This window comes from Microbacterium sp. K41 (assembly GCF_004794395.1).
GTDB lineage: Bacteria > Actinomycetota > Actinomycetes > Actinomycetales > Microbacteriaceae > Microbacterium > Microbacterium sufflavum.
The window spans coordinates 1-55306 of record NZ_SSDO01000510.1 but is presented as its reverse complement, the minus strand read 5'-3'; the positions used below and the strand labels follow the sequence as shown (position 1 = coordinate 55306).

At 70.2% G+C, this 55306-nt stretch carries 57 protein-coding genes and 1 tRNA gene (1 of these 58 cut by a window edge); 22 read left to right on the top strand and 36 right to left on the bottom strand.

What is annotated here, in order from left to right; translation table 11 throughout:
• The 6 genes from DW309_RS17235 to DW309_RS17210 form a co-directional block, all read right to left on the bottom strand.
• Nucleotides 1–196, bottom strand: the 5' portion of a protein-coding gene (locus DW309_RS17235) for a YraN family protein (RefSeq protein WP_136046066.1). It extends 167 nt beyond the left edge of the window; 196 of the gene's 363 nt are visible here — the first part of the coding sequence; the start codon lies at nt 194–196; the stop codon falls past the left edge of the window.
• Nucleotides 197–343: 147 nt separating this feature from the next.
• Nucleotides 344–670, bottom strand: coding sequence for a DUF2469 family protein (locus tag DW309_RS17230; protein ID WP_017204525.1), 327 nt, complete (start codon nt 668–670; stop codon nt 344–346).
• 53 nt (nt 671–723) lie between these two features.
• Nucleotides 724–1383 carry a ribonuclease HII gene (gene rnhB, locus DW309_RS17225; RefSeq protein WP_136037023.1) on the bottom strand — a complete coding sequence of 220 codons (660 nt, stop codon included), beginning with the start codon at nt 1381–1383 and terminating at the stop codon, nt 724–726.
• Nucleotides 1380–2105 carry a signal peptidase I gene (gene lepB, locus DW309_RS17220; protein WP_136034606.1) on the bottom strand — a complete coding sequence of 242 codons (726 nt, stop codon included), beginning with the start codon at nt 2103–2105 and terminating at the stop codon, nt 1380–1382. The genes rnhB and lepB overlap by 4 nt, the downstream gene beginning before the upstream one ends.
• A 118-nt stretch (nt 2106–2223) precedes the next feature.
• Entirely contained in the window at nt 2224–2571 is a 348-nt protein-coding gene (gene rplS, locus DW309_RS17215; protein WP_136034604.1) for a 50S ribosomal protein L19, read from the bottom strand.
• Nucleotides 2572–2740: 169 nt separating this feature from the next.
• The gene (locus DW309_RS17210) at nt 2741–3229 is read right to left on the bottom strand and encodes an MFS transporter permease (RefSeq protein ID WP_136046065.1); all 489 of its coding nucleotides are present in this window, start codon (nt 3227–3229) and stop codon (nt 2741–2743) included.
• Nucleotides 3230–3338: 109 nt separating this feature from the next.
• Between DW309_RS17210 and map the strand changes: the two genes are divergently transcribed.
• Nucleotides 3339–4121 carry a type I methionyl aminopeptidase gene (gene map / locus DW309_RS17205; RefSeq protein WP_136037021.1) on the top strand — a complete coding sequence of 261 codons (783 nt, stop codon included), beginning with the start codon at nt 3339–3341 and terminating at the stop codon, nt 4119–4121.
• A gap of 9 nt (nt 4122–4130) precedes the next feature.
• Here the strand turns inward: map and DW309_RS17200 are convergent, their stop codons facing one another.
• Genes DW309_RS17200 through rpsP form a run of 6 tightly spaced genes read right to left on the bottom strand, consistent with a single transcriptional unit; the run spans nt 4131 to nt 7338 of the window.
• Nucleotides 4131–4562 carry a pyrimidine dimer DNA glycosylase/endonuclease V gene (locus tag DW309_RS17200; RefSeq protein ID WP_136046064.1) on the bottom strand — a complete coding sequence of 144 codons (432 nt, stop codon included), beginning with the start codon at nt 4560–4562 and terminating at the stop codon, nt 4131–4133.
• Nucleotides 4559–5293 carry a class I SAM-dependent methyltransferase gene (locus DW309_RS17195; RefSeq protein ID WP_136046063.1) on the bottom strand — a complete coding sequence of 245 codons (735 nt, stop codon included), beginning with the start codon at nt 5291–5293 and terminating at the stop codon, nt 4559–4561. Before DW309_RS17195 ends, DW309_RS17200 begins: the two co-directional genes overlap by 4 nt.
• Nucleotides 5294–5336: 43 nt before the next feature.
• A complete protein-coding gene (gene trmD, locus DW309_RS17190) occupies nt 5337–6044 on the bottom strand; it encodes a tRNA (guanosine(37)-N1)-methyltransferase TrmD (protein ID WP_136037019.1) in 708 nt (235 codons plus the stop codon).
• A gap of 12 nt (nt 6045–6056) precedes the next feature.
• Nucleotides 6057–6665, bottom strand: a complete 609-nt coding sequence (gene rimM / locus DW309_RS17185) for a ribosome maturation factor RimM (protein ID WP_136034591.1) — start codon at nt 6663–6665, stop codon at nt 6057–6059.
• A 1-nt stretch (nt 6666) separates the two neighbouring features.
• Entirely contained in the window at nt 6667–6897 is a 231-nt protein-coding gene (locus DW309_RS17180) for an RNA-binding protein (RefSeq protein ID WP_136034588.1), read from the bottom strand.
• Between the two features lie 6 nt (nt 6898–6903).
• On the bottom strand, nt 6904–7338 hold the full coding sequence (rpsP, locus tag DW309_RS17175; protein ID WP_136037018.1) for a 30S ribosomal protein S16: 435 nt from the start codon (nt 7336–7338) through the stop codon (nt 6904–6906).
• Nucleotides 7339–7545: 207 nt separating this feature from the next.
• Between rpsP and DW309_RS17170 the strand changes: the two genes are divergently transcribed.
• The gene (locus tag DW309_RS17170; RefSeq protein ID WP_136046062.1) at nt 7546–8697 is read left to right on the top strand and encodes a glutamate--cysteine ligase; all 1152 of its coding nucleotides are present in this window, start codon (nt 7546–7548) and stop codon (nt 8695–8697) included.
• A 15-nt stretch (nt 8698–8712) separates the two neighbouring features.
• On the opposite strand, the gene DW309_RS17165 is transcribed toward DW309_RS17170, so the two are convergent.
• A complete protein-coding gene (locus DW309_RS17165) occupies nt 8713–9684 on the bottom strand; it encodes a sugar-binding transcriptional regulator (RefSeq protein ID WP_136034582.1) in 972 nt (323 codons plus the stop codon).
• Between the two features lie 103 nt (nt 9685–9787).
• Here DW309_RS17165 and DW309_RS17160 point away from each other — a divergent pair, with 103 nt between their 5' ends.
• From DW309_RS17160 to glpK, 3 genes are all read left to right on the top strand, one after another.
• The gene (locus DW309_RS17160; RefSeq protein ID WP_136046061.1) at nt 9788–11497 is read left to right on the top strand and encodes a glycerol-3-phosphate dehydrogenase/oxidase; all 1710 of its coding nucleotides are present in this window, start codon (nt 9788–9790) and stop codon (nt 11495–11497) included.
• A gap of 91 nt (nt 11498–11588) precedes the next feature.
• Nucleotides 11589–12344 (top strand): MIP/aquaporin family protein, encoded by a 756-nt coding sequence (locus tag DW309_RS17155; protein WP_136034578.1) that lies wholly within the window; start codon nt 11589–11591, stop codon nt 12342–12344.
• Between the two features lie 33 nt (nt 12345–12377).
• Nucleotides 12378–13892, top strand: a complete 1515-nt coding sequence (gene glpK, locus DW309_RS17150) for a glycerol kinase GlpK (RefSeq protein WP_136046060.1) — start codon at nt 12378–12380, stop codon at nt 13890–13892.
• Nucleotides 13893–13944: 52 nt separating this feature from the next.
• Here the strand turns inward: glpK and DW309_RS17145 are convergent, their stop codons facing one another.
• Nucleotides 13945–14838 (bottom strand): LysR family transcriptional regulator, encoded by an 894-nt coding sequence (locus tag DW309_RS17145; RefSeq protein WP_136046059.1) that lies wholly within the window; start codon nt 14836–14838, stop codon nt 13945–13947.
• A gap of 78 nt (nt 14839–14916) precedes the next feature.
• Between DW309_RS17145 and DW309_RS17140 the strand changes: the two genes are divergently transcribed.
• Complete coding sequence (locus tag DW309_RS17140) at nt 14917–15831, top strand: EamA family transporter (protein ID WP_136046058.1); 915 nt, start codon at nt 14917–14919, stop codon at nt 15829–15831.
• A gap of 3 nt (nt 15832–15834) precedes the next feature.
• On the opposite strand, the gene ffh is transcribed toward DW309_RS17140, so the two are convergent.
• Together ffh and DW309_RS17130 are read right to left on the bottom strand one after the other, a co-directional pair.
• Nucleotides 15835–17391, bottom strand: a complete 1557-nt coding sequence (ffh, locus tag DW309_RS17135; RefSeq protein WP_136034568.1) for a signal recognition particle protein — start codon at nt 17389–17391, stop codon at nt 15835–15837.
• A gap of 36 nt (nt 17392–17427) precedes the next feature.
• A complete protein-coding gene (locus tag DW309_RS17130; protein WP_136046057.1) occupies nt 17428–18015 on the bottom strand; it encodes a TetR/AcrR family transcriptional regulator in 588 nt (195 codons plus the stop codon).
• A 93-nt stretch (nt 18016–18108) separates the two neighbouring features.
• On the opposite strand from DW309_RS17130, the gene lipB reads away from it, so the two are divergent.
• Together lipB and lipA are read left to right on the top strand one after the other, a co-directional pair.
• Nucleotides 18109–18762 (top strand): lipoyl(octanoyl) transferase LipB, encoded by a 654-nt coding sequence (gene lipB / locus DW309_RS17125; protein WP_136034564.1) that lies wholly within the window; start codon nt 18109–18111, stop codon nt 18760–18762.
• Nucleotides 18759–19748 carry a lipoyl synthase gene (lipA, locus tag DW309_RS17120; protein ID WP_136034562.1) on the top strand — a complete coding sequence of 330 codons (990 nt, stop codon included), beginning with the start codon at nt 18759–18761 and terminating at the stop codon, nt 19746–19748. The genes lipB and lipA overlap by 4 nt, the downstream gene beginning before the upstream one ends.
• A gap of 20 nt (nt 19749–19768) precedes the next feature.
• Here the strand turns inward: lipA and DW309_RS17115 are convergent, their stop codons facing one another.
• From DW309_RS17115 to smc, 3 genes are read right to left on the bottom strand one after another with little or no spacing between them, the layout of a single operon-like run.
• Entirely contained in the window at nt 19769–20269 is a 501-nt protein-coding gene (locus DW309_RS17115) for a DUF2004 domain-containing protein (protein ID WP_136034560.1), read from the bottom strand.
• Nucleotides 20270–20312: 43 nt separating this feature from the next.
• Nucleotides 20313–21185, bottom strand: coding sequence for a signal recognition particle-docking protein FtsY (gene ftsY / locus DW309_RS17110; RefSeq protein WP_136034558.1), 873 nt, complete (start codon nt 21183–21185; stop codon nt 20313–20315).
• Nucleotides 21186–21220: 35 nt separating this feature from the next.
• The gene (smc, locus tag DW309_RS17105; protein ID WP_136046056.1) at nt 21221–24769 is read right to left on the bottom strand and encodes a chromosome segregation protein SMC; all 3549 of its coding nucleotides are present in this window, start codon (nt 24767–24769) and stop codon (nt 21221–21223) included.
• 550 nt (nt 24770–25319) lie between these two features.
• Between smc and DW309_RS17100 the strand changes: the two genes are divergently transcribed.
• The 4 genes from DW309_RS17100 to DW309_RS17085 all read left to right on the top strand — a co-directional run bounded on the left by DW309_RS17100 (nt 25320) and on the right by DW309_RS17085 (nt 28928).
• Nucleotides 25320–25604 (top strand): hypothetical protein, encoded by a 285-nt coding sequence (locus DW309_RS17100; protein ID WP_136034554.1) that lies wholly within the window; start codon nt 25320–25322, stop codon nt 25602–25604.
• Between the two features lie 131 nt (nt 25605–25735).
• Nucleotides 25736–26815 carry a GNAT family N-acetyltransferase gene (locus DW309_RS17095; protein ID WP_136046055.1) on the top strand — a complete coding sequence of 360 codons (1080 nt, stop codon included), beginning with the start codon at nt 25736–25738 and terminating at the stop codon, nt 26813–26815.
• A gap of 98 nt (nt 26816–26913) precedes the next feature.
• Nucleotides 26914–27609: an ABC transporter ATP-binding protein gene (locus DW309_RS17090; RefSeq protein WP_136034550.1), complete on the top strand. Its 696-nt coding sequence runs from the start codon at nt 26914–26916 to the stop codon at nt 27607–27609.
• On the top strand, nt 27606–28928 hold the full coding sequence (locus tag DW309_RS17085; RefSeq protein ID WP_136046054.1) for an FtsX-like permease family protein: 1323 nt from the start codon (nt 27606–27608) through the stop codon (nt 28926–28928). The genes DW309_RS17090 and DW309_RS17085 overlap by 4 nt, the downstream gene beginning before the upstream one ends.
• A 2-nt stretch (nt 28929–28930) precedes the next feature.
• Here DW309_RS17085 and mutM read toward each other — a convergent pair whose 3' ends face one another.
• The 6 genes from mutM to DW309_RS17055 all read right to left on the bottom strand — a co-directional run bounded on the left by mutM (nt 28931) and on the right by DW309_RS17055 (nt 34016).
• Nucleotides 28931–29797 (bottom strand): bifunctional DNA-formamidopyrimidine glycosylase/DNA-(apurinic or apyrimidinic site) lyase, encoded by an 867-nt coding sequence (gene mutM / locus DW309_RS17080; protein ID WP_136034546.1) that lies wholly within the window; start codon nt 29795–29797, stop codon nt 28931–28933.
• Nucleotides 29790–30482, bottom strand: a complete 693-nt coding sequence (gene rnc / locus DW309_RS17075) for a ribonuclease III (protein WP_136034544.1) — start codon at nt 30480–30482, stop codon at nt 29790–29792. The genes mutM and rnc overlap by 8 nt, the downstream gene beginning before the upstream one ends.
• A gap of 10 nt (nt 30483–30492) precedes the next feature.
• On the bottom strand, nt 30493–30702 hold the full coding sequence (gene rpmF / locus DW309_RS17070; protein WP_050721097.1) for a 50S ribosomal protein L32: 210 nt from the start codon (nt 30700–30702) through the stop codon (nt 30493–30495).
• A 2-nt stretch (nt 30703–30704) separates the two neighbouring features.
• Nucleotides 30705–31199: a YceD family protein gene (locus tag DW309_RS17065; RefSeq protein WP_136034620.1), complete on the bottom strand. Its 495-nt coding sequence runs from the start codon at nt 31197–31199 to the stop codon at nt 30705–30707.
• 114 nt (nt 31200–31313) lie between these two features.
• Nucleotides 31314–31811 (bottom strand): pantetheine-phosphate adenylyltransferase, encoded by a 498-nt coding sequence (coaD, locus tag DW309_RS17060; protein ID WP_136034542.1) that lies wholly within the window; start codon nt 31809–31811, stop codon nt 31314–31316.
• Between the two features lie 30 nt (nt 31812–31841).
• On the bottom strand, nt 31842–34016 hold the full coding sequence (locus DW309_RS17055) for an ATP-dependent DNA helicase RecG (RefSeq protein ID WP_136046053.1): 2175 nt from the start codon (nt 34014–34016) through the stop codon (nt 31842–31844).
• Nucleotides 34017–34077: 61 nt separating this feature from the next.
• On the opposite strand from DW309_RS17055, the gene rsmD reads away from it, so the two are divergent.
• Entirely contained in the window at nt 34078–34692 is a 615-nt protein-coding gene (gene rsmD, locus DW309_RS17050; RefSeq protein ID WP_136046052.1) for a 16S rRNA (guanine(966)-N(2))-methyltransferase RsmD, read from the top strand.
• Here rsmD and thiL read toward each other — a convergent pair.
• Nucleotides 34662–35657 (bottom strand): thiamine-phosphate kinase, encoded by a 996-nt coding sequence (thiL, locus tag DW309_RS17045; protein WP_136046051.1) that lies wholly within the window; start codon nt 35655–35657, stop codon nt 34662–34664. The two genes, rsmD and thiL, sit on opposite strands and share 31 nt — an antisense overlap.
• Before the next feature lie 23 nt (nt 35658–35680).
• Here thiL and DW309_RS17040 point away from each other — a divergent pair, with 23 nt between their 5' ends.
• The gene (locus DW309_RS17040) at nt 35681–36163 is read left to right on the top strand and encodes a DUF3515 domain-containing protein (RefSeq protein WP_136046050.1); all 483 of its coding nucleotides are present in this window, start codon (nt 35681–35683) and stop codon (nt 36161–36163) included.
• A gap of 19 nt (nt 36164–36182) precedes the next feature.
• On the opposite strand, the gene DW309_RS17035 is transcribed toward DW309_RS17040, so the two are convergent.
• From DW309_RS17035 to leuC, 6 genes are read right to left on the bottom strand one after another with little or no spacing between them, the layout of a single operon-like run.
• The gene (locus tag DW309_RS17035; protein WP_136046049.1) at nt 36183–37265 is read right to left on the bottom strand and encodes a D-alanine--D-alanine ligase family protein; all 1083 of its coding nucleotides are present in this window, start codon (nt 37263–37265) and stop codon (nt 36183–36185) included.
• Entirely contained in the window at nt 37171–38304 is a 1134-nt protein-coding gene (locus DW309_RS17030) for an NAD(P)H-dependent glycerol-3-phosphate dehydrogenase (protein WP_136034529.1), read from the bottom strand. The genes DW309_RS17035 and DW309_RS17030 overlap by 95 nt, the downstream gene beginning before the upstream one ends.
• The gene (locus DW309_RS17025; protein WP_136034526.1) at nt 38294–39049 is read right to left on the bottom strand and encodes a lysophospholipid acyltransferase family protein; all 756 of its coding nucleotides are present in this window, start codon (nt 39047–39049) and stop codon (nt 38294–38296) included. The genes DW309_RS17030 and DW309_RS17025 overlap by 11 nt, the downstream gene beginning before the upstream one ends.
• Nucleotides 39050–39054: 5 nt before the next feature.
• Entirely contained in the window at nt 39055–40422 is a 1368-nt protein-coding gene (gene murA, locus DW309_RS17020; protein ID WP_136034524.1) for a UDP-N-acetylglucosamine 1-carboxyvinyltransferase, read from the bottom strand.
• A gap of 60 nt (nt 40423–40482) precedes the next feature.
• Nucleotides 40483–41079 carry a 3-isopropylmalate dehydratase small subunit gene (leuD, locus tag DW309_RS17015; RefSeq protein WP_136037000.1) on the bottom strand — a complete coding sequence of 199 codons (597 nt, stop codon included), beginning with the start codon at nt 41077–41079 and terminating at the stop codon, nt 40483–40485.
• 3 nt (nt 41080–41082) lie between these two features.
• Complete coding sequence (gene leuC, locus DW309_RS17010) at nt 41083–42528, bottom strand: 3-isopropylmalate dehydratase large subunit (protein WP_136034520.1); 1446 nt, start codon at nt 42526–42528, stop codon at nt 41083–41085.
• A 187-nt stretch (nt 42529–42715) separates the two neighbouring features.
• Between leuC and DW309_RS17005 the strand changes: the two genes are divergently transcribed.
• Together DW309_RS17005 and DW309_RS17000 are read left to right on the top strand one after the other, a co-directional pair.
• Nucleotides 42716–44011: an O-acetylhomoserine aminocarboxypropyltransferase/cysteine synthase family protein gene (locus DW309_RS17005; RefSeq protein WP_136034517.1), complete on the top strand. Its 1296-nt coding sequence runs from the start codon at nt 42716–42718 to the stop codon at nt 44009–44011.
• A complete protein-coding gene (locus tag DW309_RS17000; RefSeq protein WP_136046048.1) occupies nt 44008–45321 on the top strand; it encodes an LLM class flavin-dependent oxidoreductase in 1314 nt (437 codons plus the stop codon). The genes DW309_RS17005 and DW309_RS17000 overlap by 4 nt, the downstream gene beginning before the upstream one ends.
• 16 nt (nt 45322–45337) lie before the next feature.
• On the opposite strand, the gene DW309_RS16995 is transcribed toward DW309_RS17000, so the two are convergent.
• A complete protein-coding gene (locus tag DW309_RS16995) occupies nt 45338–46345 on the bottom strand; it encodes a TerC/Alx family metal homeostasis membrane protein (protein ID WP_136046047.1) in 1008 nt (335 codons plus the stop codon).
• Between the two features lie 256 nt (nt 46346–46601).
• Here DW309_RS16995 and DW309_RS16990 point away from each other — a divergent pair, with 256 nt between their 5' ends.
• The 4 genes from DW309_RS16990 to DW309_RS16975 all read left to right on the top strand — a co-directional run bounded on the left by DW309_RS16990 (nt 46602) and on the right by DW309_RS16975 (nt 50183).
• The gene (locus DW309_RS16990; RefSeq protein WP_136046046.1) at nt 46602–47159 is read left to right on the top strand and encodes an RNA polymerase sigma factor; all 558 of its coding nucleotides are present in this window, start codon (nt 46602–46604) and stop codon (nt 47157–47159) included.
• Nucleotides 47156–48304 carry a DUF4349 domain-containing protein gene (locus DW309_RS16985; RefSeq protein WP_136046045.1) on the top strand — a complete coding sequence of 383 codons (1149 nt, stop codon included), beginning with the start codon at nt 47156–47158 and terminating at the stop codon, nt 48302–48304. Before DW309_RS16990 ends, DW309_RS16985 begins: the two co-directional genes overlap by 4 nt.
• Nucleotides 48305–48393: 89 nt before the next feature.
• Nucleotides 48394–48942, top strand: a complete 549-nt coding sequence (locus DW309_RS16980; protein ID WP_136034507.1) for an ArsR/SmtB family transcription factor — start codon at nt 48394–48396, stop codon at nt 48940–48942.
• Nucleotides 48942–50183, top strand: a complete 1242-nt coding sequence (locus DW309_RS16975; protein ID WP_136046044.1) for an MFS transporter — start codon at nt 48942–48944, stop codon at nt 50181–50183. Before DW309_RS16980 ends, DW309_RS16975 begins: the two co-directional genes overlap by 1 nt.
• Before the next feature lie 60 nt (nt 50184–50243).
• Here DW309_RS16975 and DW309_RS16970 read toward each other — a convergent pair.
• Nucleotides 50244–50316 (bottom strand) — tRNA-Glu (locus tag DW309_RS16970).
• Between the two features lie 152 nt (nt 50317–50468).
• Between DW309_RS16970 and DW309_RS16965 the strand changes: the two genes are divergently transcribed.
• Both DW309_RS16965 and DW309_RS16960 read left to right on the top strand, forming a co-directional pair.
• Nucleotides 50469–51107: an MBL fold metallo-hydrolase gene (locus DW309_RS16965; RefSeq protein WP_136046043.1), complete on the top strand. Its 639-nt coding sequence runs from the start codon at nt 50469–50471 to the stop codon at nt 51105–51107.
• Nucleotides 51104–51646 carry a GNAT family N-acetyltransferase gene (locus DW309_RS16960; protein ID WP_275090552.1) on the top strand — a complete coding sequence of 181 codons (543 nt, stop codon included), beginning with the start codon at nt 51104–51106 and terminating at the stop codon, nt 51644–51646. The genes DW309_RS16965 and DW309_RS16960 overlap by 4 nt, the downstream gene beginning before the upstream one ends.
• On the opposite strand, the gene pepN is transcribed toward DW309_RS16960, so the two are convergent.
• Both pepN and DW309_RS16950 read right to left on the bottom strand, forming a co-directional pair.
• Nucleotides 51643–54126: an aminopeptidase N gene (pepN, locus tag DW309_RS16955; protein WP_136046042.1), complete on the bottom strand. Its 2484-nt coding sequence runs from the start codon at nt 54124–54126 to the stop codon at nt 51643–51645. The two genes, DW309_RS16960 and pepN, sit on opposite strands and share 4 nt — an antisense overlap.
• Nucleotides 54127–54174: 48 nt before the next feature.
• Nucleotides 54175–55306 (bottom strand): tetratricopeptide repeat protein (locus DW309_RS16950; RefSeq protein ID WP_136046041.1); only part of this gene is annotated, 1132 nt, incomplete at its 5' end.

The window sequence follows — 55306 nt, the reverse complement described above, 5'->3', positions numbered from 1 at the left end:
CGAGCGGATGCCCGAATGCGGCGCTCCGCCGTGTCTTCACCTCGACGATCGCGAGCCATCCGTCCCGCTGGGCGACGATGTCGATCTCGCCCTGCGCACACCGCCAGTTCCGGTCGAGGATGGTGTACCCGCGGTATCGGAGGTACTCCGCCGCACGTCGTTCGCCCGCTCGTCCGAGCTCGTCTTTCGCTGCCATGCGGAGAGGATCCCGCACTCCCGCCCTGCGCCGTGGGGCTGTCGGGCTTTGCGAGGGACGCCGCGGAGAAGACCCTCGTTCCTGCGGTCGGTGCAGAACGGGAGTCGCAGCCGACCGGCGCGTCTGGACCTCTCCGACGGCGTCAGGTCACTCGCCGTCGAGGGACAGCTCCTGCGGGAGCTCGAACTCGCGTCGCTGCAGTTCCTCGACGTTGACGTCCTTGAAGGTGAGGACCCGCACGGCCTTCACGAAGCGGTCCGCGCGATAGATGTCCCAGACCCAGACATCGCTCATGGAGATCTCGAAGTAGAAGTCGTGCTCGGTGTCGCGTCGCACGACGTTGACCTCGTTGGCGAGGTAGAAGCGCCGCTCGGTCTCGACCACGTACTGGAACTGCGAGACGACGTCACGGTACTCACGGAACAGCGCCAGCTCGAGCTCGCGGTCGTAGTCGTCGAAGGCTTCCTCATCCATGATGACTCCATCCTATGGCGGCGGACCGCACGGAGCGGTATCCGCGGGCGCCCTCAGAAGAGCGTCGGGGCATCGGCGATCGCCCAGGACGACCGGTGGAACGGTGACAGGCCCAGAGCGCGGATGGCGTCCCGATGCTCGGGGCTCGCGTAGCCCTTGTTCCGATCCCACTGATAGCCGCTATGACCCTCGTGCAGCTCGGCCATGTGCCCGTCGCGTGCGACCTTGGCGATCACGGAGGCGGCCGACACGGAGGCGCAGTCGCGGTCGGCCTTGACCACCGGCCGCACACGGAGGGGGACGGGATGGACGCGGGACACGTAGTCGTGATTCCCATCGAGCAGCACCAGCGCATTCTCGAGGGCGGCCCCCTGGTCCACCACGGCCTGAACGGCCCGCGACGCGGCGAGACCGAGCGCCCGCATGATCCCCACCTCGTCGACCTCCCTCGCCGTTGCCCAGCCGACGGCGGAGGCCTGGACCCACGCCGCGGCGCGCGCAGCCACCTCAGGGCGCCGTCGTTCCGTGACGAGTTTCGAGTCGCGCAGGCCCTCGGGAACCCGCCGGCGCGCTCCCTTGGCGTCCATCACGGCGGCCCCCACGGCGACCGGCCCCGCGAGGGCACCGCGACCGACCTCGTCGAGCGCGATGATCAGCTCGCATTCGCCGAGGAGCCGTCGCTCGAGCGTCAGACGGGGCGCGACGACGGTCATTCCGACTCCGGTACCCCGTTGAAGATCTCGTGATGCCCGTCGATCGTGCCGAACCGATCGAGCGGCCAGGTCGTCAGGAACGCCTTGCCGACGATGTTGCCGACGGGCACGAAGCCGCCGCTCGGGAGATCCTGGTGGGCGCGCGCGTCTCGCGAGCGATCGCGGTTGTCGCCCAGGAGCCACACCGAGTCCTCAGGCACGACCACGTCGAACGGCTCGTTGGAGGCGGCGGTGTCGCCCTGCGGGAGGTTGAGGTATCCGAGCTCGTCGATCGGTGCACCATTGATCGTGATCTGCCCCAGCGCGTTGCAGCACACCACGTGGTCGCCCGCGACCCCGATCACGCGCTTGACGAGATGGTCCTGCGAGTCCGTCGCCGAGATACCCACGAAGTTCAGCACCCAATCCACGGCCTGGATCAGAGGCGGCTGCGCCGGTGTCTGCACTTGACCGTCGAGCCATCCCCCGGGGTCCTTGAACACGACCACGTCGCCCCGCTCGTAGCCGGTCCAGCGCGGTGTCAGCTCGTCGACGAGGATCCTGTCGTTGATGAGTAGCGTCCGCTCCATCGAGGCCGAGGGGATATAGAACGAGCGGACGACGAACGTCTTGATGACGAACGACACCAGCGCCGCGATCAGGACGATCACCAGCACATCACGGAGGAAGACCAGGAACCCGCGGCGCCTTCTCGTCGGACGTGCGGACGGAGAGTCAGTCATCTGGTTCCTTCTCGAGTGGAGCACCGTTGGCACACGGCAGTAACAAGGGTCGCACACCCCGCGCACGACAAAGCACCCCGGGACATCGTGTCCCGGGGTGCTGTGAGGAAGCTGCGACTCAGTTGTCGCGCTTCTCCTTGATCTTCGCCTTCTTGCCACGCAGCTCGCGCAGGTAGTAGAGCTTCGCACGACGAACGTCACCGCGCGTGACGACCTCGATGTGGTCGATCACCGGGGAGTGCACGGGGAAGGTGCGCTCCACGCCCACCTGGAAGCTGATCTTGCGGACCGTGAAGGTCTCGCGCACGCTGTCGCCCTGGCGGCCGATGACGACGCCCTGGAAGACCTGGATACGGGAGCGGTTTCCCTCGGTGATGTTGACGTGCACCTTGACGGTGTCACCGGGGAAGAACTCGGGGATGTCGGAACGGAGCGAAGCCGCGTCGACGGCGTCGAGGATCTGCATGATCGTCTCTCTCTGCACTCGCCACAGGTCGGATGCATGATGATGGAAGGAACAAGAACGGGTGTGTGCTGAACGGCGCTGACGCGTCCGCGGGCTCCCCTGAGGCAGAGCCGGTCACGGCACAAGAATCCATTCTGCCACGGATGGCAGATGCGACCAAAACGGTCACTCAGTCCCGGGGATCACTCTCGCGCACGACGACGATCTCATGGGGCTCCGCGCGCACGGTCGGCTCGTCCGCGGCGGGGATCGTGGACCATGTGATGGTCTCTCTGATGCGCGCCCCACTGCCACGGGCCTCGTTCCACAGCTGCCACAGCTGCAGCCAGACGAGCGCGATCCCGACGACGATCGCCGCCGCGAGCAACCAGCCAAACGCGCCGTCGATGAAGAACCCCACCGCGATGGTGAGGCCATGCCACAGCGCGAAGCCGGCGACATCCCACCAGGACACGGCACGCTCAGCGCGGACCGACGGCCGCGAACGCGTGAGCAGTGTGAGCAGGAGCTGCCCGATGAAGACGGACGGCATCGCGATGAGCAACACCCACAGGATGGCCCAGCCGCCCTGGAACACGCCCCAGCCGACGAGGAGCCACAGCGGGAGCACGAAGGCAGACGGCAGGAGCCACCGGAAGAACGCCTGACGCAACCACATGCTCCGATGCTACGTCGGTCGCCCCTCGTCGGGTCAGCGTGTTCGCTCTGAGCGCGCGGCTCCCCTGGGCGCTTCGATCAGGGAGAATGGAGGAAACGAGAGGACACCCATGATCGAACTGCGCACCCCTGCCGAGATCGACGAGATGCGCGCGGCAGGCCGGTTCGTCGCCGAGACCCTGGCGACCCTGCGCGACGAGACGAAAGTGGGCACCAACCTTCTGGCGATCGACCGTCGCGCCCACGACATGATCCGCAGAGCGGGCGCGGAGTCCTGCTACATCGACTACCACCCGTCCTTCGGGGCGAGCCCCTTCGGCAAGGTCATCTGCACCTCCGTGAACGACGCGGTCCTGCACGGCCTCCCCCACGACTACACCCTGCGCGACGGCGATCTGGTCACCCTCGACTTCGCGGTCTCCGTCGACGGATGGGTGGCCGACTCCGCCGTCTCGTTCGTGGTCGGCACGCCGCGCGACGAGGACCTGCGTCTGATCGACACCACCGAGCGGGCTCTCACGGCCGCGATCGAGACCTCTGTCGTGGGCAACCGCATCGGCGACATCTCCGCTGCGATCGCCGACGTCGCCCACGGCGAGGGCTACTCCATCAACACCGACTTCGGCGGGCACGGCGTCGGACGCACCATGCACGGAGACCCGCATGTGGCGAACGACGGCAGAGCGGGCCGCGGCTTCCCGCTCCGCGCCGGCCTGGTCCTGGCTCTCGAACCGTGGTTCCTCGCGACCACCGACGAGCTCGTGACCGACCCCGACGGCTGGACGCTGCGCAGCGTCGACGGCTCCCGCGGTGCGCATTCGGAGCACACCATCGCGATCACGGATGACGGGCCGATCATCCTCACCGACCGTTCCTTCCTCGGCGTCGACTGACCCGCGACGTCACGCCCGTTCCCACGACGCCACGGGGCCCTCGACTACGACGAACAACGGATGAGGCGCCGGACGGTGCGTGTGCGCATGCAGGGCCAGGCGGTCCGGGCTTCGGGCGGCGAGCTTGGCACGCAGATGGCGCCACTCGAGATCGAGTTGACCGGTGGTGACCTCGAGGGGCGGCACAGTGGTGCCGAGGGTACGGATGCGCGCGCGATCGAAGCGGTAGCCACGCGCGTCAGCCTCGTCCGCAAGACCGCGCAGATAGGCCGCCACCGCCGTCGATGGCTCGGGTGCCTCACGGAAGCGCGCCAGCTGCGGGTGCTCGCGATAGCCCTTCGTCGTTCCGGCGAGCACAGCCTGAGCGAGCAGGGTCTCGCGCCAGCACGCCACGAGGCCCTGCCGGTCGAGGTACACCGGATGCAACGACCAAATCCTCATGCGCGCCGGTAGCGGAAGACGTCAGTCAGGTGCGGAAGGTCGAACGCCGCACTGCCCGCCGTCTCCGGGCTGTCGTCGAGCACGGCCTCGATCGCATCACGCATCGCGCGGCGCCCGGACTCGTTCGCGACGAGATAGCTGCTGACCGTGGCCCACCGGGCGACGTAGCCGGCACGGCTGATCCGTTCCGTCCAGCGGATCTCGTGGTGCCCGACGAAGTCGAAGCCCGGCAGCTCCACGGCGGTCGCGGTCGTGGCATCGGCGTCGCCCACGGCCGGGTGGGCGATGCGGTGACATGCGACGTCCCATGCGCACGTCGGATCCGCGCGGTTCCAGAGCAGACCCAGCACACCCGCCGGCCTCAGTATCCGCGCGATCTCCGCCGCGGCCGTGTCCCGGTCGAACCAGTGGAAGGCCTGCGCAACGCAGACCGCCTCGACGGCGCCGTCGCCCAGGGGGATGCGCTCAGCCGTACCGTCGAGAGCGCTGACCGTTGGCAGCTTGGACCGAAGCACCTCGCGCATCGGCGCGGAAGGCTCGACGGCCACCACGCGATCCGCGCGCTCGAGCAGGAGCTCGGTGAACTTGCCCGTCCCCGCGCCGAGGTCGAGCACCGTAGGAACCGCGGCGGGGAGGATGGCTTCGACCGCTGCGACGGGGAATCCCGGCCGATGACGGTCGTACTCCTCGCCGATCGTCTCGAACGACTGCGCGAGTGCCCTGTCCACCATGCTCCGACGCTAACAGGTGCGCGACACGCGTTCGGAGGTCGGTTCAGGCCTCCGCCGGTGGCAGGAGGTCCGGCCGACGGCGCCGAGTCCGTTCGATCTGCTGTTCGCGGCGCCAGGCCGCGATCGCCCCGTGGTTGCCGCTGAGCAGCACCTCCGGCACCGCACGCTCGCGCCAGACCGAGGGCTTCGTGTACGACGGGTACTCCAGCAGCCCGTCCTCGTGCGACTCCTCGACGAGGCTCTCCGGATTGCCGACGACACCGGGGATGAGCCGTCCGACAGCCTCGATCATGGCCATCGCGGCGACTTCGCCGCCGTTCAGCACGTAGTCGCCGAGGCTGATCAACCGGACCTCGCCCAGGCCGGACGCGTACTCGAAGACGCGCTCGTCGATCCCCTCGTAGCGGCCGCAACCGAACACGAGATGTCCCCGCGTCGAGAGATCGCGCGCCGTCGCCTGCGTGAAGACCTCCCCCGCCGGAGACGGGAAGATGAAGGTGGGAGCTTCGGTGCCGGACACGTCGGAACCGGCGATCTCATCGAGGGCGAGCCCCCACGGCTCCGGCTTCATGACCATGCCCGCTCCCCCGCCGTACGGGGTGTCGTCGACCGTGCGATGGCGGTCGTGCGTCCAGTCGCGGAGGTCGTGGACGCGCAGATCGAGCAGACCGGTGTGCCGCGCCTTTCCGAGCAGCGACAGCGTCAGGCCGTCGAAGTACGACGGGAAGATGGAGACGACATCGATGCGCACGGGGGAACCGTATCAGCGCGATTCGGAAGCGTCGTCCGCCTCCGTCGACTCGTCCGCCTGGGCATCCTCCGAGTCGGGGAGCTCCTCGAACAGACCGGACGGCGGCGTCACGATGACGCGGCCGCCCGCGACATCGACGGTCGGCACGATCGCCTCGACGAACGGCACCATGATCTCCTGCTCGCCCGCCTTCACGATGAGGAGGTCCTGGGCGGGGAAGTGATCGACGCGGACGACGCGACCGACCACGGTCTCGTCGCGGACGACGTCGAGTCCGACCAGCTGGTGGTCGAACCAGGCGTTCTCCTCGACCTCATCCTCGTCCTGATCGATCCAGAGGATCGCGCGCACGAGGCTCTCGGCGGCCGTGCGGTCGTCGACGTCGTCGAAGAACACGACCGGGTTCCCGTTCATCACGCGGTACTCGCGGACGGTGATCTCCTTGCCGTGCCACGGAGATGCCTCGGGCACCTGCAACGTGAACACGGCCCCCGGGGTGAATCGGCCCTCGGGGTTGTCGGTGTACAGCTCCAGCTTCAGGGCGCCCTTCAGCCCGTGCGCCTTGACGAGCCGTCCGACGCGGAGCTGGTTCCTGCCCTGGCTGCGGTCCTTCGCCACCACGTCAGTCGTCCGCGACGTCGACACGAACGCGACGCCCGTCCGCGAGAGCGCTGACGAGAGTGCGCAGGGCTTTGGCCGTGCGGCCGCCGCGCCCGATCACGCGTCCACGGTCGTCGGGGTGCACACGCACCTCGAGGAGGTCGCCTCGCGGCGAGGTGGATTCGGTGATGCGCACATCCTCCGGGTGATCGACGATCCCCTTGACGATGTGCTCGAGCGCGGCGGCAAGCACGATGGATTACTCGGCGTCGGCGGCGGGAGCCTCGGCGGCCTCCGCGTCGGCGTCAGCGGCGGGAGCCTCCTCAGCGGGAGCCTCCTTCTTCTCCGCCTTCGGCTTGATGACCGACTTCTTCGAGGAGTCGGCCTCGAACGCCGTCTTCTCCTCGGCGACCTTGAGCGTGGACTTCGCGTCCTTGTCGCCCTTGAAGATGCCCCAGTCGCCCGTGATCTTGAGGATGGCGGTGACCTGCTCGGTCGGCTGAGCGCCGACGGACAGCCAGTACTGCGCACGCTCGGAGTCGACCTCGATGAAGGAGGGCTCCTCGGTGGGGTGGTACTTGCCGATCTCCTCGATCACACGACCGTCGCGCTTGGTGCGCGAGTCGGCGACGACGATGCGGTAGTAAGGCGCGCGGATCTTGCCCAGGCGCTTGAGACGAATCTTGACAGACACGATTCTCCTGAATGGTGTGGAAGGAAACGAACCGATCGCCTGGAGAGTGGGGTGCACACCCGGCGGAAGCTCAATAGGGAGGACGAATGCTGGATAGAGGGTCGAGCACGTCGTCCGACCCTCTATTCTGCCAGATGCACCGGCCCCGCGCGAAACGCGGTGACACGGCGTGGCCGCGGGTCGGCGACGCCGTGTCAGACTGTGGTCGTGCAGCTCGACTTCGCCGCTTCGGCCCGCTCCACCGTCGGTCTCGAATGGGAGATCATGCTCGCCGATCCCGCGACCGGCGATCTGGTCGGCCGCGCGCCCGAGCTCCTCGCCGCGCTGGAAGCGGAGAGCGAGGATGAACGCCACACCGTGACCGGGGAGCTCCTCACGAACACGATCGAGGTCACGAGCGGCATCGGCGACTCGGTGGCCCACGCGGTCGACGACATCGCCAACGCCATCTCCGCGGTCCGGGCCTCCACCGACCCGGCGGGGATCGAGCTCCTCTCCGCCGGCAGCCACCCGTTCGCGCAATGGTTCGATCAGCAGGTGACGGACAAGACCCGGTATCACACCCTCATCGAGCGCACCCAGTGGTGGGGACGCAACATGATGATCTGGGGCATCCACGTGCACGTCGGCGTGGAGGACCAGCGCAAGGTGTTCCCGATCATCAACGCCCTGTCGGCCTACCTCCCCCACCTGCAGGCTCTGTCGGCGTCGAGCCCGTTCTGGGCCGGGGAGCGCACGGGATACGCCTCCAACCGCGCCCTGGTGTTCCAGCAGCTTCCGACCGCTGGGCTCCCCTGGCCGCTGCGCGACTGGGCACAGTTCGAGCGGTACCTCGACGACATGGTCCGCACGGGCGTCATGGCCGACGCGACGGAGGTGCGCTGGGACATCCGCCCCGCACCGCGCTGGGGCACGATCGAGGTGAGGGCGTGCGACGGGCTGTCCACGCTGTCCGAGATGGCCGCCGTCGCGGCGCTCGTGCAGGTGCTGGTCGAGCACTTCTCGCGGCTGCTGGACGAGGGCGCCGCGCTTCCGGAGCTTCCCGCCTGGTACCACCGGGAGAACAAGTGGCGCGCCGCCCGCTACGGCCTCGACGCGCGCGTGATCGTCGACGCGATCGGAACTCAGCGCCTCGTAGGAGATCATCTGGCGGAGAAGATCGAAGAGCTCGCCCCGGTCGCGGTCGAGCTCGGCTGCGGGCGGGAGTTCGCGAGCATCGGCGGCATCCTCGAGGGAGGCGCGAGCTATGCGCGTCAGTTGGGCGTCGCCGACGCGACGGACGGCGACCTCGCCGCGGTCGTGCAGCACCTGATCCGCGAGTTCCGCTCGGGGCCGGAGTCGTCGATCGACGGCGAGTGACGCCCCGTCGGCGGTTCAGTCCTCGATGAGCCGGCGCGCGAGGCCCTCGTCGAGCACGACGTCGGTGATGAGCTCCGCGGCGATCGCCGCCCGCAGGCTCGCGAGCTTCGGCACCCCGGACACGACGCACACCCGCCGGGGCACGCGCCGCAGACGGTCGAGGCCCGGCCCGGTCGCCCTGGCGTTGACGCGGATGTCGCGCCACGAGCCGTCCGCGCGGAAGAACACGGTCGCGACGTCGCCGATCGCGTGATCCTCGCGGAGGCTCCGGTAGTCCTCACGCCCCAGATACCCGCCGACGTAGACGCGACTGGGGACCTCTGCCGCGGGCGAGCCGAGGCTGAACACCGCGATGTCCATCTTCGCCTGGAGGTCGAGCACCCGCCGTGTGCTGCGCTCCCGCCACATCGCCTCTCGCGTCGCGGGGTCGTCGAAGAACGCCGGGACCGGGAACTGCTGCACCTGCGCGCCGAACGCACTGCCGAAGCGCTGCAGGATGTCGCTGGAGTACTCCACACCGCTGGTCTGCGTGTTGCCGGCGCCGTTGAGCTGCACGAACGTGGTGTTGTGCGTCTCCTTCTGCGTGAGACCACGGCTGACGGCACTGATGGTCGATCCCCACGCCACGCCCACGATCATGTTGGAGTCGACGAACTGAGACAGGAGTCGTCCCGCCGTCAGGGCGACGCGCTCCAGCCGCTCCACCTCGCTCACGATCTCGGCCATCGGCACCACGTGTGCGACGACGCGGTGGCGATCGCGGATGCGCTGTTCGAGCATGCCGAGCCGTTCGAGCGGTGAGTTGATGCGGATGTCGACGAGTCCGCTCTCTCGCGCGAAGCTCAGCAGCCGTGAGACCGACGACCGCGACGTGCCGAGCTCCGTGGCGATGACCTCCATGGTCTTGTCCTGCATGTAGTAGAGCTGAGCGGCGGTGAGCGCCGCGATCAGCTTGCTGTCGCGGGATTGCGCGCCGGAACCTGCCATGACTTCCTCCTGTCCTTCGATCCTTGCACATATGTGCAGCGGACTTGCGCGCCCACGTCAGACGGGTCGATGCTGGTGGCAAGCAAGGAAGAGAGGGTCGACGATGATCGATTCCACACACGCGTCCCCCGAGCGCGCGGACGTCCGCGCTGTCCGCGAGTCCGGACGCACCACCGTCCTCGTCATCGGCGGTGGCATCAACGGCATCTCCACGTTCCGCGACCTGGCGTTGCAGGGGGTCGATGTCCTCCTGGTCGAGCGCGGCGACTTCGCGTCCGGGGCCTCCGCCGCCTCCAGCCACATGATCCACGGGGGCATCCGGTACCTGGAGAACGGCGAGTTCCGCCTCGTCCGCGAATCGGTGGAGGAGCGCAACGGTCTGCTCAAGATCGCGCCGCACTACGTCAAGCCGCTGCAGACCACGATCCCGATCTACTCGACGTTCTCGGGCATCCTCTCCGCGCCGCTCCGCTTCCTCACCCACAAGAGCGGCAAGCCGAAGGAGCGCGGAGCGTTCCTGATCAAGGTCGGCCTCACGATCTACGACACCTTCTCGCGCGACGGCGGCACCGTGCCGCGCCACCGCTTCCTCGGACGTAAGAAGTCGCTCGCTGAACTGCCGTCGCTAGACCCGGACATCAAGTACACCGCGACGTACTACGACGCCTCGATGCACGACCCGGAGCGGCTCGCCCTCGACGTGCTGCAGGACGGGCGCGCCGCGCACCCCGGCGCCGTGGCTCTCAACTACGTCGAGGCGGTCGGTCGCGACGGCGACAGCGTGCTGCTGCGCGACCGCGAGAGCGGCACCGAGTTCGCCGTGTCCGCCGACGTGATCGTCAACGCGTCCGGCCCCTGGACCGACCTCACCAACGAGGAGCTCGGTCTCCAGAGCCGCTTCATGGGCGGCACCAAGGGCTCGCACATCGTGCTGGACCACCCGGAGCTGCTGGACGCCACCCGCGGCCGCGAGATCTTCTTCGAGCACTCCGACGGCCGCATCGTGCTGATCTATCCGCTGAAGGGCCGAGTGCTCGTCGGCACCACGGACATCGACGCCGACCCGCGCGAGGTCCCGGTGTGCACCGAAGAGGAGATCGACTACTTCTTCGACCTCATCCACCACGTGTTCCCGACGATCTCGGTGACCCGCGAGCAGATCGTCTACAACTTCTCCGGCATCCGCCCGCTCCCCCGCCACGAGGACACGGCCCCCGGGTTCGTCTCGCGCGACTACCGGGTCGAGGTCGACCGCCAGGGCGCCGTCCCGCTGGTGAGCCTGGTCGGTGGCAAGTGGACCACGTTCCGCGCGCTCGGCGAATCGCTGTCCAACCAGGTGCTCGACCTCCTGGGTCGCACGCGCACGGTGTCGACCGCGGGTCGTGCCATCGGCGGCGGACGCGAGTTCCCGCGCACCGAGAAGGCCAAGCGCATCTGGATCCAGGAGAACCTGCCGGGCGCCGGAGCACGTGCCGAGCAGCTGCTGGCCCGTTACGGCACGCGGGCGGCCGAGGTCTGGGCGCACGTCGAGCAGGGGCCGGACGCGCCCCTCGCCGGCGGCGACCTCTCCACACGGGAGCTCGAATGGATGGTGCAGAACGAGATGGTCGCACGGCTGGAGGACCTGATCCTGCGCCGCACCAGCATCGCCTTCACGGGCGGCGCCAACGCCGAGGTGCTCGACGAGATCGCTGAGGCGCTCGCTCCCCTCCTCGGCTGGGACCGCGAGCGGCACGATGCCGAAGTCGAGCAGACCCGCCTCCTCCTCAACGAACGACACGGACTCCACCTTCCGTCCCGCGCCCGCGGCTGACGGAAGTCCGACCACCGCCCTCCTTGCGGTGCTACCCCCATAGGGGGTCGGGGCAGAGGGGCCCCGACCCGTAAGAAAGGTCAATGAAGACATGACTGACGTCAATCTCGGTCTTTACTTCCTGTCCGAGCTCGTCGGCACGGCGATGCTGGTGCTGCTCGGCTGCGGTGTCGTCGCGAACGTCGCCCTGGCGAAGAACAAGGGCTTCGGTGGCGGCTTCCTGATGGTCAACTGGGGGTGGGGTCTCGCGGTGTTCGCCGGTGTCCTCGTCTCGGCCTACTCGGGCGCCATCCTGAACCCCGCCGTCGGCATCGGCCTGCTCGTCGCCGGCAAGATCGACTTCGCGATGTTCCTGACCGCGACCGGGGCGGAACTGCTCGGTGCGATCCTCGGTGCGATCGTCGTGTGGCTCGCCTACAAGCAGCACTTCGACGAGGAGCCCGAAGCGGCCAACAAGCTCGGCGTGTTCTCGACCGGCCCGGCCATCCGCTCCTACGGCTGGAACCTCGTCACCGAGATCATCGGTACGTTCGTGCTGGTGTTCGTGATCTTCGCGTTCGCCGACTACGGCGACATCGAGATCGGCACCCCCGGTGGCCTCGGCCCGCTCACGGCGCTTCCGGTCGCCCTGCTCGTGGTCGCGATCGGCGCCTCCCTCGGTGGCCCGACCGGCTACGCCATCAACCCCGCCCGTGACCTCGGCCCGCGCATCGCTCACGCCATCCTCCCGATCAAGGGCAAGGGCGCGAGCGACTGGTCCTACTCGTGGGTCCCGGTCGTCGGCCCGCTCATCGGTGGTGTCATCGCCGCCCTCGCGGCACCTGTTCTGCTCGGCCTCGCCGGCTGATCCCTACCCGCAAGCGAATTCAAAGGAGAACACATGGCTGACTACATCATCGCGATCGACCAGGGCACGACGTCGAGCCGCGCCATCATCTTCGACAAGAAGGGCAGCATCGTCGCCACCGGCCAGAAGGAGCACGAGCAGATCCTCCCGAAGGCCGGCTGGGTCGAGCACGACGCGGCGGAGATCTGGCGCAACGTGCAGGAGGTCATCGGACTGGCGCTCGGCCGTGCCGACCTGACCCGGCACGACATCGCCGCGGTCGGCATCACCAACCAGCGCGAGACGGCGGTGGTCTGGGACAAGACCACGGGCAAGCCGGTGTACAACGCGATCGTGTGGCAGGACACCCGTACGCAGGAGATCGTCGACCGTCTCGCAGCCGACGGTGGCGTCGAGCGCTTCAAGCCGGTCGTCGGCCTGCCGCTGGCGACCTACTTCTCCGGCACCAAGATCGCGTGGATCCTGGAGAACGTCGAGGGTGCGCGCGAGAAGGCCGAGGCGGGCGACCTGCTGTTCGGCACGACCGACTGCTGGGTGCTCTGGAACCTGACCGGCGGTGTGGACGGCGGCGTGCACGCCACCGACGTCACCAACGCCTCGCGCACGCTGTTCATGGACCTGGAGACGCTCGAGTGGCGCGACGACATCCTCGAGGTGTTCGGCGTGCCGCGGTCGATGATGCCGGAGATCCGCTCCTCCTCCGAGGTCTACGGCACCGCCGAGAGCTCGTCGCTGCTGCGCGAGACGCCGATCGCCGGAATCCTCGGCGACCAGCAGGCGGCGACGTTCGGTCAGGCGGCGTTCCAGAAGGGCGAGAGCAAGAACACCTACGGGACGGGCTGCTTCCTGATCTTCAACACGGGCGAGGAAGTCGTCCACTCGAAGAACGGGCTGCTCACGACCGTCGGCTACAAGCTCGGGGACCAGCCGACGCACTACGCGCTCGAAGGGTCGATCGCCGTGACGGGCTCGCTGATCCAGTGGCTCCGCGACCAGCTGGGGATCATCTCCTCGGCGCCCGAGGTCGAGAAGCTGGCGGAGCAGGTCGAGGACAACGGCGGCGTGTACATCGTCCCCGCGTTCTCCGGTCTGTTCGCGCCGTACTGGCGTCCGGACGCCCGCGGCGCGATCGTGGGTCTCACCCGCTACGCGAACAAGAACCACATCGCGCGGGCAGCGCTCGAAGCCGTCGCGTTCCAGACCCGCGACGTGCTCGATGCCGTCAACGCGGATGCGGGCGTGGACCTGAGCGAGCTCAAGGTCGACGGCGGCATGGTGGCCAACGACGCGCTCATGCAGTTCCAGGCCGACGTGCTCGGGGTCCCGGTCGTGCGCCCGGTCGTCGCCGAGACCACCGCGCTCGGTGCCGCCTACGCCGCCGGTCTCGCCGTCGGCTTCTGGAACGGGCTGGACGACCTCTCCGCCAACTGGCAGGAGGACAAGCGCTGGGAGCCGACGATGGGCGACGCCGAGCGCGAGCGTCAGCTGCGGCTGTGGCGCAAGGCCGTCACCAAGTCGATGGACTGGGTCGACGAGGACGTGAAGTAGTCCGAGGAAGGATGAAGCGGGTCCGGGGTCTCCCCCGGGCCCGCTTCTCGTTTCACCCGCGCTCCGATTCCTGGTTCCGCATCCCGTCCAGGACGGCCAGCAGCGCCCGCGCCACGCCCCTCGGAGCCACGGCATCCCACGCGACGTATTCGGTCCGCTCGGGCCCGTCGCTCACCGCCACCGCGACCACACCTTCTGCGCCGTCGACCACCCCCGGGGCCAGAAGGGTCACGGCGAGCCCCGCCCTCACGAGTCCGAGGAGCAGCGGGGCGGTGTCGACCTCGAAGGCCACGTCCCGCTCGAGTCCTGCGGCGGTGAAGGCGGCGTCACTCTGCGCCCGACCCGATGTCCCGGCGGGGAAGTCCGCGAAGGCGCACCCGGCGAGATCGGCGAGCCGGAGTCGCCGCCGCGTCGCGAGCCCGTGGTCATGCGGCAGCACCGCGACCAGTCGCTGATGCTGTACCGCGCGAGACGCGACCCCCGTGGGTTCCAGGTCGCCGCGCAAGCCCAGCAGCGCGATGTCGAGGTCGTCGCGGCGGAGCGCGGCGATGAGCTCGTCGCTGTTGCCGCCGCGCAGCTCCACCCGTGCCGCGGGATGCGCCTCCCGGAACGCGCGCAGAACCTCCGGGACCGAGACTGCTGTCACGGTGGGGATCGCGCCGAGGCGGAGCGTTCCGGTCACCTCGCCGGCAACCGCAGCGACGGCGTCCTTCGCCTGCTCGGCGGCGCGGACGGCGACCCGTGCATGCTCGAGGAACGCCTCGCCCGCCTCCGTGAGGCGCACACTGCGGCTCGATCGCGCGAACAGCCGATGGCCGAGCTCGCGCTCGAGCGCCGCCATCTGGTGGCTCAGCGCCGACTGCGTCACGAAGCACTGCTCCGCCGCGCGGGTGAAGCTCCCGGTCGCCGCGACCGCGACCACGTACCGCAGTTGCTGCAGATCCATCCGATCATGATCGCGCCTCATGGATACGATGACAAGCCCGCGTTGGACTCATGCGTGGGACGCCCCCACGCTGGAGCCATGAACAGATGGCGCATCGTGCTGCTGACCGCTCTGGCCCCGCTGTCGTGGGGCACGACCTACCTCGTCACGACCGAGCTCCTCCCTCCTGGCCACCCGCTGTTCGCGGGGCTGCTCCGCTCGCTCCCGGCGGGTCTCGTGGCCGTGCTTCTCGCTCGTCGCCTGCCGCGCGGCACGTGGTGGCCGAAGATGCTCGTGCTGGGCGCGCTCAACATCGGCGCGTTCTTCCCGTTGCTGTTCCTCGCCGCCGAGCGGCTGCCCGGCGGGGTCGCCGCCGCAGTCGCAGGGGCGCAGCCGCTCATCGTGCTGGTGCTGGGTACCCTGGTGCTCCAGGAGCGGATCAGGGCGGTGTCCGCCGCGGCCGCCGTGACCGGAGCGGGCGGTGTCGCACTGGTCGTCCTCGGTCCGGCGGCGCAGCTCGACCTCTGGGGCGTGCTCGCGGCCCTCGGCGGCGTCACCGCGACGGGCCTCGGCATGATCCTCACCAAGCGCTGGGGCCGTCCGCGGGGCATCGGCCCCGTGGTCTACGCCGGATGGCAGCTCACCGCGGGTGGTCTGCTCCTGCTTCCCGTGACCCTCGCCGTGGAGGGCGTGCCGTCGTCCATCGACGGGGCCGCAGCGCTGGGCTACCTCTGGCTGGGTACGGTCGGGGGTATCGTCGCCTACACCCTCTGGTTCCGGGGCATCCAGCAATTGCCGGTGATCGCGCCCGGCCTGCTCGCCCTGCTCTCGCCGCTCGTGGCCGCACTGCTGGGCGTCATCGTCCTCGGGGAGAGCTTCACCGCGGTTCAGGGCGTCGGACTGGCCCTCGCTCTGGGTGCGCTCGTGGTGGGACAGCTGACGGCGCGGCCACGGCGAACACCGACGACGCCGACGATCGGCGAGGAGCCACCGGTGCCGGCGGCACGCGCCTGAGGATCAGCTCTTGCCGAAGAGCTTCTGGATCTCGGCGAGATCCGCCTCGGTGGGCGCAGGAGCTCCGCCGAGACCGAAGCCCGAGCCGTTCGCGGAGGCGGATGCTGCCAGGCCAGCGTTCTCGGCCGCCCGCTTGGCGGGGTTACCCGAGCGCGAGCGTCCCTGAGACCCCTTGCCCTTCTTGCCGCGCTTGGACGACGCTCCCGGCTTGCCCATGCCGGGCACGGGACCCATGCCGGGGATGTTCGGCGTGCCACCGCGCGCGACCGTCTTCATCATCTTCGCCGCCTGGTCGAAACGCTGCACCAGCTGGTTCACGTCGGTCACGGTCATGCCGGAGCCCCGGGCGATGCGCAGACGACGCGACCCGTTCAAGATCTTGGGGTTACGCCGCTCCCCCGGCGTCATCGAGCGGATGATCGCCTCGGTGCGATCGATCTCCCGCTCGTCGAAGTCCTCCAGCTGCTGCTTCATCTGGCCCATGCCCGGCAGCATGCCGAGCATCTTCTTCATCGAGCCCATCTTCTTCATCTGCTGCAGCTGCTCGAGGAAGTCCTCCAGCGTGAAGGCCTCGTTGGCGAGCTTCTCGGCGACCTTCAGCGCCTCTTCCTCGTCGAACGCCTGCTGCGCCTGCTCGATCAGGGTCAGGATGTCGCCGAGGTCGAGGATGCGGCTCGCCATGCGGTCGGGGTGGAACGGCTCGAGGTCTTCGAGGCGCTCACCGGTCGAGGCGAAGATGATCGGCCGGCCGGTGACGGAGGCGACCGAGAGCGCCGCACCACCGCGGGCGTCACCGTCGAGCTTCGACAGGACGACGCCGGTGAAGTCGACGCCCTCCTGGAAGGCCTTCGCCGTGTTGACCGCATCCTGACCGATCATCGCGTCGATGACGAACAGCACCTCGTCCGGGTCGACCGCCTTGCGGATGTCGGCGGCCTGCTTCATCAGCTCGGCGTCGACACCGAGGCGTCCGGCGGTGTCGATGATCACCACGTCATGCTGCTGGCGACGGGCGTGCTCCACGCCGTCGCGCGACACCTTGACCGGATCGCCGACGCCGTTGCCCGGCTCGGGTGCGTACACGGTCGCACCGGCCTGCTCCGCGACGACCTGCAGCTGGTTGACGGCATTCGGACGCTGCAGGTCGGCGGCGACCAGGAGCGGGGTGTGCCCCTCCCCCTCCAGCTGCTTCGCGAGCTTGCCGGCGAACGTCGTCTTTCCGGAGCCCTGGAGCCCGGCGAGCATGATGACGGTCGGCGCCGTCTTGGCGAACTGCAGACGACGCTGTTCCCCGCCGAGGATCTGCACGAGCTCCTCGTTCACGATCTGCACGACCTGCTGGGCGGGGTTCAGCGCCTTGTTGACCTCGTCGCCGAGCGCGCGCTCGCGCACCTTCGCCGTGAAGTCCTTGACGACCGCAAGAGCGACGTCCGCGTCGAGCAGCGCGCGACGGATCTCGCGCACGGTGCCGTCGACGTCGGCGGCGGTGAGCTTCCCCTTCGTGCGGAGGTTGCGGAAGGTCTCGGTGAGACGGTCGGAGAGCGTTCCAAAGGTAGCCATGGTGCTCCCGATTCTACGCGAGCGCCGACGACTCGCTCAGCCGGACCACGGGAGGTCGTGGATCGCGCCGAGGGCGTCGTCGAGCACGGCCTGCGGGGTTCCGAGCCCCGCGCCCTGCTCGGCCCACACGCGCAACGCGGAGAACACGGCGGCCGCGAGGGCTGCGCCGAGGATGTCCGCCCTGATCGCGTCGACACCGGAGCCGCGGGCCGCGGTGGCGATCGCCTCCGACAGCCGCGCCAGGCGCACACCGGTGTCGCGGACGAGTTCCTCCTGCAGTCCCATCGCGCCGGCGTTGCGCAGAGCGAGCGCGAGCGGGTCCGGCGCGAAGTCCCGCACGATGCCCCGCAGGATCCCGCGCACCGCGTCGCCGTCCGCCTCGCGCCCGAGGCCCTGCAGGCGTTCGACGGCCTCCTCGATGCGCTCGTCCACGGCGGACCACAGCACGTCGCTCTTGGAGGTGAAGTAGTTGAAGAAGCTGGAGCGGCTCACCCCGGCGCGCTGCGTGATGTTGGCGACCGACGTGGCGTCGTACCCGCGCTCCAGGAACAGCTCGCACGCCGCCTCCGCGAGCGTCTCGCGCGACGACGCCTTGGGGCGGCCAGCGCGGCCGGTGGAGTTCATACCCTCACGCTACCGCGCGCGGCGAGTCGCGCTCGGGCGTCACAACAGGGCGTATTCTTAGACGCAATCCAACTATTTCGGAGGCGAGACTTCATGCTCGACATCCTCACCCCCGGGTTCTCCCCGACCCCCGTGCCGTACCTCGACGGCTGGGACCTGCAGCGCCGCGTGCACGCCGATGTGCTCTCCGGCGCGCGTCCGGACACGCTGATCCTGCTCGAACACGAGGCCGTCTACACGGCGGGCAAGCGCACCGAGCCGCACGAGCGACCGCAGGACGGCACCCCCGTGGTCGACGTCGACCGCGGCGGCAAGATCACCTGGCACGGCCCGGGGCAGCTGGTCGGCTACCCGATCGTCCGCCTCCCTGAGCCCATGGATGTCGTCGCGCACGTGCGCCGGCTCGAGCATCTGCTGATCGACGTCCTGCGACCGTTCGGCGTCGACGGCTACCAGGTGCCCGGTCGCAGCGGGGTGTGGGTTCGCCGCCCCCTCTCCGAGGACAAGGTCGCCGCCATCGGGGTGCGCGTGCAGCAGGGCGTGACCATGCACGGCTTCGCCATCAACTGCGCCAACTCGCTCGCACCGTTCCGCGACATCATCCCGTGCGGCATCACCGACGCCGGTGTGACCACGGTCAGCGAGGTCTCCGGAGCCGTCGTCGAACCCCGCGACCTCGTGGACGCCGTCCGCGCCGCCTTCCTCGCCGAATACACCGACATCGCACGGACGGGAGTCCCCGCATGACCGCCGCCCCCGAGGGCCGGAAGCTCCTCCGACTCGAGATCCGCAACGCCGAGACCCCCATCGAGCGCAAGCCCGAGTGGATCCGCACCAAGGCCAAGATGGGGCCGGAGTACACCGCCCTCCACTCGCTCGTGAAGAGCGAAGACCTCCACACCGTGTGCCAGGAAGCGGGCTGTCCCAACATCTTCGAGTGCTGGGAGGACCGCGAGGCGACCTTCCTGATCGGCGGATCCCAGTGCACTCGGCGCTGCGACTTCTGTCAGATCGACACCGGCAAGCCCGCGGACTACGACACCGACGAGCCACGCCGCGTCGCCGAGAGCGTCGTGCGCATGAACCTCCGCTACGCCACCGTCACGTGCGTCGCCCGCGACGACCTTCCCGACGGCGGCGCCTGGCTCAACGCAGAGACCGTCCGCCAGATCCATCGCCTCAACCCGAACACCGGCGTCGAACTGCTCGCCACCGACTTCAACGGCGACCCGGATCAGCTCGGCGTCGTGTTCGAGTCCCGGCCCGAGGTGTTCGCCCACAACGTCGAGACCGTCCCGCGCATCTTCAAGCGCATCCGGCCGGCCTTCCGCTACGAGCGCTCGCTGGGAGTGCTGACCCAGGCGCGCGACGCGGGCCTCATCACCAAGTCGAACCTGATCCTGGGCATGGGCGAGGAGCCGGAGGAGGTCGTGCAGGCCCTGCAGGATCTTCACGACGCCGGCTGCGACATCATCACCATCACGCAGTACCTGCGGCCGTCGCCGCGGCACCTCCCCGTCGCCCGCTGGGTGAAGCCGGCCGAGTTCGTCGAGTTCAAGGAGGAGGCGGAGCGGATCGGCTTCCTCGGGGTGCTCGCCGGACCGCTGGTGCGCTCCTCGTACCGTGCCGGACGCCTCTGGGCGCAGTCCATGGTCTCGAAGGGGCGGGAGATCCCGCCGCACCTCGCGCACATCGCCGAGGGCGCCGACCTCGGGTTCGCCCAGGCCGTGTGATCTGCGGGGTGAGCGCCGGGTCAGTCAGCGCTCATCACGGACTGCACGCTTCCGTCCGAGCCGAGGTTCACGAGCAGCACGTCGTCGGTCGCACTGTCGTCGAGCGCGTACTCGAGCACCGCGAAGGGCTCGGACCCGCCATGCTCGTCCGCCAGGATCGTCATGCTCATCAGGCGTAGCGAGCGGATGATGTCCACCGCAGCATCGCCGGACACGTCCACCAGCACGTCCGGCAGGTCGTCGCCGAAGGCCTCCTGCTGCTGAAGGATGTACTCGGTCACCTCGCTCGTCCGGTCATCCACCTCGGACAACATGCCGCGGCGGGCCGTGGCGTCGACGTTCTCCAGTCCCGCGATCAGCGCGGCGGCGATGTCGAGGGCATCAGCGGACACGTCGTCCTGGTCCGGAGCGGTGAGGTCGACCGTCACGCTCTGGTCACCGAGCTCGACGGTCTCCGACCAGAAGATCGAGCCGTCGGGGCCCGACGACAGCAGTCCGAAGTAGTCGTGTTCGATCGCCATAACGCTATGAAACCAGCCTCGTGCTCAGGGCGGTAGCCCTGTGTCAGCCGACCAGCGCCTGCACGAACACGTGCGGGGTGAAACCGGTCAGATCGTCGATGCCCTCGCCCTGTCCGAGCAGCTTCACCGGGATCCCGGTGCGCTCCTGAACCGCGAGAACGAAGCCGCCCTTGGCCGACCCGTCGAGCTTGGTCAGCACGAGCCCGGTGACACCGGCGTGCTGCAGGAACGTCTCCGCCTGCATGACCCCGTTCTGCCCCGTCGTCGCGTCGAGAACCAGCAGAACCTCGCTGATCGGGGCCTGCTTCTCCACGACCCGGCGGATCTTGCCGAGCTCGTCCATCAGCCCGCCCTTGGTGTGCAGACGACCGGCCGTGTCGATGATCGCGATCTCCATGCCCTCGCGCTTGGCGTACTCCACCGTCTGGAACGCCACAGACGCCGGGTCCTGCCCCTCGTGCTGCGGGCGGACGATCGCCGCCCCTCCGCGCTGCGCCCACGTGGCGAGCTGGTCCACGGCGGCGGCACGGAACGTGTCGGCGGCCCCCACCACGACGCTGCGCTGATAGCCGCGCAGGAACTTGGTGAACTTGCCGATCGTGGTGGTCTTCCCGACCCCGTTGACGCCGACGACGAGCACGACGGCCGGGCGCTCGGTGAGCTTGAGCGTCGTGTCGAACTTCGCGAAGTGCTCCTCGAGCGTCTCGCGCAGCATGCGCTGGAGGTCGCGGGGGTCGGTCGTGCGGTACTTCGCGACCTTGTCGCGGAGCTCGTCGACGATGCGCTCGCTGATGTCCGGCCCGAAGTCGGCCGTGATCAGGGCGGTCTCCAGGTCTTCCCACGTCGTCTCATCGATCGTGGGCTTGACGAACATGCCGCGCAGGGCGCGACCGAGAGACCAGGACTTCTCTGCCATCCCCCCAGCCTACGGGTAGCGGTTCGCTACGCCGGTCAGCTCGCCGCGGCGGCCGCGCGGTCACCGACGCGCTGACCGACGACAGCGGACACGCCGTCCTGGCGCATCGAGACGCCGTACAGCGCGTCGGCGATCTCCATCGTGCGCTTCTGGTGCGTGATCACCAGGAGCTGAGATGTCTCCCGCAGCTGCTCGAACACGGTGAGCAGCCGGCCGAGGTTCGCATCGTCGAGGGCCGCCTCCACCTCGTCGAGGATGTAGAACGGGCTGGGACGCGCCTTGAAGATCGCCACCAGCAGCGCGACAGCGGCCAGCGATCGCTCCCCTCCGGAGAGCAGCGACAGGCGCTCGATCTTCTTCCCGACGGGCCGCACCGAGACCTCGATGCCGGTCGTGAGCATGTTGTCCGGGTCGGTCAGGGAGATGCTCCCCGTCCCACCGGGGAACAGGAGCGGGAAGACCTGGCCGAACGCCTCCTTGGTGTCCTCGAACGCACTGGCGAAGATGGTCTGCATCCGCTCGTCGAGGTCCGCGATGATGGTCAGCAGATCCTGACGGGTCTGGGTCAGGTCGGCGAGCTGCTCCGTCAGGAAGGCGTGGCGCTGCTCGAGCGCGGCGAACTCCTCCAGAGCGAGCGGATTGACGCGGCCCAGCTGGGCGAGCTTCCGCTCGGCCTCGGCCAGCCGGCGCTGCTGGATACGACGATCGAACGGGATCGCCGTGTCGTCGAGCAGTTCGTCCGCAGGGGGCTCCACTCCGGGATCGCGAGGAACGAGCTGATCAGGCCCATATTCCGCAACGAGAATATCTTCGTCGAGCGACAGCTCGGAGGACACACGCTCCAGTAGGCTGTGCAGGTGGAGCTTCTTCTCGTGGATCTGCAGCTCCAGGCCGTGCACGCTCTCGGTGAGGCCGGCGAGCCGCTCGCGCAGCGACGTCTCCTGCTTCCGGAGCGCCACCAGCTCCTCGTTCTGCGCTGCTCTGGCGGCCTCCGCCTCGGCGAGAGCCACACGGGCCTCGGTCACCGAGCGGTCCAGCGAGTCGAGGATGCGCGGAAGCTCCTCTGCCACCCCGGAGGCGGCCTCCCGCTGTGCCCGACGGATCACTGCACGGCGGGCGGCCTCGGCGGCGGCGTCCCGCTCCTGCTCGCGCTGCCGTTCGAGCGTCGCGACCCTCGCCTGCGCCGCCCGCACCCTCTCGCGCAGCGTCTCGACCTCGAGCCGCGCGCGCACCTCTCCCTCGCGGGCGAGCTCGAGAGCCTCGAGCAGACCGTCGCGGGCAGACGCGTCCAGCACGGGACGCGGCGCGGCCACGGCCTCGTCGAGCTCCGCACGGGCCGACTCCGCCTTCGCCTCGGCATCCGCGACTGCAGCCTGGGCCTGCGCGAGCCCCGACTCCAGGCGCTCGCACTCGGCCACGGCGGACTCGTGCCGCACCGTGACGCGGTTGACCTGCTCGGCGTGCGTGGCCAGGGCGGCATCGTGCTCGCGCAGCGCCCGCAACGCGTCCTTGGCCTGACGCCGTGTGGCCTCCACCTGCTCGTCCGCCTCGATCCGCGCCTCCCGGAGCGAGTCGACGACGATCTGGATCTCGGCGAGCCGCTCCGTCGCCGCGTCGCGCTCGGCCGCGAGCTCGAGACGCGACCGCTCACCACCGGAGCCCGTGCGCAGCGTCTGCGCGGTGATCACCTCGCCGCTGGTCGTCACGATCGTCGTCCGCGTGTCGGACAGCGCATCCAGAGCGGCTCGCGCCGAGCGCGCCGCATCGAGGTCTTCGGCGATCAGCACATGCGACAGGATGCCCAGGACGCCGTCGGGTGCGGTCACCACGTCGATCGCGGACGTGACACCGTCGACGGGAGGCGCGGTCGACTCGGGGCGCAGCGCATCCGCCACCACGAAATCCACGACCCCACGGCGCTCCGCCGCAGCCAGGGCCGCCAGCGTGAACGCGGCGTCCGCGCTGTCGATCAGCACGCCCTCCGCGAGCGGACCGAGGACTGCGGCGATCGCCGCCTCGAACCCCGGCCTGACCTGCACCGCGTCGCCGACCAGTCCGCGGACTCCCGCGCCACCGGCCTTCACGATCTCGGCGGCACCACCGGACAGCGACAGCGCGCTGCTCAGCGCCGCCGCCTTCGCCGTGAGCGAGTCGACCTCGCGCTCCGCGGCGTGGAGCCGTTCGCGCAGCGTCTCGCGCTCGGCCTCCGCCGCCGTCGCCGCCCGCTGCGCGCTCTCATAGGCGGCAGCGTGCTCGACGGCTGTGCCCTGCGGTGCCTCGGCGTCCTCGATCGCCTCCAGTGCCTCCGCCGCCTCCCGCCGCCGTTCGTTCGCCGCTTCGAGCGCATTCTCCTGGCGCAGCACGGCACCACGCACCGCGGCAAGGGCCGACGCCGCCGCATCAGCCGTACCGCGCAGGGCCGTCAGGCGCATGTCGTACTCCGACACGAGCGCGCTCTGCTCCGCGATGTCGACGTCGAGCGTGTCGAGCTCCGCCCTGGCGTGCATGACCTCGCGGCTCGCCGCTACCGCGGCATCCTGCGCATCGCCCAGCCCCGAGGAGATCGTCTCGATGTCGTCCTTCGCCTCGTCGATCGTCGCCTGCGTCACCGTGACCGCGGTCACGGCGGCATCGTCCTCCTCCGAGCCGAGCAGAGCGAGACGCTGATTGGCGAGGGTGTACAGCCCCCGCATGCGCTCCTGGACCTGCTCGAGCCCGAAGGCCACGCCGCGCGCCGCATCGACGGCGACGGAGTTCTGGTCCTTCTCGAGCCGCGCGATGCTCGCACGCACCGCCTCGGCCTGATCCGACAGCACGAGGCGCTCCGTGTGACGCTCCTGCTCCGTGCGGGTGTGGTCGGCCAGGGCCGTGCGCAGGGCGACCACGTCGTCCGCGAACAGCCGGGCCTTCGCATCGCGCACCACGGCCGCGATCGTCTGGGCCTCCCTGGCGATCTCGGCCTGACGGCCCAGCGGCTTCAGCTGCCGCCTGATCTCACCGGCCAGGTCGCTCAGACGCGTCAGGTTGGCCTCCATGGCGTCGAGCTTGCGGAGAGTCTTCTCCTTGCGGCGTCGGTGCTTGAGGATCCCCGCCGCCTCCTCGATGAAGCCACGGCGATCCTCCGGCGACGCCTGCAGCACGGTGTCGAGGCGCCCCTGACCCACGATCACATGCATCTCGCGGCCGAGACCCGAGTCGCTCAGGAGCTCCTGCACGTCGAGCAGTCGGCAGCCCTCGCCGTTGATCGCGTACTCGCTCGATCCGTTGCGGAACAGCGTGCGGCTGATCGTGACCTCGGCGTACTCGATCGGCAGTGCTCCATCGGCGTTGTCGATCGTGAGCTGCACCTCCGCTCGCCCGAGGGGCCCTCGCGTGGAGGTGCCGGCGAAGATGACGTCCTCCATCTTGCCGCCGCGGAGGGTCTTCGCGCCCTGCTCCCCCATGACCCAGGCGAGGGCGTCGACCACGTTGGACTTGCCGGAGCCGTTCGGACCCACGATGCAGGTCACGCCGGGCTCGAAGACGAAGCTCGTCGGCTGGGCGAACGACTTGAACCCCTTGAGCGTCAGGCTCTTCAGATGCATGCGGGCACCGCTCGTCGGGGGAGAATCACGTCGCTACGCTACCGGAATCGCGCGGATTCCCACGGATCCCGCGCGGGTCTCGGAGCGAGCTCCTCCGGCGGCGACACGCCGGCGCTAGCACGAAATGCTTGACGATCGGCTGAGAGTTTCGCTACGGTTGGCCTCCGGATCGCCACACGAAAGGAGGTTACCGATGATGATCACTCAGCACACCGCGAAGGCCAACGGCCGCACCGCGCCCGCGCACACCGCGCCGAACCGTGCGTACTCGGTAACCGCCGGCGACCGCCTCGGCACGATCTGCTAGAACCGTCGCCCGGGATGTGACGCCTCTCCGAGGCCATCCGTCCTGCCGGTTCCCCCGCGCCACCACCCTCTGACCCGCACCGCGGAGTCATGGATTCCCCGCCACCCTCGGCACGCGCTCTCGCATTCTCGCGTCAGCGCATCCCCGAGCGGTCGCCACCGTCCGCACCGTCTCCGGCCGGATCCTCGGCCTGCGCCGGTGCTTCCGCACCCCCTCCCATCACGCAACCTCGAAGGAATCATCGTGAACACCACGCTGTACCGCAGCACCACCCACCCGCCCGATATCGAGGACCGTGAGGTCCTCCCCCTCCCCCGCGACGACGAACGGCGACAGCTCCGTCTGACCGACCGCCTCTCCCTCCGGATCGGCCTCTGGCTGCTCCAGCGGGCTCAGCGGCCGCGGCGGCCGCGCCGAGGGCTGACCCTCGACCCGGCCGACCTGTTCCTCGTCGGAGAGCAGCGTCACCGCTCCGCAGCGGAGTCGAACGCCATGCTCATGTTCGACATGCAGCGGGGAATGCGCTGATCCGCATGACCGCTTCGCACGCCGTCGACACCGCACCATCGGTCTCCTCCGCCCCGTCCGTGGGCGGAGGAGACCGTGGACGGCCCTTCGCCGTCTCCCCCGCAGCCGCCCGCCACCCCGAAGGAACCGACATGACCATCGCGGAACTGACCATCTCACCGCTGACCGTCCCCGCCGCGCTCGACGCTGACGACGCCGCCGACTTCCGCGCGTACGGCGAACTCAACCGGCAGATCTGCGACGAGCAGGTCGGTATCCCGGATCTCGCGCCGGATGCCGCGCAGATGCTCCCGGGCTGGCAAGACGACACCGACTCCCTCGACCTCGGCTTCGTCGCCCGCGACGGTGCCGACATCGTGGGCATGGTGACGGTGTCCTTCGCGCAGGAGGCGGACGCGAACGCTGCCGAGGTCGACCTGCTCGTGTCTGAGGCACACTGGGGCCGAGGCATCGAAGACGCGCTCCTCGCACGAGCCGAGAGCGAGGCGCGGTCCCGCGGGCGCAGCGTGCTGCAGATCTGGAGCCTGCATCGTCCGGAGGAGACATCTCGCATGCTGGTTCCTCGGACCGGATGGGGCCGCATTCCGGCGACGCCGCTGAGCGACCTCGTCGACGCCCACGGATTCACGCTGGAGCAGGTCGAGCGCAACAGTGAATTCGACCTGCGCGCGGACCTCGCTCCCCTGGAGGCCGCTCTGGCCGAGGCCACGCAGGCGGCAGGACCCGACTACCGCGTGGTGGAGTGGCTGCTGCCCACACCGCCCGAGCTCCGCTCCGGGTACGCGGCGGTGCTGGCGCGGCTGTCGACGGACGCTCCGAGCGGCGACATGGACTTCGTCGCGGAGGTCTGGGACGCCGACCGGGTGGCCCGGCGAGATGCACGGTTGACGGGCGCCGGGCAGACGGTGTCCGTCGTCGCCGTGGAGCACGTGCCCACCGGCGACATCGTCGCGTACAACGAGCTGGTCATCGGAGCGGAGCGCACCGGCGTCACGCATCAGTTCGGCACCCTGGTGTCCAAGGACCACCGCGGGCATCGTCTGGGCATGATCGTGAAGTGCGCGAACCTGCTCCGCTGGCGTGAGCTCGTGCCGGATGCCACCGTGGTCTCCACCTTCAACGCGGAGGAGAACCGGCCGATGCTCGACATCAACGAGGCGATCGGGTTCCGCCCGGTCTCGTACGCGGGAGCGTGGCAGAAGAAGCTCTGATCCCGCGGGAGCGGAGTCATCCTCCTGGATGACTCCGCTCCGGGACGGTCATCCGGACGGCCGACGACGTGGGGTCCGCGCGCGGGAAGGCTGGAATCATGAACGCATTCGTGATCGAAGCTCACGCTCTCACCAAGACCTTCGGGGCCACGCGCGCCCTCGCCGGCATCGACCTCGCCGTGCAGCGGGGAGAAGCCGTGGCCATCATGGGCGCCTCCGGATCGGGCAAGACCACTCTGCTGCACGTGCTCGCGGGCATCACGGCCCCCGACGCCGGCAGCGTCACGTTCCACCCGTCCGCCGGCGGGCCCGTCGAGGTCACCGCACTCGGGGAATCCGCGCGCTCGCGCCTGCGTCGCGAACGATTCGGCTTCGTGTTCCAGCAGGGACTCCTCATCCCCGAGCTCACCGCGGTCGAGAATGTGGCCCTGGCCTCCATGATCAACGGCGTGGCGAAGAAGGATGCCATCCCGCACGCCGCCTCCTGGCTTGCCGCGCTCGGACTGGCGGGAATGGAGGATCGACGCATCGGTGAACTCTCCGGCGGTCAGGCGCAACGTGTCGCGATCGCGCGCGCGCAGGCGACGGGGGCGGAGATCGTCTTCGCGGACGAGCCGACCGGCGCGCTCGACTCGCACACCTCCGCAGAGGTGATGGATGCACTGCTGTGGTCGACCACCGGCCAGGGACGCACGCTGGTGGTGGTCACGCACGACGCCGACGTCGCGGCACGCTGCACCCGCACGGTCGCCGTGCGTGACGGGCGCGTCGTCTCCTCGGCGGTGGACGCATGAACGCCGGCGTGCTGACGCTCCTCCTGCGGCCAGCCCGCGGAGAGAACAGCGTCCTCGTGCTCCCCGTCGTCGCCTTCGGCATCGTCACCACCCTGGTCCTGACAGTGATCGGCGGTGCGCAGTCGTTCTGGCGGTGGTCCGATGACAGTGCTGCCCTCTACCAGGCACTCGCTGGCATCGCTCTCGTTCTCCTCGTCGTGCCGCTGATGTCCCTCGGTGGTGCGGCCGCCCGACTATCAGCGCGCCGTCGCGACGAGAGGCTGTCGACACTCCGCCTGCTCGGTGTCACACCCGCGGGGGTGACGGTCGCCACCGTGGCGGAGTCGCTGCTCGTGGCAGCCGTCGGCGCCGTGATCGGGGTGGCGGGTCACCTCGCGATCAGTCCGCTCATCGGCTTGATCCCGTTCCGCGGCGCACCGCTCGGGTTCGATGCTGTGCTGCTGCCGCCCGTTCCGATCCTCCTCGTGGTCGCCGTGGTGCTGCTGCTGGCCGTGGTGAGTGCCTCCATCGGTCTGCGCCGCGTGGTGATCTCGCCGCTGGGAGTGCGCACTCGGGCCGTCGTCACCAAGATGCACTGGATCCGTGCGGTGATCGCCGTGGGGGGATTGGCGATCGCCTTCGTGCTCATCAAGGCGGTTCCCGCCATCGCCGGCGGGATGATCGCCGTCATCGTGCTGTGCGGCCTCTACGCCGCGGCGCTCGCCGTGCTGAACCTGGTCGGCCCCTGGGCACTGTCGATCTGGGCACGCACGAGCCTGCGCCGGGCACAGGAGCCCGACCGCATGCTCTCGGCCCGCATCGTCCTGGATGCGCCGAAAGCTGCGTGGCGTCAGGTCGGTGGCATCGCGATGGCGAGCTTCATGGCCGTCTTCGCGGGGACCGGTGTCGCGCTCATGGCGGAGATCGACGGTCCTGGTGCATCCGGGGCCGACGCGACGCTCGCCGCCGACATCCGCACCGGACTCATCATCACCCTGATCGGATCGTTCCTCATGGTGGCGGCATCCGTGGGCGTCAATCAGGCTGCGGACGTGATCGATCAGAGAGGTCTCCACCGAAGCCTGCACCAGCTGGGGATGCCGATGGAGATGATCGATCGTGCCCGCCGACGCTCCATCGTCGCCCCGGTGCTCGTGACCTCTCTCGGCTCCGCCCTCTGCGCCGCGTTCCTCGTGTTCCCCCTGCTCGGAATCGCGCTGATCACGGCGCCCGTCTCGATCGCCACCATCGCCGTGGTCCTCGTCACCGGGATCGGGCTGGTGTGGGCGAGCACCTGGGCGACGCGGCCGCTCCTCGGGCGAGCCTTCCAGCCGGTGTGACCTCAGCGGCGGCGCTGGCAGGTCGGGCAGAAGTGGGACGACCGGTTCATGAACGACACCCGCCGAATGGCGCCGCCGCACCGCGGACACGGCTCCCCGCCGCGGCCGTAGGCATTGAGGGAGTGGGCGAAGTACCCCGCCTGGCCGTTCACGTTGACGTACTGCGCATCGAAGCTGGTCCCGCCCTCGGCGAGGGCTTTCGCCAACACGGTGCGGACCTCGGTGAGCAGACGGTGCACGGCCGGAGTCGAGAGTCGATCGGCCGGCGTCTCGGGGTGGATCCGCGCGGCCCACAGCGACTCGTCGGCATAGATGTTGCCGATACCGCTCACGACGCCCTGGTCGAGCAGCACCCGCTTGACCGCGCTGTGCCGGCGAGCGAGAGCCAGTCGGAAGGCGTCGTCGTCGAAGAACGGGTCCATCGGATCGCGCGCGATGTGCGCCACCTGCGTCGGTACGCGCGAGGGCCCGTCCTCCACCAAGGCATCGACGGCGAGGGAGCCGAACGTGCGCTGATCCGCGAACACGACCGCGAGCTCACCGTGGACGGGATGCTCGATCCCGAGGCGCACGCGTTCATGGCGCTCGGACGGAGCGTCGGGAGCCCGCAGGAGCAGCTGTCCGCTCATGCCGAGGTGCGCGATCAGCGCCGACTCCCCGTCGTCATCGAGGGGAAGCCACAGGAACTTGCCGCGACGCATCGCCGCCGTGAAGGCACGCCCCTCGAGGCGCTGCACGAAGTCGGCAGCACCCGCCGTGTGCCTGGTGAGGGCGCGCTCGTCGAAGACGCTCACGGCCGTGATCGTCGCGCCGACCGCGGCCGGGGCGAGGCCCGCGCGGACCACCTCGACCTCGGGAAGCTCAGGCACGCTCGTTGAGCACGCGCCAGGCGCTGAGCGCGGCCGCCATCTCCGCGGTCTTCTTGCTGCTTCCGGTGCCGGTCATCTCGACGTCTCCGACGGCGACCGTGGCCGTGAAGCGACGGTCGTGATCCGGTCCGCTCGCCTCGACCGAGTACTGCGGCGGCGTAGCACCCACCCGGGCGGCAAGCTCCTGCAGGCTGGTCTTCGGGTCCATCGCGGCGCCGTAGCGCTCCGGGTCCGCCAGCAGAGGCTCGGTCAATCGCAGCACCAGCTCGGTCGCCGCCTCCGGCCCCGCGGAGAGGTAGGTGGCGCCGATCACGGCCTCCATGGTGTCGGCCAGGATGGAGTCCTTGTCGCGACCGCCCGTCTGCTCCTCACCGCGACCCAGCAAGAGATGACTTCCGAGGTCGATACCGCGGGCCACCTCGGCCAGGGCCACCGTCGAGACGACGCTTGCCCGCCGCTTGGCCAGTTCGCCCTCGTCGAGGTCGGGGTGCGTGGTGAACAGCATCACCGTCACCGCCTGCCCCAGCACCGAGTCGCCGAGGAACTCCAGGCGCTCGTTGTGCGGGATGCCGCCGTGCTCGTAGGCGTAGGAGCGATGGGTGAGCGCCAACTCCAGAAGCTCCGCGTCGATGTCGACGCGGAGCTTTGCTGGGAGAGGTCTCGTCCCCCCGGGGACCTCCGTCACGGTACGCGACTCAGACGTCGGCGACCTTGCGGCCCTTGTACTCCAGGAAGAGCTCGGTGCCCTGCGAGTCGGTGACGACCTTCGCCTGGTGCGGACGGCTGTAGACGACCTTGCCGTTCTCGACGGTCTTGACGAGCGCCGGAGCCTCCGCCTTCCACTGCGCGCGACGCGAGCGGGTGTTCGAACGGGAGACCTTGCGCTTCGGGGGGTTACCAGCCATGACTAGCTCTCTTCTTTCTCGGCGGCACGGCTCTCTGCCGTGCCGTCTTGGTCTGTGATCTGCTGGAGCGCACTCCATCGAGGATCGATGGGAGCGGCCTGCTCCGTCCCGGTGCTCTCGGTCAGCCTCTCGCCTGTGACCGGGTCGAGCCCGAGGCAATCCGGCTGACACACCGGCTGAAATGGAAGCGACAATACGGCCGCATCCCTGACGAGAGTTTCAAGATCCACGTGGTCGTCTTGAACCTCGAAGTCAGTTTCTTCCTCACCAGGATACGCGAAAAGCTCCTGGAACTCGACTTCGACAGGCTCGGAGATGTCGGTGAGGCAGCGGCCGCAGACGCCGACGTACTCTCCATCCGCGGAACCGGACACGAGAATGCCCTCGTGAACCGACTCCAGACGCACGTCGAGATCCAGCTCGGAGCCTGACTCGAAGGTCACGATGCCCTCCCCCCACTGCTCGGGGAGCGTCACCGTGAAGGTGTGCTCGCGCATCTCCCCCGGACGCCGGACGATGTCACGGACGGGGAGCACGAAGGGGCTGTTGAGTCGGGAACGCACCCCTCAATGCTACCGGGGTCTCCCTGCGACCGGGCCGGACGGGCGGCCTCAGAGGCCGCGCGCACCGGTGTCGAGGAACGACGCGACGGCCGGCGGAACGAACGGCGCGATGTCTCCCCCCAGCGACGCGACCTGGCGCACGAGCGAGCTCGACACCATGGCGTGCGCGGGATCGGGCAGCAGGAAGACGGTCTCGATGTCGGCCAGGTGACGGTTCACGATCGCCATCGGCGACTCGTACGCGACATCGACCTGCGAGCGGATCCCCTTCACCAGCACGCCCGCGTTCACGTCGCGCGCGTAGTCGACGAGGAGACCCATGCTCCAGGAGCCGATCACGATGTTGCCCTGCATGCCGTCTTCGGCGATCGAGCGCTCGAGCAGGGACAGCCGCTGCGCGATCGGCAGCATCGCCTCCTTGCCGGGGTTGTGCACCACCAGCACGTGCAGCTCGTCGTACAGGGCGGCCGCGCGGCGGATCACATCGAGGTGACCCAGGGTCGGCGGATCGAACGAACCCGGGACGACGGCGATCCTGCTGCTCATGCATCCAGCCTAGGGCACGGCCGAACGGCGTCAGTTCTTCGCCAGCGCCGCGCGGTCCTCGTCCGTCACGCGGCGACCGATGGCGTCGCGGAGACCGGGGTGGCGCGCGAGTTCCGGGTCGTCGGACAGGATCCCCTCCGCGAGCTCCCTCGCGCGGGTGATCAGCGCCGCATCCTTCACGACCCTGAGCAGCTTGAGCGACGAGCGCACGCCCGCCTGCGCGGCACCGAGCACGTCGCCCTCCCCCCGCAGCTCCAGATCGACCTCGGCCAGGGCGAACCCATCCAGGGTCGCGGCGACCGCATCGACCCGCTCCCGCGCGACGGAGCCTTCCTCGGCCTCGGTGACCAGCAGGCACAACCCCGGCACGCCGCCACGACCCACACGTCCGCGCAGCTGATGGAGCTGCGACACCCCGAAGCGGTCGGCATCGAGCACGATCATGGTCGAGGCGTTGGGCACGTCGACCCCGACCTCGATCACGGTCGTCGCCAGCAGCAGGTCGATGTCGCCGCGGGCGAAGGACTGCATCACCGCATCCTTCTCCTCCGACGGCATGCGCCCGTGCAGCACCGCGCGCCGGAGGCCGCCGAGCGTCGGATGCGTGGCCAGCGCCTCGTCGAGCTGCACGACGCCCCAGCGTGGCCCCTTCCCGCCCTCCGGCGCCAAAAGCTCCTGCTCGCCCGCCTCCGCCGTCTTCGCCGCCGTGTCGATCGCCGCGCATACCGCGAACACCTGTCGACCCTGCGCGATCTCCTCCGCCGCCCGCTCCCACACGCGGTTGAACCAGCCGGGATGCTCGGCCAGCGGAGCGACGTACGACTCGATGCCGGCGCGACCGGCGGGCATCGTGCGGATGACCGAGGTGTCGAGGTCGCCGAAGACCGTCATCGCGACCGTGCGCGGGATCGGCGTCGCGGTGAGGACGAGCGCGTGCGGACTGGATCCTTTCGCGCGCAGCGCCTCGCGCTGCTCCACACCGAAGCGGTGCTGCTCGTCGACAACGACGAGCCCGAGATCGGCGAACGTGGTCTTCTCCCCCAGCAGCGCGTGCGTCCCGACCACGATGAGCGACTGCCCGGAGGCGACCCGGAGCGCAGCCCTGCGCCGCTCGGCCGCGGGGAGCTGACCCGTGAGCAGCGTCGGCATCAGCAGCGGGGCGAGCTGCGGGCCCAGCATCTTCGTGATGGAGCGCAGGTGCTGGGCCGCGAGGACCTCGGTCGGGGCGATCAACGCGGCCTGTCCCCCGCTCTCGGCCACCTGCAGCATGGCGCGCAGCGCGACGAGGGTCTTTCCCGAGCCGACCTCGCCCTGCACCAGTCGGTTCATCGGCCACGCACCGACCAGGTCGTGCGCGATCTGCGCGCCCACGGTCTCCTGGTCGGGGGTCAGGGTGTACGGCAGCGCAGCGTCGAACCGTTCGAGGAGCCCACCGGGGTGCGCCGGGCGCGACGTGGCCGCCAGGGCGCGCACCGCCTGGCGCTGCTGCAGCAGCGCCGTCTGCAGGGTCAGCGCCTCGTGCATGCGGAGGGTGCGCACCGCGGGGTCGATGTCGTTGCGCGTGCGGGGGCGGTGGATGCGCTCGAGCGCCTCCCGCGCCGTGAGCAGTTCTTCGCCGCGACGCACCTCTTCGGGCAGCGGCTCAGGCACCTCGGTCAGCCCGTCCAGCACGCGGCCGACCAGGCGGGCGATCTGCCACGTCTGGATCGCCGACGTCGCCGGGTAGATGGGAATGGGCACCGCTGCCCGCGCGTCGGCCCGACGGCGCGCCGCATCCTCATCATCGAACAGCTCGTACTCGGGATGCGCGAACTGCGTGACGCCGTTGAACTCGCCCACTTTGCCGGAGAAGACCCCGCGTCGGCCGACGGCGAGATCGTTCGACCGCCACTCGGCCGCACCGATGTTCTTCGCGAAGAAGGTCAAGGACATGCGACCCACCCCGTCGCCGATCACCACGTCCACCATCGCGCCGGGTCGGTTGCGCATACGACGGAAGCTCGACGACAGCACCTCGGCGACGATCGTGACCGTCTCGCCGATCGGGAGATCGCGGATCGGCGTGAGCTCACCCGGATCCGCATAGCGCCGCGGATAGTGGCCGAGCAGATCGCCCACGGTCTTCATGCCGAAGGCGCGACCCAGCGTCTTGGCCGACGCCGCGCCGATGGCCTCCTCCAGCGAGGATTCGAGCGTGAGCGACATGCTCCGAGTCTAGAGAACGCGACCGACACGACGTCGTCGCCCCCTGTCGTATCGTGAACGGGTGACCAGGATCATCGCAGGCCGCGCGCGCGGCATCCGTCTCGAGGTTCCTGGGGCGGGGACGCGGCCCACGAGCGATCGCGTGCGGGAGTCGCTGTTCGCCGCGCTCGAGTCGCTCGAAGCGATCGACGGCGCGCGGGTCCTCGACCTGTACGCCGGCTCAGGTGCCCTCGGGCTCGAGGCGCTCAGCCGCGGAGCGTCGACCGCCGACCTGGTCGAGCGGGGTCGCCCCGCCGCGGCCGTCGTGCGCCGTAACGCGGGAGCCGTGGCCAGGGCGAGCAACCGGCCGCCGGCACGGGTGCACGAAGCGAGCGTCCGCTCCTACCTGGCCCGCGCCACGGGGCCCTACGACCTCGTGTTCACGGACCCGCCGTACGACCTCGATGACGCCGCCATGACCGCGGACCTGATCGCCCTCGCGCCGCTCCTGAGCGACGACGCGGTGCTGATCGTCGAACGTGCCCGTCGCTCCACCCGTCCGGACGTCGAGGCGGCGGGACTGCACGTGTTCCGCGAGAAGACCTATGGCGACACCGCGCTCTGGTGGTGCGAACGCGCGGGCGAGGCCGCGCTTGCGGAACAGGATCAGCCCGCCACGGAGTCCCAGTCGCGATAGGGGTCCCAGCCGCTGACGTCGACCGGGAGGTCGTCGCAGAGCAGGTTCTCGTCCGCGCGCTCCCGCACGGTGCCGATCGCCCGGAACCCCGGGGGCAGGATCCCGTCCGGGAAGCTCGCCAGCAGCGCATGATCCTCCCCGCCCGCCAGCGCCCGCTCCGGGAAGTCACCGAGCTCGGCGCGCTCCAGCGCGATCGTCACCCCCGAGGCATCCGCCATCCGCCGCGCGTCGAGCGCCAGCCCGTCGGAGACGTCCATCATCGCGGTCGCCCCGGCCGCCGCGGCCACCACGCCCAGCCCGATCGGCGGTGACGGACGCAGCTGCGCAGCCACCGCCGCGCTCTCCCCGGGTCCGAGCAGGGACGGGTCGACCGGAATCGGCGCGTCGCCGTCGCGGAAGCGCCCGAACAACACCGCGAGCCCATGCGCGGCATGACCGAGCTCGCCGGCGACCGCGACCACGTCACCGGGTCGCGCACCCGCCCGCGTGACGGGAGGCCGCCCTTCCAGGTCACCGAGAGCGGTCACCGCCACCGTCAGCACATCGGACACCGTCAGGTCGCCGCCCACCACCGCACACCCCGGCGCCAGCGCCGCGCACGCATCGCGGAATCCGTCGGCCAGCCGTTCCACGAACGACAGCCGCAGATCGCGCGGCACCGCCAGTGCCACCAGCAGCGCGGTCGGACGCGCTCCCATCGCCGCGACGTCCGCGAGGTTCACGGCCGCGGCCTTCCAGCCGAGATCATGCCCGCTGGACCACGCCAGTCGGAAGTCGGGACCGTGCACCAGCGTGTCCGTCGTCGCGACGACCGAGCCCGACGGCGCCGCGATCACGGCCGCATCATCACCCGGCCCGAGGAGCGTGTGCGCGCCCGGGGTCGTGCGGCTCAGGATCGACCGCAGGATGCGTCCCTCCGAGAGCTCTGCCAGGCGCGGGTCGTCGGCATCGGGTCGGGAGTGCATGTCGTCAAAGGTAGCCTGGATGCATGCCCCGTTCTCGTCGTCTCACCGCCGTCGCCGGGGCGATCGCCCTCGCCGCCGTCGTCACCGGATGCTCGACCACCGTCCACCTGGAACCCGCGGACGACGCCAACGATCCGGGCTGCGCCTCCGTCTCCGTGCTGCTCCCCGACAGCGTCGACGGGTTCGACCGGGTGTGGACCGACGCGCAGGCCACGGGCGCCTGGGGCGACCCCGCGATCGTGCTGCGCTGCGGCGTGGAGCCCCCCGCGCCATCGGCGCTCGTCTGCACGACGCTCGGCGGCGTCGACTGGCTGGTGCTCGATCAGGAGGAGGAGCGGCAGCGCCTCGTCACCTACGGGCGCGAGCCCGCGGTGGAGGTCATCATCCGCCGCGGCGAGCAGATCGACTTCCAGTCGATCGTGAACACCCTCTCATCGAGCATCCAGTCCGGCCTGGCGCCCGCGACCGCGCAGTGCACGGACCGCGTGGAGTTCCCCGCGGGCTGAGCGTCGCGGGGAACCCGGGTCAGCGGCGCAGACCCGCCTCCACCAGCTCCGTGATCAGGTCGCGGTAGCTCAGCCCGGAGGCCACCCAGCACTTGGGGAACATCGAGATCGGCGTGAACCCGGGCATCGTGTTCAGCTCGTTCACCACGAGCTCGCCCGACGGCGTGAGGAACATGTCGACCCTGGCCAGGCCGCGTCCGTCCACAGCCTCGAACGCGCGGACCCCGGCCTCCTGCACCGCCGACACCTCCGCGTCGCTCAGCTCCGCCGGGCACACGACGTCGACCCCGTCGCCGCCGAGGTACTTGCCCTCGAAGTCGTAGAAGCCGCGCGACGTGAGGACGATCTCGCCCGGGAGCGAGGCGCGGACACCCTCCGCCGCCTCCAGCACCGCGACCTCGATCTCGCGCCCGGTGATCCCCGACTCGATGAGGACCTTGTCGTCTTCCGCGAACGCCACAGCGAGAGCCGCATCGAGCTCCTCCGGGGCGCTCACCTTCGACACCCCCACGCTCGAGCCCGCCCGTGCGGGCTTCACGAACACCGGGAGGCCCAGACCGGCCGCCTGCTCGCGTACCGACGACGGGTCGCCGTCCCACGCCGCGCGCCGCACCGTGACCCACGGCGCGACCGGGATGCCCGCGGCCTGCAGGGCGATCTTCATGAAGTGCTTGTCCATGCACAGCGCCGAATCGAGCACGCCACCGCCCGCGTACGGCACCTCGAGCGTGTCGAAGTACCCCTGGATCGTGCCGTCCTCGCCGTGCGGTCCGTGCAGGATGGGCAGCACCACGTCGATCTCGCCGAGACCGTCGACGGCGCCGCCAGGGTGCACCACGCGGAGCGTGCGGTCGCCGCCCGGCTCCGGCCACAGGATGCGCGTGCCGTTGTCGACCACTTCGGGCAGGTGCGCCGCATCGAGCGGGAACTTCGCCGGGTCGTCGTCCTCCAGCACGAAGGCGCCCTCGCGCGTGATCCCCACCGGGATCACCGCGTAGCGGTCGCGGTCAATCGCGCCGAGCACTCCCCCCGCCGTTGCGGAACTGATCGAATGCTCGCTGGAGCGCCCTCCGAAGAGCACCACCACCGTCTGCTTGTCCATGGTTGGTCCTCTCCCCCTGCGGGGTGTCGTCGTCCGTCGTGAGATGCGGGGCGATATCCCGGGGATCCATCTTGCCGTCGAGCACCATCTTCACCTGCTCGACGATCGGCATGTCGACCCCGGCCTCGCGGGCGAGCTGCAGCACGGGGGCGACCGAGGCCAGCCCCTCCGCGGTCTGCTGCATCTGCTTCACGACGTCCTGGAACGAATAGCCCTGTCCGAGCAGCCGCCCGGCCGTGTTGTTCCGGCTCAGCGGCGACTGGCACGTCGCGATCAGGTCGCCGAGCCCCGCGAGCCCCTGCAGCGTCTCCGGCTGCGCGCCGTTCGCGACCGCGAAGTCGGTCATCTCGACCAGGCCACGCGTGATGATCGAGGCCTTGGTGTTCTCGCCGTAGCCGACGCCGTCGACGATGCCGATCGCGACGGCGATGAGGTTCTTCAGCACCCCGCCGAACTCGGTGCCGATCACGTCGGTGTTCACGAACGTGCGGAAGTAGCCGTTGCGCGCGGCCCGCGCCACGACCTCCGCCGTCTCCTGGCTCAGCGACGAGATGACGGCCGCGGTGGGCTGCTCGCGCGCGATCTCCAGCGCCAGGTTGGGGCCGGACGCCACCGCGATGCGCTCCGGGTCGCAGCGCAGCTCCTGTTCGATCACCTGACTCATGCGCAGACCCGTGCCCCGCTCGACGCCCTTCATGAGGCTGACGATCCGGGCATCGCCGGACGCGATCAGCGGTCGCAGCGCCTTGAGGTTCTCGCGCAGCGATTGGCTCGGCACCGACAGGTACACCTGCTCCGCCCCGTCGAGCGCCGAGGAGAGCTCGTGCGTGGCCGCCATGGTGCGCGGGAGATTGATGCCCGGCAGGTAGCGCGAGTTGCGCTTGGCCTCGTCGATCTCGTGCGCCAGCTCGGCGCGGCGGGCCCACATCGTGACCTGCGCTCCGCCATCGGCCAGGATCTTCCCGAACGTGGTGCCCCAGCTGCCCGCGCCGATCACGGCGACCCGGGGTCCCGCTGGTGTGTTCCTCTTAGGAGTCAAGTCGACCGGTCTCCTTCTGGCCGTGGCTCGCGGGGTTCCACCGCTCCGCTGGCGCCTTCTCCTCGCGCAGCTCCTCGAGCAGCGCCGTGATCGCGTTCATCAGGCGGCTCGTCGCCTCGGTCAGCGCGGCGGGCTCGGTCGCACGCCCGCGCAGATCCTCGACGTCGATCGGGTCGCCCACCAGCACGCGGACCGGCTTGCGCAGCGGCCACAGGCTCAGGCCCTTCTGATAGCGACCCATGATCTCCTGAGTACCCCACTGCGCCATCGGGATCAGCGGGATCCCGTCGGCGAGGGCGAGGCGGACCGCGCCGGACTTGCCGCGCATCGGCCACAGATCCGGGTCGCGCGTGAGCGTGCCCTCCGGGTACACGATCACGCCGCGGCCGTGCTCGACGAGCTCCGCCGACTGCGCCATGGTCTGCTTGGCCGCGGTCGCCGACGACGTCCGCGCGACCGGCACCATACCCGTGCGACGCAGCACCCATCCGAGCACGGGGACACGGAACAGGCTCTCCTTCGCCATGAACCGCGGGGCTCGGCCGATGCGCCACACGGCGACCGCGACGATCAGCGGGTCGAACTCGGAGTAGTGGTTCGGGGCGAGCACGAACGCGCCGTCGCGCGGCAGCTTCTCACCACCGGTGACACGGATCTTGGCGAGCAGCGACACGAGCGGGATGACGATCGCCGCGAGCGGCCAGAACAGACTCGGACGCGTCTTCTCCGGCGACCGGGAAGCCATCGGGCTCACCGGAGGACGTCGAAGTCGGCGCCGAGCGCGTCGAGCTTGGCGAGGAACTTCTCGTACCCGCGGGCCAGGATGTCGACGCCCGACACCTTCGACTCGCCGGAGGCCGTGAGCGCCGCGATCACGTGGCTGTATCCGCCGCGCAGGTCGGGCACGACGATGTCGGCGCCGTGCAGCGGCGTCGGGCCGGTGATGACGGCGGCCTGCTCCAGGTCACGGCGCGGCACGCGGCGAGGGCCGTCCTGCAGCCCGCGCGGGTGCACGACGATGTCGGCGCCCATCTTCACGAGGGCCTCCGTGAAGCCCATGCGGTTCTCGTACACGGTCTCGTGCACGACCGAGCGGCCGTGCGCCTGGGTCAGCGCGACCACGAGGGGCTGCTGCCAGTCGGTCATGAAGCCGGGGTGCACGTCGGTCTCGATCACGACCGGCTTGATGTCGCCGTCGCGCCGGAACAGGATGCCGTCCTCCTGGATGTCGAACCAGCCGCCCGCCTTGCGGAACACGTTGAGGAACGTCAGCATCTCCTGCTGCTTGGCGCCGCCGACGAAGATCTCGCCGTCCGTCGCCAGAGCGGCCGACGCCCATGAGGCCGCCTCGTTGCGGTCGAAGATCGACCGGTGGTCGTAGCCGCGGAGCTTCTCGACGCCCTCGATGAGGATCACGCGGTTCGGCTCGTAGGAGATGATCGCGCCCATCTTCTGCAGCACGGCGATCAGGTCCATGATCTCGGGCTCGATCGCGGCGTTGCGCAGCTCCGTGACGCCCTCGGCGCGCACCGCCGTCAGCAGTACCTGCTCGGTCGCCCCGACGCTCGGGTACGGCAGGTGGATGTTGGCGCCGTGCAGGCGAGTGCCGCCGGTCGACAGGCGGATGCCGCTCGGCAGCTTCTCGACGATCGCGCCGAACTTGCGCAGCGCGTCCAGGTGGAAGTCGATCGGGCGATCGCCGATGCGGCAGCCGCCGAGGTCGGGGATGAACGCCTGGCCCAGCCGGTGCAGCAGGGGCCCGCAGAACAGGATCGGGATGCGGGACGCGCCCGCGTGGGCGTCGATCTCCTCGAAGTGCGCCGACTCCACGTCGCTCGGGTCGAACACGAGCGAGCCCGGCTCATCGCCCTCCGACACCCGGACACCGTGCACCTCGAGAAGGGAGCGGACCACGGCCACATCGCTGATCGCCGGCACGTCGCGCAGGACGCTCGTCGTCTCTCCCAGGAGCGAGGCCACCATCGCCTTGGTGGCGAGGTTCTTCGCGCCCTTGACGTCGACCCGGCCACGCAGCGGTCGGCCTCCTCGGATGGCGAGGACGTCTCCGGTGAGCGCAGGGACGTCGTCGGGAAGAGCGTCGCGCACGGGTGTCGTCATTGGGGCCTCACTTCGTTCATCGGGGGCGGGGTTACCCCTGGCTCCCCCGCCCCCTCCGTCTCACTGAACGGGGAGGGTCCGCGGCCGCCACGACTCGCGACGGGCCTCGAACTGCGCGATCTTGTCTTCGTTGCGCAGCGTGAGCCCGATGTCGTCGAGCCCTTCGAGGAGCCGCCATCTAGTGTAATCGTCGATGCCGATGTCGGCCTGGATGCCGCCGACCGACGCGGTGCGCGCCTCGAGGTCGACGGTCATCTGCGCCCCGGGATTCCGCTCGATCTCGGCCCAGAACCGCTCGAGGTCGTCCTCCGAGATCGTCGCGGCGAGCAGGCCCTGCTTGCCCGAGTTGCCTCGGAAGATGTCGGCGAATCGCGGGCTGAGCACGACCTTGAAGCCGAAGTCGCGCAGCGCCCACACGGCGTGCTCCCGGCTCGAGCCGGTACCGAAGTCGGGACCGGCGACGAGGATCGACGCGCCCTGGTACACGGGCTGGTTGAGCACGAACTCCGGGTCCTGCCGCCATCCGTGGAACAGCGCGTCCTCGAAGCCGGTCTTGGTGACGCGCTTGAGGAACACCGCGGGGATGATCTGGTCGGTGTCGACGTTCGACCGCTTCAGCGGAGCGGCGATGCCCGTGTGGGTCGTGAACTTCTCCATGGGTCAGGCCTCTTCCGTCAGGTCGCTCGGGCTGGACAGGGTGCCGCGGATCGCCGTGGCCGCCGCCACGAGCGGCGACACGAGGTGCGTCCGACCGCCCTTGCCCTGTCGCCCCTCGAAGTTGCGGTTCGAGGTGGACGCGCACCGCTCCCCAGGGGCGAGCTGGTCGGGGTTCATCCCCAGGCACATCGAGCAACCGGCGAAGCGCCATTCGGCACCGAAGTCGGTGATGACCTTGTCCAGGCCCTCGGCCTCGGCCTCCAGCCGCACGCGTGCGGAGCCGGGCACGACCATCACGCGCACGCCGTCGGCCTTCTTCTTGCCCTGGATGATCGACGCGAACGCGCGCAGGTCCTCGATCCGGCTGTTGGTGCAGGAGCCCATGAACACCGCGTCGACCGGAACCTCCTTGAGCGGAGTGCCGGGCGTCAGATCCATGTACTCCAGCGCGCGCTCGGCGGCAGCGCGCTCGTTCGGGTCGGCGATCTGCGCGGGGTCCGGCACCGCGGCGGAGAGGGAGCTCCCCTGTCCCGGGTTCGTACCCCACGTGACGAACGGCTCGAGCTCGTTCGCGTCGATGAAGACCTCCGCGTCGAACTCGGCACCCTCGTCGGTCGGCAGCGTGCGCCAGTACGCGACCGCGTCCTCCCAGTCCTGGCCCTTCGGAGCGTGCGGCCGCCCCTCCAGGTACGCGAAGGTCGTCTCGTCCGGCGCCACCATGCCCGCGCGGGCTCCGGCCTCGATCGACATGTTGCAGATCGTCATGCGGCCCTCCATCGAGAGGGCGCGGATCGCGCTGCCGCGGTACTCGAGCACATAGCCCTGCCCGCCGCCCGTGCCGATCTTCGCGATCACCGCGAGGATGATGTCCTTCGCCGTGACACCGGGGCGCAGCGTGCCCTCGACCGTGATGGCCATGGTCTTGAACGGCTTGAGCGGCAGGGTCTGCGTCGCCATGACGTGCTCGACCTCGCTCGTGCCGATGCCGAACGCCATCGCGCCGAACGCGCCGTGGGTCGAGGTGTGCGAGTCGCCGCACACCACCGTGATGCCGGGCATCGTCAGGCCCAGCTGCGGCCCCACCACGTGCACGATGCCCTGCTCGGCATCGCCCAGCGAGTGCAGGCGCACCCCGAACTCGGCGGCGTTGCGGCGCAGCGTCTCGATCTGCGTGCGACTGGTGAGGTCGGCGATCGGCTTGTCGATCTCCCACGTCGGGGTGTTGTGGTCCTCGGTCGCGATCGTCAGGTCGAGGCGGCGCAGTGGGCGGCCCTCGCTGCGCAGACCGTCGAAGGCCTGCGGGCTGGTGACCTCGTGCACGAGGTGCAGGTCGATGTAGATGAGGTCGGGCTGGCCGTCTTCGCCCTTCACGACGAGATGGTCGTCCCAGACCTTCTCGGCGAGGGTCCTGCGGCGTGCGGAAGGGGCTCCGGAATCGGGGCTGGTCATGGCGTGTCTCCTGTGGCTGGCGGTTCGGCCCACGATGGACTCCGCGACGAGGAGGGGCTCAGATCGAGGTCTCGCCGCGGCCGCTAAGAAGGAGAACGGTCCGCATGACGTCAGGTTACCACCGCTCGGACACGCCGCGACGCGCCGTGACACTCTGTTGCTCACCCGCCCGATCGAGAGGCCCCGCATGACCGTCGACACCGCCCGCTTCGCCACCCGTGCCGTCCACGCCGCACGCCGTCGCGAGACCGCTGCGTCGCGCGCGACCCCGATCTACCTCACGGCCGGCTTCGAGTTCGACGACTTCGACCACGCCGCCGACCACTTCGGCACGGGGACGGGATTCGGCTACACCCGCACCGGGAACCCGACGGTGCGCGCGGTCGAGCGCCAGCTCGCCTCGCTCGAGTCGGGGGCGGACGCGGTGCTCGTGGCGAGCGGTCAGGCCGCTGTGACCGCCGCGGTGCTGTCGGTCGTCGGAGCCGGCGACCACATCGTGTCGTCGACCCACATCTACGAGGGCACGCGGGGGCTCTTCCTCGACAACCTGGCCCGCCTCGGCATCGAGACCACGTTCGTGGACGACATCGCCGATCCAGACGCCTGGCGCGAGGCCATCCGTCCCACCACCCGCGCGCTGTTCGCCGAATCGCTCGCGAACGCCCGCAACGACGTGCTCGACGTCGCCGCGGTGAGCGCGATCGGCGACGAGTCCGCGATCCCGCTGATCGTGGACAACACCCTCCCCACTCCCGCCCTGCTGCGCCCGCTCGAGCACGGCGCAGCGATCGTCGTGCATTCCGCCTCCAAGTTCCTCGCCGGGCACGGCTCCGTGCTCGGCGGCGTGATCGTCGACGACGGCCGCTTCGACGCCGACCGCGCCGGACACAACGCCCCGCACCTCGTGCTCCCCGGCCGCGGCGGACTGCCGAGCGTGTACGCCCGCCACGGCGGCAACGCCCGCATCGCGTACGTGCGGGAGTCGGTCGCGCCGCGCTTCGGCGCCTCCCCCTCCCCGCTCAACGCCTTCCTCATCGGGCAGGGCACGGAGACGCTGGGGCTGCGGGTCGAGCGGCAGTCGCGCAACGCGCTCGCCGTCGCGCGCTGGCTCGCCGCGCACGACGCCGTGGAGAGCGTGGACTACGCCGGCCTCCCGACCCACCCGCACCATGCGACCGCACGACGCTACCTGGACGGCGGCTTCGGCTCGATCTTCACCGTCACGCTGCGCGGCGGCCTCCCCGCCGCGCGTCGTTTCGTGGAGGAGGTCGAGGTGTTCACGCACATGACCCACATCGGCGACGTGCGCTCGCTCGTGCTGCACCCGGGCACCACGAGCCACGCGCAGCGTACGGACGAGGAGCGCCGCGTGCTCGGCGTCGCACCGGGGACGCTGCGCCTGTCGATCGGCATCGAAGACGTCGACGACCTCGTGGCCGACCTGGCGCGCGTGCTCGAGTCGGTGCGGGAGACGGTGGCATGACCAGGCCGCAGCACTTCGGATGGTTCCTCGCCCGCGGCTTCGGCCCGCAGGGGTGGGGCTACCCGTCCCTCGACTGGGACTACGACTGGACGCGGCCCGAGGTGTACCAGGAGGCCGCCCGCACGCTCGAGCAGGCGGGCTTCGACCTCGTGATCATCGAGGACAGCCCCTCGCTCGGCTCGCCCGAGACCATCGACCTCCGGGTGCGCCACGCGTTCGGCGGCCCGAAGCACGACCCGCTGCTGCTCGCGCCGTACCTCTTCCAGGCCACGCGGCACCTCGGCGTGGTCCCCACCGTGAACCCCGCCGCGTCGCTGCCGTACACGTCCGCGCGGCAGTTCGCCACGCTGCACCACCTGAGCGGCCATCGGCTCGGCCTCAACGTGGTCACCGACACCGGGAGCGCGCGGCACTTCTCCGACGCCCCGCAGCTCGGGCACGACGAGGCGTACGACCGCGCCGAGGAGTGGCTCGACGGCATCCGGTCGCTGTGGCACAGCTGGGACGACGGGGCGCTCGTCGCCGACCGCGCCACCGACGTGTACGCCGACGGCAGTCGGCTGCGACCCGTCGCGCATCGCGGACGCCACTACGCGTTCGACGGACCGCTGAACGCCCTGCCCTTCACGGACGGGGAGCCCGCGATCGTCTCGCCCGGGGGCTCCGGACGCGGCCTGGGCTTCGCGGGAGCGAACTCCGACGTGCAGCTCGCCCTCGCCCCGTTGCACGAGAAGTCCGTGCGCGACTATCGCGCGAGAGTGCACGAGGCCGCGGTCGCGAAGGGCCGACGCCCCGAGGACATCACGATCCTGTTCGCCATCCAGCCCGTCATCACGTCATCGAGCGAGGAGGCCGATCGCATCGTCGCCGCCTCCGCGCGCCCCGACGACGCCGCGCTGCAGCAGATCGCCCGCAAGCAGTCGAGCGACCTGGAGACCGACCTCACCGCGCTCGACCTCGACCGACCGCTCGACCTGTCGATCTTCGGTGCCCACGTGTCGCGCGGCAGCATCCAGCGGCTGATCGGGGACCGCGGCGAGGACGCCCCGCTGCGCGCTCACCTCACCGCTCTCGCGCGGGCGGGACGCCTCTCCGACCGGACGGGATTCGTGGGCACCGCGGACGAGTTCGCCGACCTCGTCGAGGAACTCGGCGACTGGGGCAACGACGGCGTGCTCCTGTGGGGAGACTTCCACCCCGTCACCCTGCACCGCACCCTCGACGAGCTCGTGCCGATCCTGCGCCGACGCGGGCTGCTCCGGCGCGAGTACGCCGACGGCGGGCTGCAGGCGAACCTGCGATCGTTCTGACGGGCCTCCCGGCCGCTCACTCCCCGACGGGGGCGCTGCGCCGCTCCGCGCGCTTCTCCCGCGAGGACGCCACGAGGCTGGCCACCGTGGCGACCGTCATCGACACGAGGATGACGCCCAGGGACACCATGTTGTCGATGTCGGGCACCCACTCCACGTGCTGTCCGCCGTTGATGAACGGCAGCTCGTTCACGTGCAGCGCGTGCAGGATCAGCTTGATGCCGATGAAGCCGAGGATCACGGCGATGCCGTAGTGGAGGTACCGCAGGCGGTCGAGCAGATCGCCGAGGAGGAAGTACAGCTGCCGCAGCCCCATCAGCGCGAAGATGTTCGCTGCGAACACGAGGAAGCCGTTCGTGGTGATCTCGAAGATCGCCGGGATCGAGTCGATCGCGAAGATGAGGTCGGTCACGCCGATCGTGATGAACACGATCACCATGGGCGTCCACATGCGCTTCCCGTCGACGGTCGTGCGGATCTTCGAGCCGTCGTACGTCTCGCTGATGTCGATGCGGCGACGCAGCAGTCGCACGATGAAGTTCTCGCGCTTGACCTCGTCCTCGTGGTCGCCCTCCGGCATGGCCTGGCGGATCGCGGTGTAGACCAGGAAGGCGCCGAACACGTAGAAGATCGGCGAGAAGTTCTCGATCACCGCGACGCCGACCAGGATGAACAGTCCGCGCAGGATCAGCGCGATGATGATGCCGACCATCAGCACCTGCTGCTGCAGCCGACGCGGCACGGCGAACTGCGCCATGATCAGCACGAACACGAACAGGTTGTCGACCGAGAGACTGTATTCGAGCGCCCAGCCCGTGATGAAGTCGCCCGCGTTCTGCCAGCCGCCGACGTTTCCCAGCAGCACCGCGAACAGCAGCGCGAGCCCGACGTAGAACACCACCCAGAGGGTCGACTCCTTCGTCGAGGGGATGTGCGGCCGCAGCCGGATGAGCAGGAGGTCGCCGATCAGGATGATCGTGAGCACGACCATCGAGGTGATCTCGAACCAGACGGGGATGTCCAACGGCGCACTGCACCTTTCGCGAGGGGTCGGTGATGTCCGAAAGTCTCTCCCCCGCACCGAAGTGCGTCGCGCGCCCGGAGCAGCGGTGTCGGTGCTCGTGATGACGTTACGCGCGGGTCCGGGATACTCCCTCTCGCCGGAGCCATGCTACCGGAGCATCCGACCTGCGGCGTGAGCGATCGCGTCGGGAATCCGGGTCTGAGACGATGGGCCCGATCGTGACACTCACCGGTGAGAGACACCGAACGGAAACCCGATGCCTTCCCAGACGACTGATCAGAGGTGGGCGGCCCAGGCCGCAGCCGGCGACGAGGGCGCCTTCCGCGAGCTCTACCGGGCCCATGTGCGGCCCGTGTACTGGATCGCGCAGGGCATCCTCGCCTCCCCCGCCGATGCCGAGGACGTGACCCAGGAGACGTTCGTGGTCGCGTGGCGCAAGCTCCCCGGCCTCGAGCTGCAGGGCGAGTCGATCCTGCCCTGGCTCGCGACGATCTGCCGGTTCCAGGCGGCGAACCGCCTGCGCCAGCGTCGCCGCGACCGGGCGCACACGGCGGACGCGGTCGACGAGGATCTGGCGAGCACGGTCAGCGTGGAGGAGCAGGTCATCACGGCCGCGCTCGCCGCGCGGATCGCTGCCGAGGTGGGCACGCTGAGCGAGCTCGACCGGGAGATCTTCCGGCTGTGCGCGGCGGAGGGCTACGCCTATCAGGCCGCAGCGGAGGAGCTCGGGGTCACGCACGCCGTCGTCCGGAACCGTCTCTCGCGAGTGCGCACGCAGTTGCGCGGCGCCGTGAAGGAAGTGAGAGACGCATGAACGCACAGACTCCCGCCGAGCAGCTCCCCGAGCTGTCGGACGAGGCCATCGCCCGCATCGAGCACGCGGTGTTCGCCGAGATCGCCGGGGAGCGCGCTCCGGCGCGACCGGCGGAGGGGAAGGCCCGTCGGCGCCGCCGCGCCTGGCTCACCGGGGGCGGGATCGCCGCGGCGTTCGTGATCGGCGTGCTCGTCACCCCGCCGATCCTGCACAGCGTCGGGGGCTCCGCCGTGTCGACGGTCGAGGGACTGAGCCTCCCGGGCAACGCGGTGACTGAATCGTCGACCGACTCCGCGCCGGAGGGAACCACCGCGGTCCCGCCCGGTTCGGTGCCCGGCGACGGCGCGCGCTCCGACACGAGCGGCGGGATGCTGCCCGGAGTGGCGCTGCCGGGGGCCGCCACGGCGGACGCCGGCCGCGACATCATCGCGACCGCGCAGGCCACGGTGCAGGTGAAGAGCATCCCCGACGCGGCGGACGCCATCGCCGCGCTGGCCGAGGAGCACGGCGGCTACGTCGAGAGCACCGAGGTGGGCAAGGCGCTCGCGGCGGACGACACCCGCGCGCCCGCGCCCGCCGACTCCGCGTACGGCTGGATCAGCATCCGCGTTCCCTCCACCGACCTCACCGCCGTGATCGCGGCGCTCGGCGACACCGGCGAGGTGCTGTCGTCCTCCACGTCGAAGCAGGATGTGACGTCGACCGCGATCGACCTGCGGGCACGCGTCGACTCGACCAGGGCGTCGGTCGAACGGCTCACGCAGCTCATTGCGCAGTCGGGCAGCGTGTCGGAGCTCATCGAGGCCGAGGTGGCGCTCACCGACCGGCAAGCGCAGCTGGAGTCGTACGAGCAGCAGCTCGCTGCCCTCGACGACCAGGTGGCGATGTCGTCGCTGCAGGTGCAGCTGACGAAGGCCACCGCGCCGAGCACGGCCGACCCCGCTGGTTTCGGCGACGGTCTCCTCGCGGGGTGGAACGGCCTCGTCGTGTCGCTGAACGCACTGGTCATCGCGGTGGGCTTCCTGCTCCCCTGGCTGGCGGTCGCCGCGGTGGTCGTGCTCGTGGTCTGGCTGATCCGTCGGTCGCGTCGCACCCGCCGGAACCGCTCCGAGGCACCGGCCGCGCGCACGGGCGACGCGGGCTGACGGCGAGAGGGACCCGACTCGCAAACCTGATTTTCCGGGGTATACAAGAACTCTTGTGCACCTGGGGATCCCGCCCTAGCGTGATGCCCGTGGAAGACATCTCCGTGATCACCGCCGTGCACCACCCGTTGCGCCGCCGCATCTACGACTACCTCCTGCTCTACGGCACGTGCCAGGTGACCACGCTCGCGCGCGCCCTCGACAGCCAGGTCGGCAGCATCAGCCATCACCTGCGCATGCTCGAACGCGCGGGCGTCGTCGAACGCGCGCCCGATGAGTCGGACGACCGCCGCACCAGCTGGTGGCGGGTGGCCCGACGAGGGCTCACCTGGTCGGTGGACGACTTCGCCGATTCCCCCGCCGATGCGCTGCTCGCCCGCGAGGCGCAACGCCAGGGCATCCGCATGCAGATCGACCGGCTCCAGCGCTGGCACCGGCACCGGGACGACCCCGCCTATGCCGGGTACGACGCATCCAACACCGAGACCACCGCGTGGGCCTCCCCCGACGAGCTGCGGGACCTCTCCGCGCGGCTGCTGCAGACCATCCGCGAGTGGCAGGGCGGCATCGCCCTGGACGACGGCCAGGAGCGCGTGCCGGTTTTCGTGTTCGCCCACGCATTCCCCACGGAGCCCTGATGACCGCGGTCGAGGAGCCGGTCGAGTTCGCGCCGCCTCCGCCGTTCCGGCGCGACCGCCTGGTCCATGCCTGGATCGGCGTGAAGGCCCTCTCCGACGCAGGGGATGCGCTGTGGACCATCGCCCTGGCGTGGACGGCGGTGCAGATCGCGTCCCCCGCGGTCGCCGGGCTCATCGTCGCCGCCGGAACCCTCCCCCGGGCACTGATCCTGCTGTTCGGCGGGGTGCTCGCGGACCGCGTGGACGCCCGCCGCGTGATGCTGCTGTTCACCGTGGCCCGCGTGGCCGTTCTCGTCGCCGTCGCCCTGTGGGTGCTGGCGACGCCCCCCACCGTCGCCGTGCTGGTGTTCGCCGCGGTCGCGTTCGGCGTGTGCGACGCGTTCTACGAGCCGTCGGCGGGCACCATCGCCCGGCAGCTCGTGCGCACGTCCGACCTGCCGTCGTACGGGGCCGCCGCGCAGACGGCCTCGCGACTCGGGACGATGGGCGGTGCCGCCGCCGGTGGCCTGGTGGTCGCGCACACCGGGCTGGTAGGCAGCGCCTCGGTCAACGCGCTCACGTTCACGGTCGTCCTGGCGTTCCTCGCCCTCTGGCTGCGCCCCCGGTTCCGCCTGGCGCGTGCCGCCCGGCAGTCGGCTCTGCGCGGCATCGGCTCCGGCTTCGCGCACCTGGCGGCGAACCGCACCACGCGCACCCTGGTGATCGCGCTGTCGGGGCTGAACCTCGCCGTAGGGCCGGCCGTGGGCATCGGTCTGGCGCTGCGTGCGCACGACGAGGGCTGGGGCGCCCAGGCCGTCGGACTGTTCGAGGCGCTGCTGGGCCTCGGCGCCGCGCTCGGGGCGGTCTCGGTCGCGAAGTGGCGTCCGCGGCGCGAGGCCTACGGCGGATTCTGGGCGCTGGTCGTCCAGGGGGCGGGAATCGCGGCACTGGGCGTGGGACCGGCCTGGACGGTGGGAACGGCGGCTTTCGTGATCGGCGCCACCGCGGGGTTCGCCTCGGTGCTGCTGAGCGCGACGTTCTCGGCGACGGTCGACACCGCGTACCTCGGACGGATGGGCGCGCTCACCCGCCTCGGCGATGACTGCCTGATGCCGGCGGCGATGGCCGGATTCGGGGCGCTCGCCTCGGCGACCGCGGTCTGGGTGCCGTTCGCGGTGTTCGGCGGGGCGATGATGGCGCTCATGATCGTCCCCCTTCGCACGGCGGCTTTCCGCATCCTGTCGCTGCGACCCGCGGGATGAGCACCTGCCGCAGACGACGAAAGCCCTCCGGGCAAACCGGAGGGCTTTCGTCGTGTTGTGTGACCCCAGCGGGATTCGAACCCGCGTTACCGCCGTGAGAGGGCGGCGTACTAGGCCGCTATACGATGGGGCCGTCTGGCGGAGCGTTTCCGTCCCGCGACAACCGTTCAAGTATGGCACGGCCGTTCTCTGCGCGCCAAATCGGCACCGCGTCCGCGCGACTCCCGGGCGTGGCGCGCCGTCGCGGTGATTGCCGCGACCGCCACGGAGCGGTTGACTCGTGTCATGCGCGTCTCCAAGTTCGAACATGCCGCCCTCCGTCTCGACCTCAACGGTCAGACCCTCCTGATCGATCCCGGCTCCTTCACCACGCCGCCCGACGACCTCAGCGGACTCGTGGGGGTCGTGCTGACCCACGAGCACCCCGACCACTGGACGCCGGAGCAGCTGGACCGGATCCTCCGTGCCGCGCCCGGCACCCCCGTCTACGGCCCGGAAGGGCTCGCCCGGGCGGCAGACGGCTACGAGATCACGGTGGTCTCACCCGGCGACACGATCGAGGTCGGACCGTTCACACTGCGGTTCTTCGGCGGCACCCACGCCGTGATCCACTCCTCGATCCCGACCATCGACAACGTCGGCGTGCTCGTGAACGACGAGCTCTACTACCCCGGCGACTCGTACGCGGTGCCCGAGGGCGTGGACGTGCAGACCCTGGCCGCACCGCTCGGCGGCCCGTGGCTCAAGATCGGCGAGGCGATGGACTACGTGCTCGCCGTCAAGCCGCGCCGGGCGTTCGGCACGCACGACATGACGCTGTCCGTGATCGGCAGGAACATGCACCGGCAGCGACTGCAGTGGGCGACGGAACAGAACGGCGGCGAGTTCTTCGTGCTCGACCCCGGCGACACGCTCGACCTGTGAGCACCCCACCGCGGTCGGCCCCGCGACGGCTCCTGCCCCGCCCCACGGAGCGGCTCGTGTTCCGCGAGATGATCGACGACGACCTCGACGACCTCGCCGCGCTCCTCGGCGACCCCGCGGTGATGACCTACTATCCCGCGCCGAAGACCCGCGCCGAGAGCGCCGCGTGGATCGTCCGCATGCGCGAGCGCTACGCGCAGGACGGGCACGGCCTGTGGACCCTGGAGACCCACGACGGCGCGTTCGTGGGTGACTGCGGTCTCACGTGGCAGTCGTCGAACGGGCAGCCCGTGCTCGAGGTCGGCTACCACGTGCGCGCGGAGCTCCAGGGGCGCGGCTACGCCACGGAGGCCGCACGCGCCTGCGTCGAGCTCGTCGGCCGCGAGCTCGCGCCGACGCTGCTGACCGCGATCATCCACCCCGACAACACCGCGTCCCGCCGGGTCGCCGAGAAGCTCGGCATGCGCCACATCGACGACGACCGTGCGCACCCGTGGACCGTGCGCACGGTCATGGGGATGACCGTCGAGCCGATCTAGGCCTGGCCGCCGCGGACCCGGAGATCCCGCGCCAGGTGGTCGCGCTGCTCCACCACGAGGCGACGCAGCGCCGCCGGGGCGTCCGCGTTCGCGTCGAGCCACGCGTCGACGGGATCCAGCGTGTCACCGGCCGGGAACAGCCCGATCACCAGGCGCTGCGCCAGCTCGATGCTCCGCTCGCTCCACGCGTCGCGGATGCGGGAGAAGTACTCCGCGTCGAAATCGGAGATCAGGTCGCGACGGCCGCCCGCGCGGAACCCGGCGATCTCGGCGTCCAGGTGGTCGTTCGTCAGCGAGCGGTCATCCCAGGCAGCCGCCCAGGCCGCGGCGCGCACGGGCGCCTCCGGGCGCGACGCGCGGGCACGGCGGGCGGCCGTGCGTCCGTCGCCGGTGTCGTCCCGCTCCTCCTCCGCCGCGATGTCGGCACCGTCGGCGTGTCCGGTGGTGACGAGCGCGGTCAGCAGCTGCCACCGCAGGTCGGGATCGATCACGAGACCGTCCGGACCCCGGCCGTCGAGCATGTCGCGCAGGTCGGCGTGGTGCACATCGTCGAACGCCGAGGCCGTCGCCAGCGCGCGCGCCCACGACAGCTGCGCGTCACTTCCCGCCTCCGCGGCCTGCAGCGCCGACCAGGCGGCCTCCGTCCAGGCGCGCTGCTCCTCGACCCGGCGTTCGTCGGCCACGAAGTGGCGCACGGTGAACGCGGCGTTCTGGATCGCCGCCCCCAGCAGTCCGCCGTTCGGCTCGGCCGGGGCGTGAGCACGGGCGATGCGCAGGAAGCGTCCCGCATCGAGCTCACCGTCGCGGGTCGCGTTCCACAGCGACGACCACACGAGCGCCCGCGCCAGGGGGTCCTCAATGGCCGAGAGCGACTCCTCCGCGGTCGCCAGCGAGCGGTCGTCCATCCTCGCCTTCGCGTAGGTGAGGTCGTCGTCGTTCAGGAGCACGAGGTCCGCTTCGGGGACGTCGAGCTCGACCCGCTCGCCGGGAAGGTCGAGCTCCCGCTGCTCGCGGCGGACGATCCGACCGTCGACACGGTCGTAGAAGCCGATGCGGAGGCGATGCGGACGGGTCCCGCTCTGCACGAGGGTGCGGCGGCCGTCGTCGTCCGCCTCGATCCACAGCGTCGAGACCCCGGTGGTCTGCAACCACGCCGCCGCCCAGTCGCTCATGTCGCGCCCGGACGCCTCGCTCAGCACCACGAGGAAGTCGTCGAGCGTGGTGTTGCCGAAGGCGTTCGCCGCGAAGTAGCGTCGCGCGCCCTCGAAGAACGCCTCGTCGCCGACGTAGGCGACCAGCTGCTTCAGCACCGAGGCACCCTTGGCGTACGTGATGCCGTCGAAGTTGAGCTTCGCCGCCTCGAGATCGGGGATGTCGGCCACGATCGGGTGCGTCGTCGGCAGCTGATCCTGCTGATAGGCCCACGACTTGCGCCGCATCGCGAACGTGACCCAGGCGTCGTGGAAGCGCGTCGCCACCGCGGACGCGTGCGAGCCCATGTAGTCGGCGAACGACTCCTTGAGCCACAGGTCGTCCCACCAGGTCATGGTCACGAGGTCGCCGAACCACATGTGAGCCATCTCGTGCAGGATCGTGTTGGCCCTGGCCGCCCGCTGTGCGTCGGTGGCGGCACCGCGCGAGAGGTAGGACTCGGTGAAGGTCACCAGCCCGGGGTTCTCCATCGCGCCGAGGTTGTACTCGGGTACGAAGAGCTGGTCGTACTTGCCCCAGGGGTACGGATAGGCGAAGGCGTCGGTGAAGAAGTCGAGCCCCTGCCGCGTGACCTCCAGGATCTCGTCCGACTCGAGGTGCTCGGCCAGCGAGCGTCGCACGAACAGTCCGAGGGCGATGCGCTGCTCGTCGCGCGTCCACTCCCCGTCCACGCGGGTGTACGGTCCCGCGGCCACCGCGGTGATGTAGCTGGAGATCGGCAGCGTGGGGGCGAACTCCACGCGCTGCACGCCCACGCCGAGGTCCACATGGGCGGGCGACTGGTTGGAGAGCACTTCCCACCCCGACGGCGCATCGACCACGAAGGTGTATTCGGCCTTGAGGTCGGGCTGCTCGAAGCACGCCATCACGCGGCGGGCGTCCGCTGGCTCGTACTGCGTGTACAGGTAGGTGCGGTCGTCGGCGGGGTCGTGGAAGCGGTGCAGCCCCTCCCCCGAGCGGCTGTAAGCGCCGACCGCCTCGACCCGCACCACGTTGGACGGTGCCAGACCGGTGATCGCGATCCGTGCTCCGTCGTAGTCGACCTCGCGCTCCTCGCCGTTCACCTCGACGCGGCGCACCTCCTCGCCGATGAAGTCGAGCCAGGTCGCGTCGGTCGTCGCGTCGAACTCCAGCGTGGTCGCGGTGGGGAATCCGGTGCGGGCCCGCTCCGGCGCTCCGGTCAGGTCGAGCTCGACGCGGATGCGGTGGAGGGTGACGGCCGCGGATCGCGCGGCGGTCTCCTCGCGGGTCAGGTTGGCGGTGTCCATCCTTCCATCCTGGCATCCTGGAGCCGTTCGCACGGCCTCGGCCGAGGTTCAGACATGGGCGAGCCGATGCCCCAGTTCCGCGGAGAGCTCCCGGGACGCGGCCTGCCGGGCCGACGCGACGGCCTCGTCGCCGCGCGCCCGTGCCGTCGCGGCCAGGATCGCGTCGCTGCGGGCCACCTCCGCACGATCCCCGGTCGCCTCGGCGATGCTGCGCGCCTCGGCCGCGTGCTGCTCCGCCCGTTCGACGTCAGCAAGGGGCGCCCCCGGCCGCGCCAGGATCTCCGCGAGGGAGTTCGAGGCCTCGGTCGCGATGAGGGGCGAGCCGGCCCGCTCCGCCTCACGCAGCACGCGCTCGGCCTCGCGGCGGGCCCGTTCGGTCCGCCCGGCTCGCCCGTCGATGCGTGCGGCGAGCAGGTCCAGATCCGCTGACGTGCCGAACTCGCCCGCCACCTGCAGCGCGCGACGGGCATCGTCGCACCGGACGACCGCGAGGGCGTCGTCGCCCTGCGCCTCCGCCACCAGCGCGAGCGTGCGATGCACGAACGGCAGGGCCTCCCCGCCGGCGTCGGACAGCAGGGCTTCCAGCTCCGCGGTCGCCTCATCCAGTCGTCCGACCGCGAGGTACAGCAGCGGACGGTTCCCCCGCACGACCGCGATGTTGAGGTCGTCGCCCGCCGCGGTCGCCAGCTCCAGCGCGACGGCGTAGCCGCGCTCGGCCTCGGGGTACCGCGCCAGGATCCGCAGCGTGTCGGCCCGGTTGCCCAGCGCCCGCCCCTCCACGACGCGATCGCCCACCGCACGAGCCCGCTCCACCGCTCGCGCGTACGAGACCAGGGCCTCGTCGAGGTGACTCATCCACCGCTGCACGTTGCCGATCTGGTTCCAGGTGCGTGCGGACGCCGCCCCCGAGGCGATGCGACGCACGCGGTGCAGCGTGACGAGGGCCTCGTCGAGTCGGCCGAGCTTCTCCGCGCAGTGCGCCACCCCGAGCGCGACCTCCGGCACCAGCTCCAACCCAGAGCCACGGGAGGCGAGGTCGTGCAGCTCCAGCGACTCCGCCCACAGGGACCACCGCGACAGCGCCGGGTGCGACGCGAGCGCGAGACGCTCGACCTCCGCGTCCAGGCCGTGCTCGTGGGCGGCCGCCGCGACGGCGAGCACGGTCGCCACCTCCCGCGCG

Excerpts from the sequence above, each read along its gene's own strand:
- DW309_RS17005 (WP_136034517.1), top strand. The coding sequence starts at position 42,716 with ATGACCGTCGACACCGCCCGCTTCGCCACCCGTGCCGTCCACGCCGCA.
- DW309_RS17025 (WP_136034526.1), bottom strand. The coding sequence starts at position 39,049 with ATGGCTTCCCGGTCGCCGGAGAAGACGCGTCCGAGTCTGTTCTGGCCG.
- DW309_RS17130 (WP_136046057.1), bottom strand. The coding sequence starts at position 18,015 with ATGAACTCCACCGGCCGCGCTGGCCGCCCCAAGGCGTCGTCGCGCGAG.
- pepN (WP_136046042.1), bottom strand. The coding sequence starts at position 54,126 with ATGGACACCGCCAACCTGACCCGCGAGGAGACCGCCGCGCGATCCGCG.
- ftsY (WP_136034558.1), bottom strand. The coding sequence starts at position 21,185 with ATGGCAGAGAAGTCCTGGTCTCTCGGTCGCGCCCTGCGCGGCATGTTC.
- leuD (WP_136037000.1), bottom strand. The coding sequence starts at position 41,079 with ATGGAGAAGTTCACGACCCACACGGGCATCGCCGCTCCGCTGAAGCGG.
- lipB (WP_136034564.1), top strand. The coding sequence starts at position 18,109 with ATGCTCGACATCCTCACCCCCGGGTTCTCCCCGACCCCCGTGCCGTAC.
- DW309_RS17200 (WP_136046064.1), bottom strand. The coding sequence starts at position 4,562 with ATGAGGATTTGGTCGTTGCATCCGGTGTACCTCGACCGGCAGGGCCTC.
- DW309_RS17140 (WP_136046058.1), top strand. The coding sequence starts at position 14,917 with ATGAACAGATGGCGCATCGTGCTGCTGACCGCTCTGGCCCCGCTGTCG.
- glpK (WP_136046060.1), top strand. The coding sequence starts at position 12,378 with ATGGCTGACTACATCATCGCGATCGACCAGGGCACGACGTCGAGCCGC.
- DW309_RS17230 (WP_017204525.1), bottom strand. The coding sequence starts at position 670 with ATGGATGAGGAAGCCTTCGACGACTACGACCGCGAGCTCGAGCTGGCG.
- rpmF (WP_050721097.1), bottom strand. The coding sequence starts at position 30,702 with ATGGCTGGTAACCCCCCGAAGCGCAAGGTCTCCCGTTCGAACACCCGC.
- DW309_RS16985 (WP_136046045.1), top strand. The coding sequence starts at position 47,156 with ATGAACGCACAGACTCCCGCCGAGCAGCTCCCCGAGCTGTCGGACGAG.
- thiL (WP_136046051.1), bottom strand. The coding sequence starts at position 35,657 with ATGCACTCCCGACCCGATGCCGACGACCCGCGCCTGGCAGAGCTCTCG.
- DW309_RS17155 (WP_136034578.1), top strand. The coding sequence starts at position 11,589 with ATGACTGACGTCAATCTCGGTCTTTACTTCCTGTCCGAGCTCGTCGGC.
- DW309_RS17035 (WP_136046049.1), bottom strand. The coding sequence starts at position 37,265 with ATGGACAAGCAGACGGTGGTGGTGCTCTTCGGAGGGCGCTCCAGCGAG.
- DW309_RS17065 (WP_136034620.1), bottom strand. The coding sequence starts at position 31,199 with ATGCGCGAGCACACCTTCACGGTGACGCTCCCCGAGCAGTGGGGGGAG.
- DW309_RS17145 (WP_136046059.1), bottom strand. The coding sequence starts at position 14,838 with ATGGATCTGCAGCAACTGCGGTACGTGGTCGCGGTCGCGGCGACCGGG.
- rplS (WP_136034604.1), bottom strand. The coding sequence starts at position 2,571 with ATGCAGATCCTCGACGCCGTCGACGCGGCTTCGCTCCGTTCCGACATC.
- DW309_RS17115 (WP_136034560.1), bottom strand. The coding sequence starts at position 20,269 with ATGGCGATCGAACACGACTACTTCGGACTGCTGTCGTCGGGCCCCGAC.
- DW309_RS17000 (WP_136046048.1), top strand. The coding sequence starts at position 44,008 with ATGACCAGGCCGCAGCACTTCGGATGGTTCCTCGCCCGCGGCTTCGGC.
- map (WP_136037021.1), top strand. The coding sequence starts at position 3,339 with ATGATCGAACTGCGCACCCCTGCCGAGATCGACGAGATGCGCGCGGCA.
- lepB (WP_136034606.1), bottom strand. The coding sequence starts at position 2,105 with ATGACTGACTCTCCGTCCGCACGTCCGACGAGAAGGCGCCGCGGGTTC.
- DW309_RS17055 (WP_136046053.1), bottom strand. The coding sequence starts at position 34,016 with ATGTCGCTCACGCTCGAATCCTCGCTGGAGGAGGCCATCGGCGCGGCG.
- DW309_RS17085 (WP_136046054.1), top strand. The coding sequence starts at position 27,606 with ATGAACGCCGGCGTGCTGACGCTCCTCCTGCGGCCAGCCCGCGGAGAG.
- coaD (WP_136034542.1), bottom strand. The coding sequence starts at position 31,811 with ATGAGCAGCAGGATCGCCGTCGTCCCGGGTTCGTTCGATCCGCCGACC.
- smc (WP_136046056.1), bottom strand. The coding sequence starts at position 24,769 with ATGCATCTGAAGAGCCTGACGCTCAAGGGGTTCAAGTCGTTCGCCCAG.
- lipA (WP_136034562.1), top strand. The coding sequence starts at position 18,759 with ATGACCGCCGCCCCCGAGGGCCGGAAGCTCCTCCGACTCGAGATCCGC.
- rnhB (WP_136037023.1), bottom strand. The coding sequence starts at position 1,383 with ATGACCGTCGTCGCGCCCCGTCTGACGCTCGAGCGACGGCTCCTCGGC.
- ffh (WP_136034568.1), bottom strand. The coding sequence starts at position 17,391 with ATGGCTACCTTTGGAACGCTCTCCGACCGTCTCACCGAGACCTTCCGC.
- DW309_RS16990 (WP_136046046.1), top strand. The coding sequence starts at position 46,602 with ATGCCTTCCCAGACGACTGATCAGAGGTGGGCGGCCCAGGCCGCAGCC.
- DW309_RS17040 (WP_136046050.1), top strand. The coding sequence starts at position 35,681 with ATGCCCCGTTCTCGTCGTCTCACCGCCGTCGCCGGGGCGATCGCCCTC.
- DW309_RS17095 (WP_136046055.1), top strand. The coding sequence starts at position 25,736 with ATGACCATCGCGGAACTGACCATCTCACCGCTGACCGTCCCCGCCGCG.
- DW309_RS17195 (WP_136046063.1), bottom strand. The coding sequence starts at position 5,293 with ATGGTGGACAGGGCACTCGCGCAGTCGTTCGAGACGATCGGCGAGGAG.
- DW309_RS16965 (WP_136046043.1), top strand. The coding sequence starts at position 50,469 with ATGCGCGTCTCCAAGTTCGAACATGCCGCCCTCCGTCTCGACCTCAAC.
- DW309_RS17165 (WP_136034582.1), bottom strand. The coding sequence starts at position 9,684 with ATGGCAGGTTCCGGCGCGCAATCCCGCGACAGCAAGCTGATCGCGGCG.
- leuC (WP_136034520.1), bottom strand. The coding sequence starts at position 42,528 with ATGACCAGCCCCGATTCCGGAGCCCCTTCCGCACGCCGCAGGACCCTC.
- murA (WP_136034524.1), bottom strand. The coding sequence starts at position 40,422 with ATGACGACACCCGTGCGCGACGCTCTTCCCGACGACGTCCCTGCGCTC.
- DW309_RS17090 (WP_136034550.1), top strand. The coding sequence starts at position 26,914 with ATGAACGCATTCGTGATCGAAGCTCACGCTCTCACCAAGACCTTCGGG.
- DW309_RS16975 (WP_136046044.1), top strand. The coding sequence starts at position 48,942 with ATGACCGCGGTCGAGGAGCCGGTCGAGTTCGCGCCGCCTCCGCCGTTC.
- DW309_RS17160 (WP_136046061.1), top strand. The coding sequence starts at position 9,788 with ATGATCGATTCCACACACGCGTCCCCCGAGCGCGCGGACGTCCGCGCT.
- DW309_RS17210 (WP_136046065.1), bottom strand. The coding sequence starts at position 3,229 with ATGTGGTTGCGTCAGGCGTTCTTCCGGTGGCTCCTGCCGTCTGCCTTC.